We start from the raw sequence: 57,671 nt of genomic DNA, 5'->3' as shown, positions 1-57,671 counted from the left end.
ACGTTCGTGGAATAGCACATAGATACTTAGTTGTGCCGAAAGATGTGTCGATTGGAAATGTCAATTTAGAATCATCGAACGTATGTCTGCGTATTAGTCTATCATCAAAATGCTCTTTCAACAAGCATTTTACTTAAACTTAACAAAGTAAGCCTCGCATAGTTACTATGCGAGGCTTACTATTATGGTTGATTTTAGAGATCCGGGTGATTGAAATTATCAAGCGGACTGATGCGTACACCTGCTACAGGAATGGTAGCTGACCTATATAGGTCAGGTTTATCAAGATCGATATCCCTTGCTAAAATCGCAGAGGTCATCCAACTATCTTTTTTAAGCCTAAGCACCTGCACACCTTGAGTGCTTCTGGATGCTTTTTCATTCACGAGCGCAGTCGAGAACAGCAATAGGTTCTTCATTCCGTCATTTTCAGTTCTTACGACAGCGATATCCGCATCTTCAACGATATGCATCATGCTGATGAGTGGTGATTTATCGGAATAAGCCTTAAGCAGCTTCTTACGGTTTTGCTTGGTCTCGTAGCTGCTTGCAGGTACTTTGGCAAGTTTTCCGTTATTGAAGTTGAAAAGGAACCATCCATCATACTCCGTTGTCGCATGCATGTAGATGACGCGTTCACCTGGCTCAAGATCTATGATATTCGGTAAGTAGTTACCTAGCTCTGAAGCCTTGTGGTCATCAAACTCATGCGCTTTCATTTTGTAGACGTTTTGCTTATCTGTAAAGAACATGATATCGGATAGGTTGGAAGCATCTATCTCCTGAACCATTTCGTCATCATCCTTCACCTTGTGTACATTGCTTGCACGAAGCGATGTGAGGGTGATCTTTTTAAAATAGCTGTGATCGGTCAGGAAGAGCTTGACATTATAATCCTCAATCAGGTCTTCTGAGCTGATATCGATCTGCTCATGCTCATGGATGACTTCTGTCAACCTTGGTTTACCGTATTCCTCAATCACTCGCTTCAGCTGTGTTACCATGAGCTGTTTGATGCGTACATCTGATTCGAGCAAGGATTCATTGTGCTTGATCTCGTTCTTAAGCTTTACGATCTCTTCTATCCTTTTGATCAGATAATCCTTATTCAGATTACGCAGTCTGATATTTGCGACAAACTCAGATTGGACTTCATCTATTGAGAAAGCCTTCATCAGATTGGGAATAACCGCCTTGTCATCCTTTGTTTCACGGATGATTTTTATCGCTTGATCGATATCCAAAAGGACTCGTTCAAGTCCAAGAAGTAAATGTAATTTTTCGTTAAGACCTATCAGATCAAATTCCAATTGTCGACGTATACATCCCAGTCTAAAGAGAATCCACTCATGAACAATCTCGACTATACCCATAACACGCGGACGTCCATTGACCAAAATATTGAAATTGCATGAGAAATTATCCTCAAGCGGTGTCAGTTTGAACAACTTTTGAATCAAAACTTCGTGATCCGTTCCACGCTTAAGATCTAGAGCGATTTTTAAACCCTTTAGATCCGTTTCGTCACGAACGTCATTTATTTCCTTGATCTTACCTGATTTTATTAAATCTACAATTTTATCTATGATGGCTTCTACGGTTGTCGAATATGGTATTTCAGATATTTCTAGACAATTGTTCTTTTTATCGTAACTATATTTCGATCTTAACTTTACTGATCCGCCACCTGTCTCGTAAATGCTGCGTAGGGCTTTTTCATCATAAAGGAGCGTAGCGCCTGTACTGAAATCCGGTCCAGACAAGTAATCGAACGGATCGATATCTGTTCCTTGCAGCTTGGCTATTGTCATATTGCAGACCTCGACCAAGTTAAAGCTTGAGATACTGCTCGCCATACCTACAGCTATCCCCTTGTTGGCACTGACCAGGATATTGGGGAAAGTGGTCGGAAGCAGTACCGGTTCTTTTATCGTCGCATCGTAGTTATCTACAAAGTCTACCGTGTTCTTATCGATATCCGCAAAAAGTTCTTTGCAGATCGCGTCAAGTTTTACCTCCGTATACCTACTCGCTGCAAATTTCATATCCCTAGAATTCGCCTTACCGAAGTTACCCTTAGAATCGATATAGGGATGCAGTAGCGCCTGGTGCCCCCTTGTGAGACGAACCAGCGTCTCATAGATCGCCATGTCTCCGTGAGGATTCAGCTTCATCGTTTGCCCGACCACGTTTGCCGATTTAGTACGATTGCCCTTTAGGAGTCCCATCTTATACATGGTATATAGAAGCTTACGGTGGGATGGCTTGAATCCATCTATTTCAGGAATCGCCCTTGATACGATGACACTCATCGCATAGGGCATGTAGTTTTCTTGTAAAGTATCTGTTATGTTTTGTCTTATGACTAGATGTTCATTCTTCAAAGCGTCACCTCCTAACTGATATCAAGCTGATCGATATAATATGCACCGTGTTTTTCAATAAAGGCTTTACGACTTTGCAGATCGTCACCCAGCAGTGTGTTGAACATGATTTCCGCCTTTTCGACGTCGTCCACTCGAACAGCGACTAGACGCCTTGAAGTCGGACACATTGTTGTTTCCCACATCATGTCAGGCTCATTCTCACCTAGTCCTTTTGAACGCTGAAGCTGATACTTTTCGGTTCCTATCTCTTCAAGTATGTTCGCTTTTTCTTTCTCGTTATAGGCGAAATACGTTTTCTTCTTTGTACTGATTTCAAACAGAGGCGACTCTGCGATAAAGACCTTTTGCTCTTCTATGAGCGTAGGCATCAATCGATAAAGCATCGTCAAGATCAGCGTTCTGATCTGAAAACCGTCGACATCCGCATCCGTACAGATAATTACCTTGTCCCATCTTAAGGCATCAAGATCAAAGGTCGCCATATCCTTGGCGTGTTTTGATTTTATTTCTATTCCACACCCTAAAACTTTGATCAGATCCACGATGATATCACTAGCAAAGATTTTATCGTAATCCGCTTTAAGACAGTTGAGTATTTTACCCCGCACAGGCATTAGCGCTTGGAACTCAGCATCTCTAGCAAGTTTACATGCTCCAAGTGCCGAATCTCCCTCTACAATATATATTTCTCTTTCGCTGATCACCTTGGTTCTGCAGTCGACGAATTTTTTTATTCTATTGGTAAGGTCAATCTTTTGGTTCAGCTTCTTACGTATGTTCAGTCTGGTTTTTTCAGCGTTCTCCCTGCTCCTTTTATTGATCAAGAGCTGATCGATGACCCGTTCCGCTTCCATTTTGTTTTCGATAAAGTAGATTTCCAGTTCATGACGAATAAACTCAGTGAGAAACTCCTGAATGAACTTGTTGTTGATCGCCTTTTTGGTCTGGTTTTCATAGCTTGTCAATGTGGAAAAGGAGTTGACCACCAGCACCAGACTATCTTGGATATCGATAAATGAAATTTTCTTTTCGTTTTTCTGATACTTCCCTAGCTTTTTGATGTACTTGTCAATTTCGCTTATGAATGCCGACTTCACTGCTTTATCCGGTGCGCCGCCGTGTTCAAGGAAGCTTGAGTTATGGTAGTATTCAATTCTATTCACTTCATTGTTAAAGGCGAATGCTACTTCGGCTTTCACCTTATATTCCGGCTTATCGCTTCTATCGCTGCCCTTTCCCTGATCGGTATAGTGCATGACTGCTGAAATCGCTTTGCCTTCATTTATTTCGTCAAGATAATCGAGTATGCCGTTTCGGTAAAGATAGACGAATGTCTCTTCGGATTCTTCGTCAAACAGCTCAAACTTAAGTCCCGCATTCACGACCGCTTGCTTTTTAAGTACGTCCTGGAAAAATTCAAGTGGAATATTGATATCCGTAAATACATCAAGATCAGGTTTCCAGTGTTGAATCGATCCTGTCCACTCCTGTTCGTATTCTGTCTTTTTAAGGCCCTTGATGTTGACACCTTTTTCAAAATGCAGATCGAACCTACAGCCATCCCTAAAGACTGTTACATCAAACCACTCTGATGCATATTGTGTCGCACATGCGCCAAGACCGTTGAGACCGAGACTGTATTCATAGTTGTCGCCATCATTGTTGTTGTATTTTCCACCTGCGTATAGCTCGCAATAAACCAGTTCCCAGTTGTATCGTTTTTCTTTGCGGTTGTAGCCCAGCGGTATTCCGCGGCCGAAATCATGTATGGCGATCGATTTATCCACGTGCCTGATAATCTTAATAACTTCGCCATATCCTTCACGAGCTTCATCTATCGAGTTGGATAGAATTTCGAAAAAAGAATGCTGGCAACCTTCCAGTCCATCAGAACCGAAAATTACTCCAGGTCTTTTCCTAACCCTATCTTCGCCTTTGAGCGATGAAATACTTGAATTATCGTAGGCGCTTTTCTTTTTACCAGCGTCCATAAACTCACCCCTAATCTATTCTTTTCTGCTAAGTGGACAAACCACCCTTACCATGTTGTCATGCTTTTATCAAAAAATCAACTCTAATGTTTCAACTTTGTAATGCAATTTATTCTATTTACAATATAACACAAACATACGTTCGCAATCCACTTTTGTTTTTTCAGGACTACTTGTCACTTGCCCCTCATTGATTTTTTTCTTAAATTCTGTCATACTTAAGCTATTATAAGACAGAGGAGGCATACATGTCACACCGTTACTTAGTTGTTTCAACAGAAGTCCTTCCAGAAGTATTTGTCAAAGTCATTGAAGCAAAATCGATGATCGTGCAAAAAAAGGTAAGGGGCGTGTCCGAGGCCGTCAAAGCTGTCGGCATAAGCAGAAGTTCTTATTATAAGTACATAGAACACATATTCACACTTGAAGAAAAGATGACAGCTAAGATACTGACGCTTTCTTTGGTTCTCACCCATGAAAAGGGCGTACTTTCACGCATTTTAGAAATGATCGCCAGCATCAACGGCAACGTGCTGACAATCAGACAGTCACCGCCGGAAAACGGCATCGCTGATGTTCAAATCACCTTTGATACCAGCAATCTTTTGACATCGATCGATCAGTTCATCGAGGATGTGCACACCCTAACAGGTGTGGTTGAACTTCATATCAAGGCAAGCGAAGTGCAAGATCAGGATTGATATCCATCAGAATGCGACAGGAAGTCCAAAGGACTTCCTGTTTTTTTTATGCTAGCGGGAGGCGGACAAGAAAAGTAGATCCCTCGCCGCTTTTGCTTTGAACATGAATTTCACCTTTATATAGGTTGATGATATGTTTGACGATCGAGAGCCCCAGACCGGTACCGCCGGCTTTTCTCGATCTTGCCTTATCCACCCGGTAAAACCTTTCAAATAACCTTGCCTTGTCCACGTCGCTGATACCGATGCCTGTATCTTCAATTTCAATAACAGCATGCTTGCCGCTAGTTGTCAGACGAATATGGACATACCCTACTTCTGTGTATTTAACGGCGTTGTCCACCAAGTTGATCAGCATTTGCTTTATCCTGTCCCTATTGGCAAGGACGAACGCCTTTTCAAGATGTTCGATGCTTAATTCCACAGGCTTGCTGTCGATATTGATCGAAATCATATCCACCACTTCTTTGATGACATCCGAAATATCCACCCTGGTGGCATCCAGTTCGTTTTCAGCGCTTTCAATCTCTGAAAGTAGCAGTATGTCGCTAATCAAGCGGTGTAACCGTTCGGCTTCAGTCTCGATGATTCCTAGGAATCGCTTCGATTTCTCACCGTCCTTCATCGCCCCCGCTTTAAGAGTGTCTACAAACCCCATAATCGAGGTGAGCGGTGTCTTTAGCTCGTGGGATACATTTGACACGAATTCAGAACGTATATGTTCGAGCTTTCTGATTTGACTGACATCTTCAAGAATGATCATACTACCAAGGATCTCACGTGTCTCTGTAAGTATGGGGTGAATATAGACTCTCAATGTCTTTTCTAGATGATTATGGACGAGTTCTTTGGATTTTGCGACGCCTAGGTGCATCGCCTCATCTATCATTTGAATGATTTCCTCATTTTTGATGATTTTATACATCGAGTCCTGCTTTCCTACAAATTGTTCAGGAAGGTTCAGGATCTCAAAGGATTGCTGGTTGATCATAATGATATTTCTATTTCTGTCAACCGCAATGATACCGTTGACCATGCTGTTAAGTATTGATTTGAGCTCTGCGTTTCTTGTCGTCAGGTCTGTCATGGTGCTCGACAAGTTCTCTCTCATCGAATCGAAAGAATCGGCCAGTTTACCGATTTCATCGTTCCTATAAGGATAGATCTTTCTTCCATAATCGCCTCTTGTAATTAAGCCGACAGAGGTTATCAAATCATGGATAGGAGTAATCATCCACTTGCTTAGAAAATAGCCCATCATAGAAGCCGCTACAGCTGCGAAGATGGATAAGTTCACAGCAAATCTTTGAATATTCTTATTCAACGCTTCAAGTTCGGCCATCGGCTTTGATATTCTGACAATGTAATCCACACCATCTATGGAAATAAGTGTCGCCGTATACATGAAGTTCTCTTTCATGGTCGAGGAATACCTTATCGCCAGACCATATTCATTTTGACTTAGCAGTTCCTCAACTTCCTCACGGTTGATGTGGTTGTCCATCAGCTCAGGATTTTCATAGGTGTCCGCGAGCACAATGCCTTGCCGGTCGATATAGGTGATCCTTGCATCAGTGATCGGTCCCATCTTATCGAAATACTCCTGCATCCTTGTAGAATCTGGCTGATCCTTCTCGATGATTGTCTTCAGGAGATTTAGCTCATTGATAAAATGGACCTCGTACTGCGACTGTACCGATTCGCTCAAACTACTATTCACAATCCATATGAACGCGCTTAACATCACTGAGATAAGCACAATATAGGTAATCAGCAATCTTTTTTGCATAGTATCCTCCACTTGAGATTTAATATTTAATTACATTATAAATCAAATACGTCTGTTATGCGATTGGAATAAAAAACAAGTATCCATATCGAATACTTGTTCACTAGGCTAATTGCTTGAAAAATGCTCACCCTCTACGGAATAGATCACCCATTCGGCAATATTTGTTGAATGATCGGCCATTCTCTCAAGGTACTTGGCTATCATCAGGAAATCGAGAAGTTGACCCGCTGCTTCAGGCTTTTCAGCTAGAAGAAGCTTCACATCATCTATGACCAGTTGATAGTATCTGTCTACGGCATCGTCGTTGGCGCATATGAGCCTTGCCTTGATCACATCCTGCTCAATATAGCAGTCCACCGTTTTCCGTACCATTTCCTTCACCAGATCGGCCATCTTGGGTATGTCTACCAGCGGCTTGACGTAATCCTGAGTGATCAGATTCAAGGTGATGCTTGAAATGTCTTCACAGTGGTCAGCGATTCTTTCAAAATCAGTCACGATCTTCATGATTGAAAAAATCGCCCTCAGGTCACTTGCGACAGGTTGCTGACGAGAAATCAAAGACACGCATTCATCCTCGATTTCCTTCTCCATTCTATCAAACACATCATCCCCCGCAATCACCTGCTTCGCAAGCGATTCGTCCTTGTTGACAAGGGCGAGCAAGGTCTGATCGATCGCCTTCTCAATTAGCGTGCTCATACTGATGATCTTATCCGTCAGTGTTTTTAATTCTAAATCAAAATGCGCTCTTAATGTACTCATTCTCTTCTCCTATCAACCGAATCTACCTGTGATGTAGTTCTCAGTCCGCTCATCTCTTGGATGGTTGAACAGATCAACTGTATCGCTGAACTCTATGACTTCGCCGTTTAAAAAGAACGCGGTCTGGTCTGAAATTCGGCCCGCCTGCTGCATGTTATGGGTAACGATCACAATCGTGTAATTTTCCTTAAGTTCATTTACCAGTTCTTCAATTCTAAGCGTGGATATAGGATCTAAGGCAGAGGTAGGCTCATCCATCAGCAGTACATCTGGTTCTACAGCTAGCGCTCTTGCGATGCATAGCCTTTGTTGCTGCCCGCCCGATAAGCCAAGCGCGCTTTTTTTCAACCTGTCTTTGACCTCATCCCAAATCGCCGCTTTTTTCAAACTCTGTTCAACGATCTGATCGAGTTCACTTTTATTCTTAATGCCATGAGCTCTCGGACCGTATGCGACGTTATCATAGATGCTCATAGGAAAGGGGTTCGGCTTTTGAAACACCATGCCCACACGTTTTCGCAGCTCGATCACATCTATGTCCTGATAGACATTCTCACGATTCAGATGGATGTCCCCATTGACCCTTACACCTTCAACAAGATCGTTCATCCGGTTGATTGTCTTTAGAAACGTGGACTTACCGCATCCCGAAGGTCCGATAAGCGCAGTGACTTTGTTCTTTTTCACTTTCAGATTAATGGACTTGAGCGCCTGAAATTCGCCATAAAACAAATCCAATTTTTTCACATCGATAATTATGTTTTCCATAATACCCCTCTCCATCAGACTTTATCCTTATCCCTGCTTAGCAGTTTTGCTACGAGCTTGGTCGATAAGTTGATCAATAAGACGATAATTACAAGCACGGTCGCTGTGGCATATGCCTTTTCAAAGGATATGCCTTCCTTTGCAAGCAGATACATGTGCACAGCAAGGGTTCTACCCGATTCGCTTGCAGACTTTGCTATATAGGGTGACATACCCGCAGTCATGACCACCGCAGCTGTCTCGCCTACAATTCTTCCTGTATTCAATATGATTGCTGCCAATATTCCTGGAAGTGCGCTGGGGAGAACCGCTTTCATAACTGTTCTAAGCTTAGAGGCGCCCAGCCCCATGCTGGCTTCCCTATATCCGTTCGGTATCGCCTTTAACGCTTCTTCAGTTGTCCGAATCATTGTAGGAAGCACCATGATGCTTAGGGTGACGGCACCTGAAATCATTGAGAACTGCCATTTGAGCAGCGTAACAAAGAAAATCAGACCGAATAGTCCGTAGATGATGGATGGAATCCCAGCAAGCGACTCTGTGCAAAATCTGATGAACCTGACGGTTTTGCCCGGTTTCGCGTACTCCACAAGATAGATTGCGGAAAGGACGCCGATTGGAGTCGAAATCATCAGCGCAAGTACGATAATATAGATCGTATTCAGTATCATAGGAAGTATCCCACCTTCCTCACCTTTAGGCGAGGTGGTTAAAAACTCCCACGAAACTTCCTTTATACCATTGAATACAATATAACTCAGTATCCATAAAAGCATGCCTACTGTGATGAAAGCCGATAAAAAGATCAGGCCCTTTAGCAATCTTTCTGACAAATCCCTACGTTTTTTTTGTTTTGAACCTACTCTTAGCTGTTCCATGACCTATGACCTTTCCGTATTGCCAGTAAGTTTACTTAGCAGAATATTAAGCAGCATGATGAATACGAGAAGTACCACACCTGTAGCAAAGAGGGCTTCTTGGTGGAGACCGAACGCGTATCCCATTTCCATCGCGATATTCGCAGTCATTGTTCTGACCCTGTCCAGTACGCTTGTAGGCATGAGCGTCGAATTGCCCGCAACTAAGATCACCGCCATTGTTTCACCTACCGCACGACCGATACCAAGCACCACAGCTGCGAGAATTCCAGACTTCGCTGCTGGAACCATCACACCGAAAATCGTCTGCATGTGAGTGGCTCCTAAAGCGAGCGCGCCTTCTTTATATTCTTTAGGCACCGATCTGAGCGCTGTTTCAGTTACAGTGATGATTGTTGGAAGAATCATGATTCCAAGGATCATGATCGCCGCAAGCAGACTGTTTCCGCCGTTATCCCAAATACCGTCGATGATCGGCACAAATACCAAGAGTCCGAAGAAACCGTAAACAACAGATGGAATTCCCGCTAACAGTTCGATGGTCGGACGGATGATCCTTTGAAGCCACTCCGGCGCGATTTCAACCATAAATACCGCTGTCAGAATCCCGACTGGCACCCCGAATGCGATGGCGCCTGCCGTAGCATAGATCGAGGTCAGGATCATCGGGAAGATACCGTAAAGCTCAGCACTTGGTTTCCATTTCTGCCCTAAGACAAAATTGAATAGTCCTATCTCCTGAATCGCAGGAAGTCCTTTCATTAAAATGAAAAACAGAATCCCGACAACACTGACAACAGCGATAAGAGCTGCGATTAAAAACACATTTTCCACTGATTTTTCAAGTAAAGCTCTTTTTTTATTCATACGCTTTTTTGAAGCGTCATTCATCTTTTTCAAAGACAGGCCCGCATCATCGTTTTTTGGTTCAGAGGCCTTGATTGCAACTTGCACAGCCACACTTTCATTACTCATCCTTATTCCTCCCTTTTTCTCACTCATTATATCAGCTCAACTCTTTCGTCATGTTCAACATAGGTTAAGGATTTGTTAAGTCGATGTAAACTTAAAAGACATAAAAAAAACAGTCCCAATCGGGACTGTTCGTTTATGCTTGCTATAGCTAGGATTTTCGTAAAAACTACTTGACTGGAATTAAGTTTTCAGCGACAATGGCTTGTCCTTCAGCCGAAAATACGAAGTCCAAATACGCCTGAGCCAGAGGATCTACTTGACCTTTTGTAAGCATCAGGAAAGGCCTGGATACACTGTAACTTCCAGCGACGATGTTCTCGACTGTTGCTTCCACACCGTCAATCTTAACCGTTTGAACGGATTCATCCAAGTAGGATAATGACACATATCCGATTGCGTAGTCCTTAGAAGCGATATTCGCCTTTACAGCGCCGTTTCCTTCAGCGAACAATGCATCTTCCCTAACTGTAGAACCGTTGTCGGATTCTAAGTTCATCAACTCTTCAAATGCGCCTCTCGTACCAGAACCCTCTTCTCGTGACACAACTAGGATTTCGTGATCCGAACCGCCAAGCTCGTTCCAGTTCTTAATCGAGCCGTTGAAGATAGCTGTTACCTGATCCGTTGTCAGTTCTTTTACCCCATTCGATGGATGTACAACAACCGCAATACCGTCAAAAGCGATTACATATTCATCGATTCCCCAAGCTTTTTCAGCTTCTTTGAGGTTTCTTGAAGCCATTCCGATTGCTGCAGAACCGTCATCTGTCGCTTTAACGCCTGCAGAAGACCCTACTCCTTGAACGTTCACTTTGACGCCACTATTGATTTCCATAAATTTCTCTGCAAGCTGCTGCGCCACAGGTGTCACCGATGTAGAACCGACAACATTGATAGATCCCTTTAGTTCTGTCGCTGGCTGCCCTGCGTCATCTGACGCATTTACAGTTTCCTTTTGTTCTGGCGCTGGCTGCCCTCCGTTGTCTGACGCATTTGAAGAACATCCTGCAAAAATTCCAACTACCATTACTAGTGCGACTACGAGTATTACCAACTTATTTAATCCTAATTTCATTCTTGATTTCTCCTTTCAAGTTTTAATTGACAAGGTAATTATAACGTGTAGAACCCCTTCGTATGTTTTGTCTAAGTTAATGCTTTGTTAAGTGTAATTAAGGTCATGTTAAAGCCGTGTTAAGTCGGATGGTTCCAATAAAAAAAGCAGAGCATTTAAGCTCTGCCTACTTGATCTTGTATCCGACACCACGAATGGTCTCGATGTATTTTTCCGACTCGGTCTCTATTTTCTTTCTGAGATGTCTGACATGAACATCGACCGTTCTGGTTTCACCATAGTACTCATATCCCCATACCGCATCAAGCAACTCATCTCGCGTCAGTACCCTTCCACGGTTCTCCAGTAAGATTTTCAGTAGTTCGAACTCCTTATAAGTCAGCTGAAATACTTCATCGTTTCTCGATACCTCGTGTTTATCAATGTCGACCGTCAGGTTTCCTACTTTAAATTGCTTGCTGCTATTCTTGGTTGCCTGCACCGAACGTCTAAGAACCGCCTTCACCCTTGCTAGAAGTTCACGTATGCTAAAAGGTTTTGTCAAATAGTCATCCGCCCCGATTTCAAGGCCAAGCACCTTATCCATCTCACTGCCCTTTGCGGTCAGCATGATAATAGGGACTTCACGGGTCTGTTCATTCTGTTTGAGTCTTTTACATACTTCAAATCCATCTAGTTCGGGAATCATCAAGTCAAGAAGCAAAACATCAGGTAAGATGTTCGTCACCAGTTCTAGACCCTCGCTTCCGTTTGTCGAGTAATGGACCGAATAACCGTTTTCTTCGAGATTGTATTTCAGGAGTTCCACGATATGTTCGTCATCTTCAATTATCACTACTTCAAGCTTAGCCACAAGTTCCTCCTTAAGTCAATTACCTTCATTATAGATCATTGAACACACGCCCATATTAAGAACAGGTTAATTCTATTCCATATCTATCTTAATGAACTTTCCTTTTCTGCTTCGTTTGTTTCTGTACATTCTTTCATCTGCAACCCGTATTCCGTCCATCATCGAAAATGTATCTTCAGGTATGGTTGCGATACCGTAATCCGCGGTTACAAAGAAAGCATCGGAAATCACCGGGGTTTCGTTCAGTTCTTCAGTGATTCGTTCAAGTACCGTCTGAGCCTCATCGCTGCCCGTGTTCGGCATAAGAATCAAGAATTCGTCACCACCGTATCTGCCTACTGAATCGGTTTCTCTCATGTTGGCCTTCAACACACGGGCGACGATCTTTAGTGCCTGATCCCCGAAAATGTGACCATATGTGTCATTGATTTCCTTAAAGTTTCCTAAATCGATTAGCGCGATACTGGCGATCCCGTCGTACCTTTTTATCCTCGCATCCTCTTCTTCCAAACACCTGATCATATATCTTCGGTTCCAAATATCCATCAGGGGATCAATCAGCGCTTCTCTTTTTGACTGCACTATCATCTGATTGAGCCGCCAATAAACCGCAAGCTGATCTGCGAGAATTGCGATTATGTTGGTCTCCTGCGCAATAAAAGGAGTCACTTTTACTGAATATAAGACTCCCAGCACCTCTTCTTGATTCACAACAGGATGTGACAGGTGATACACGGTTCCACCTGCGGTTGTCTGAATTCTGCTTGTCGTCCTTGTCATGGCATGATCCACAAACGCCTTGGCATAATCCTCAACAAGCGGTATGTCCTCGTTAGATGCGTCGCTTACCAGCGAAAGGTCATCATCAAAACTGCGATAGACAGCCAGATGTTTCAGCAGTTGCTGACCGATGATATGGTCAGCAATCTCGTCATCTGTCCTCTCGTTTAAGATACAGCTGAAAGCATCGTGAAGCTTTCTAAGTTTTGAAGCCTCCGCCACCAGTTCATTTTTAGACTCCAACTCTTCAAAATAGAGTGAGATATGAGATGCGGCGAGTTTTATCATATCTATTTCAATCACGTCATAGGCGTTATATTCAGTACTGTCAAGACCTATCACTCCCCAGAGAAAATCGTTGAACACGATCGGGACCATCAGTATCGAATTGGACCTTTCATCATGGACGATATAGGTATCCTCTTTTTTCACATCACCGGAGAAGAATGCTTCCTTCTTGTTGATGACCTGTCCAAGAATGCCCTTTTGTTCGACAAAATAGAGGTTCTTATCCATTTGTGTGAACTCTCTGTTCAGATCGAAAAAATTGAACGTGTCACTTCGCTTGTTTTCCTTAAGGCAGATAAAGAGATTTCTAAACTCCAAGATAGAGGCGAACTCAGTTGAAATCAGCTCATAAACATCCTTATGGGTTTTTGTATTCCTTAGCTGCTCGAATATGCTAAACAGGGTCTCCTGAAGCGTGACCACCCTTTCCACCTGAGTGTTCTTGGTTTTCAACTGCTCGTTTGTCAGATTCAAATCGTGCTCAGTCTTCCTTTGAAGCGTGATATCAACTCCAGACAGCACAATCGATTCGGACTCATCCTCTTTCAATTTGACCTTGGACAATGTCCACGCAATGGTCTTTTGGCCATATCTCGTATTTACATTTGTCGTAACGCTTTGATATTTACTTTTTCTATCTAATTGCTTCACTTTAGTTTTCAGCAACTCATATGCGCCGGCATCTAAAATCCCAGGCCAAAACTCATCCGCGGATAAGACCACATCCTCAAAACCTAAAATGCTTTTAAAGGACTCATTATACCTTAAGAGATTTCCGCTTAAGTCCGTCGTACACAATAAGTTTCCATTTACCTCGAACAACTCTTCAAGGAAAGCCTTTTCCTGCTGCATGGATATCTCATGCATCTTCTTTTCAGTGATGTCAACAATCATTCCAGACCACGTCAACACCTTCAAGTCATTGATGACAGGGTTAAGATTGATGGAGACATAGACATCTTTTTCACCGTCAAGTCTTGCTTCATAGGTAATAGGTAGTTCAAAAATTGCTGACCGCTCCAACTGATGTTTGATATGCCACTTGCTATTGTCGTCGAACAATTCCAGTATCGACCTTTCATCATGCAGGCGACGCGCCCATTTTATGGATGGTGCGATGTAGGAGATACTGCTTTGATAGGATTCCTCTCTTTTTTCGACGCTAACAAATATAATAGGCAGATCTGAACAGCTGACGTGTTCCAACATTTTAAGATTTCTGGAGTTAGTCTGCTTCGCCTTGATTTTATGTAGCATCCTACTCGGATTCCTTCGTTGCTTTTTCACCATAATAATCTCCTCAGTCAATGATAATTTATTATAGCATAAATAAAACGACTCAATTATGGCTAAATCATAATTGAGTCGTTTGAGTTACTTTTTCATATGAATCGGATTCCCCAAAGCGCTATGTGCGGCTTCCATTACTAGTTCAGATAGTGTCGGATGCGGATGAACCGCTTTGGCAAGGTCGTGGATCGTACCTTCAAGTTCCATAGTAGCAACCGCCTCAGCTATCATATCCGTAGCATGTGAGGCAATAATATGGACTCCGATCACTTCTCCATATTTTTTGTCGGCAATCAGTTTTACAAAGCCTACACTTTCGCCTTCAGCAAGTGCTTTACCGTTGACAGAAACAGGAAATATGCTCGTTGTGACATCATACCCCTTTTCAATTGCCTGATCTTCAGTCAGACCGACGACACCGACTTCTGGAAAACTATAGATGCAAGATGGGATTTTGTTATAATCGACCGGATGCCCTTCGCCGTGAATCGCTTCTACTGCCGATATTCCTTCTGCCGAAGCCACATGGGCCAGCATATATTTGCCGTTGACATCGCCGATCGCGTAAACATTGTCAATATTCGTCCTCATCCGCTCGTCAACAAGAATACCTTTCTTATCATGTTCAAGGTTCAACGCCTCAAGGCCACGCAGATTTGGTTTTCTACCCAGGCTTGCCAAAATGAAATCGCCGGTTTCACGATGGTCCTCTCCGTTCTTAGTAAAGATGACCTGATTCCCTCGAATTTCCTTTATCTTGGTTTCTGTGATAATCTTAACCCCGGATTTGACCAGATGTTTGTGCATGGTGGATTTCACATCCTTATCTAAGAATGACAATATCTCAGATGAGCGCTGGATTAGGACCACTTCTGTCCCTAAATTGGAATATAGGGTCGCAAATTCCACTGCAATAACCCCACCACCGAGAATGACAAGTTTTTTCGGTAAGCTCTTCAGAGCAATCGCTCCAGTCGAATCGATCACATATCCTTTGTTCACAGCCTCTTCCAGACCCGGTATCGAAGGCATCACCGGTGATGAGCCTGTTGCTACGATCAACTGCTTGAATCCATAGCGGTCGCCGTCGACTTCAAGGGTGTGATTATCGGTCACGTTCGCAAATCCGCTGATTACGGTCACTCCGTTATGTTTTAGCAGTGATGAGACTCCTCCGGTCAATTGCTTGACCACCTTGTCTTTTCTTAGCATCATATGGTCCCAGTTGATCCTCGCGGACTCCACACCATCGATATCGATGCCGAAAATCTTGGCGTGTTTGATTTCTTTAAAAAGTTTTGCGGTTTTCAGTAGTGTCTTTGTAGGTATGCAGCCGTAGTTCAAGCAGATGCCGCCTATCTTATGCGCCTCGAACAGTACCGTATCGTACCCAAGTTGTGCCGCCTTTATGGCGGCCACGTAACCACCTGGGCCTCCTCCAATGATTGCAATATCATATGTTTTCATATCGTTTCCTCAACTTATCAGTAACAAATCCGGGTCTGACAACAGTCTTTTCAAGGACTGCATGAATCGACCCGCATCGGCGCCATCGACAATTCTATGATCGAACGAGATTGAAATCGGGAGCGTATCCTGAATGACGACCTCACCCGATGGTCCGACAGCTGGCGCTTTGAATATCGTACCTATTCCAAGTATCGCAGCTTCTGGATACTTGATGACAGGCACGCCATATTTCGCACCGACCGCTCCGTAATTGGTGATGGTAAAGGTACCGTCTTTCATATCCTCTAGTTTTAGAGTATGCGTCTTGGCTTGTTCTGCTAATGCTTTGGCTTGTTGAGAAATAGCCAACAGGCCTATCTTATCCACATCTTTTAGTACAGGCACCATCAGACCATCCGGAGTATCCGTCGCGATTCCGATATTGTAAAAATGCTTGATCACAATCTCGTCGCTGCTTTCATCCAATGACGAATTGACAATCGGATGTTCCTTTAACGCTAGCGCCACTGCCTTAAGGACAAATGGCATAAAGGTCAACTTGATTCCGCGCTCTTCATATTTTTCATTGAGCGCTTTTCTGTAGGCCACAAGCGCTGTGACGTCTATGTCATCCATCGCAGCAGTATGCGGAATCGTAAACTTGGACTGAACCATGTTTCTGGCAATCGTCTTACGGAGCATTGACATCTTGATTCGTTCGATGTTTCCACTCGTTTCGATACCCTTGTCAGTCTTGTCATCAACCTGTACGACTTTTGTGTCGTTCGTTTGATTTTTAAGTCTGGCGAATTCGCTGATATCGTTCTTCATAACCCTACCGCTTGTTCCGCTACCCGTGATTTCTGTAATATCCACGCCCAGATCTTTGGCCATTTTTCTTGCGACCGGCGTAGCAAGCACTTTTCTGCTTGACGGAGCCACAGGTTTTTCTTGCGATACTTCAAAACTTGAGGGGATGACCACAGAGGATACTTCGATTTCTCCTACCACACTTGTACTCCCCGCCTCTTCTACCGATTCCTTATGGTGAGGAACCTCGTCAGGTGGAGCGACTTCTATGTGATGACCAAGTCCATCGTCGATCACCACTGCTACATCACCTACATGAATGGTTTCACCCACCGCATAATTGATTTTTTCAATCGCACCGTCCACAGGACTTGGTATTTCAGCGGTCACTTTGTCAGTTTCCACTAAAAAGAGCGCCTGTCCATCTTTAACTGTCTCGCCTTCTTTGACCAACCATTCATGAATGACACCTTCATGAATGCCTTCACCAATATCGGCAAATTTGAATTCATACATATGGGCCTCCTAGAATGTCAGCACAGATTTCAGCTCTTGAGCGATATACTGTGCGTCAGGTAAATAGTGATGTTCGCCTTTTGGGAGCGGAACGATGGTGTCAAGACCAGTGATCCGTTTTGGAGGAGCTTCCAGGTATAAAAAAGCGCCTTCATTAACCGCTGTTATGATTTCTGCGGCTGGACCATACGATTTTGCAGCCTCATGAATCACCGCAATTCTTCCAGTCTTTTTGACCGATTCTATCACTGTATCCTTATCCCAAGGAGCAATCGTCCTTAAATCGATAAGTTCAATACTATGCCCTTCTTTTTCTAGTGGTTCGATCGCCTTTTGAACATCTCTGACCATCGCACCCCAGCAAACCACCGTCAGGTCTGCGCCTTCCTTGATGACTTTTGCTTTTCCAAGAGGGATCGTGTAGTCTTCATCTGGAATCTCTTGCTTGAACGCCCGATAGATACGTTTCGGTTCTAAGAATATCACCGGATCCGGATCTCTGATTGCGGCAAGCAACAAACCTTTTGCGTCATAAGGCGTCGATGGAATCACAACCTTAAGACCAGGTATGTGTGAAAATAGCACTTCTAGACTTTCAGAGTGGTGTTCAAGTGCTCTTACCCCACCTCCGTAAGGCATCCTGATCACCATAGGGACGGTGAACCTTCCCCTTGACCTGTTGCGCATACGCGCCGCATGTGTGACAATCTGATTGTATCCTGGGAACATGAAACCCGAGAATTGGATTTCAACCACCGGTATCAGACCGTTGATGGCCATACCTATCCCGCTTCCGATAATTGCGGATTCAGCTAAGACAGAGTCGAAGCATCTCTTCACACCAAATTTCTCTTGAAGTCCGACAGTGGCCCTAAAAACACCACCTTCAAATCCCACATCTTCTCCAAAAACAACCACACGGTCATCTCTGCTCATTTCTAAATCCAGCGCATGCGTAATCGCTTCTATTACATTTAAAATAGCCATAATAACCTCCTAGACTATGAACCTATCGACGAATTATATGCCTTGCGTTCCTGATATTGACGTTCAAGCTCAGGAGTTCTTTTTTCATAATGGTAATCGAAAACATCCTCTAAAGGCACCAGGCCTGAATTCTCCACTTTCTCAAAAGTGGACTTTACATATTGTCCGTAGTTCTCAATTTGCTCCAGGTCCTTCTCCTCGGTCCAAAGGTTTTTCATGATCAGATGTTTTTTTAGTCTGTCAATCGGATCCTTCTTTTTCCACTGCTCTACTTCTTCATTGTCCCTATATTTTGTCGGGTCATCAGCTGTGGTATGTGCTCCAAGCCTATAGGTATAACATTCGATCAAGCTCGGACCGCCACCGCTACGGGCTCTTTTCACCGCTTCTTCAGTCGCTGCATAGACAGCGAAGATATCATTCCCATCCACCTGTATGCCTGGCATTCCATAGGCGATGGCCTTTTGTGCGATTGTCGCGGCATTGGTCTGTTGAGAGCGTTTCGTAGAAATCGCATACTGGTTGTTTTGAACGATAAATACATTTGGAGTGTTCATCACAGCCGCGAAATTAAGTGCTTCATGAAAGTCACCTTGCGAGGTTCCGCCATCACCGACATATCCGATAGCGATGTCGTCCTCACCCTTAAGCACAGAAGCATAAGCAAGTCCGGCAGCGTGTTGAAGCTGCGATGCGATCGGTACACTTACAGGGAGTATCTTCACATCTTCGGGCATATGCATGCCCCATTCGTTTCCATACCAGTACAAGAGGATGTTGTATAAAGGAGCCCCCCTATAGAGCCAGGCACCTAGTTCTCTGAAAGCGCTCGCCATCCAGTCGGTAGATCTTGTAGCTGCGATCGTTCCCACTTGGGTAGCCTCTTGTCCTAAATTTGGCGCATAAGTCAACATGCGTCCTTGACGCTGGTATTGTAAGGTTTTTGTGTCGATTACTCTAGAAAACAACATGGTCTTATACATTTCGATCAGGTCCTCATCCGAAATATCCGGCATAAGGTCATCTCTTATGATCTCACCATGTTCATTCATAATTTGCAGCTGTTCGCCATCCAGCGGATTAAATGATTTAAAATACATTTTGTTCCTCCTTTAAATTGTCATACTCAAAATAGTCTGGTCGATATGGAGCTCCAATCCTGTTTTTTAGCCTGTCATCACCCGTTATTTCTGCAATTCTGCCTTTGATGACTTTTACCTCACATCCTTGATGTTTTTTTAAAAACTCCGGCGTCTTGCCAAAAATCCATTCCCAACTTCTAAATTCCTGAACATACTTATCGATTTCATTGTTTTCAGCTACTGTGATTTCCCTAAGACTGCATGCTTGATATTGGGCCAGTATGCTATCGATCAGTTTGCCGGTAGTTAGTTCTGGGGATAAATCACTTAAATTGACTACTTTTTCTCGAACGGATTCGACCGCCTTTGAAGTTGTTGCTTCATTACTGATTTTTAAAAACGTCCACAACTTATCAAGATCCGAATCAACAAGCAAGGTAAGGTGATGAAGGAGCTTTCCCTGATACAGGTAATACGCGCTTCCCGAAAACTTCCCTTGGCTTGCGCTAATCCCGCCCCTGGCATCAATTTTCGCTTCGATACCAAACCCATCGAGTGTTTCTTTAATCAACCTGTAGTGGTCATCCTTGGTGGATACATTGATAAAGCTGATATTCAAGTTGCCACCATCGTGATATACGGCACCTCCACCGCTGATTCTTCTTGCAAGACTCGCATCCATGGAATACAGTTCTTTTAGATGTGCCTCCTTCCAAGGAATCTGATTCCTTCCAATGACTACGGAAGGCTCATTTACCCAGAATAGAATATGTGATCCGTCATTTTCTTTAAACAACCATGACTCAATCGCCAAATTATGAAATACATCTCGTTCTTTTGAAATCCAGAATTGTATCATAGGTGCGTCCTCCGTTTCATTACGAATATACCCAGTAAAACATGCAATATGCGCAAATATGAAAATAAACGAAAATGATTATCAATGTAATCCATTTCAATAGTTTGAGAAAGAATCCTCCTTGTGTTAAACTTGTTCAGAGGTGATTCTATGAATAGCATAAAATTTTACGAAGCTACCCTTCTGGTAGCATTCCTGGTCCTTTCACTGGCAATCTGCCTACTGCTTTCGTTACCCATGTATGTAGGGCTCTTAGCCGCTTTAACGGTTACAGGTACAGTCTATATAATAAAAGGAGCCGCTTTAAAAAGCATGCTCCCGTCAATGGCATATGGTATCAGGCGTATACTGCCTGTAATCGTCATTTTAGGTTCTATAGGAGGTTTGATCGCCGTCTGGATGAGTAGTGGTGTACTTGCTACGCTCCTCAATTATTGCTTCGTTTTTTTGACATCGATAAATTTGGTACTGGCCGCATTCCTTCTTTCCTTGGTCATCTCCATGATTCTCGGAACAGCAATAGGAACCATCGGTACCATCGGCACGCTCATGCTCGCTCTTGGCGCCACCCTTCACGTCCCTGCAGAACTGATGGTAGGAGCCATCGTCTCAGGTGCATACTTTGGCGATAGGACTTCCCCGCTTTCAAGCAGTGCCAACTTAACTGCGACCGTTGTCGGCACTGAGATAGACAATCATATAAAAGGATTACTGAAGACCTCTTATCTTCCTCTTTTGATTTCAGCTGTCCTCTATTATATTTTGGGTTCGCCATATATCGCTGACGCATCCACTTATATGAGTATCGCTGAAAACAAAGAGCTCCTTTCCAGCCTGTTTGAGATGACCCCTTATAAACTATTACCTGTAATTGTACTGGTTCTATCTGTGGTGATTTTTAAGCAAGGAATCCTTAAGTCGGTATGCTATTCCCTAGTGAGTGCCCTACTTATCGGATTTGGAGAGGGTATCCCACTGACATACCTTCTAAAAACAGCTGTGGTAGGATTTCATCCTGAATCGAACGAACTCACAGAGTTGTTTTCGGGTGCAGGTGTGATTTCAATGGTCGGTATTTTCATCGTCATCTCATCGGCTGCCACCCTGAATGCGCTCTACGAGTATGGCAATCTGCTTGATCCGATTTTTCAGCGTTTGGACAAATGGACGACAAACTACACAAAACTTATGCTGTCCTCCGGACTGGTCTCCTTTATCATCATGGTAATGACCTGCAATCAATCGCTTCCCGCGATAATCACCGGAAGGCATTACACCCAACTCTTCAAGCAAAAAAACATAGATGTTTCCTATCTATCTCGTACCATATCCGACTTCGCGATTATCTTAGTGCCCATCATTCCTTGGAACATCAACGCTCTGCTTGTAAAGTCGGTCACAAACGTACCGGCAACCGCTTACTACAAGTATGCTTTCACAACAGTCGCAATACCTATCCTATCTATTCTCATCATTCTTCTCGAACATAAAAAAAACAACCGGAACTAAGTGTTCTGGTTGTTTTAAAATACGACTTCTTCAATATCAATTGTGTGATCTTTAATCAGATCGATAAACTTGTCGCCAACTTTGACCAGTGGACGATGCGGTTCTGATTTATGGATCATGATCACTTCACCGACTTCATGGTTGCTTAATTTAACCACATTGCCCACATAGTAATTGCTGATACCTGTGATAAAAGCTTGGATATACTCCGGATCAAGGCTTCCGTAGCTTGCCTCACGCATTTCCTTTGCTACTAAGAACGGGTTTTTCGCCTTCTTATAGACCCTATGCGTTGTCATCGCACTAAACACATCCGCAATAGCAACAATACGGGTTAGCGGTTCAATCTCATTTCTTACCAGACCGGACGGATATCCCGTGCCGTCATACCTTTCATGATGATGATGCACGGCAGCTATGACCTGATGTGGCATATTGCCGTTATTCATCAGCAAGACATACCCTAAAGTGGCATGTGTTTTCATTACCTTGTATTCTTCGGCTGTCAAGGAACTTGGTTTATTTAAAATCTGGTCTGGAATATTGATCTTTCCAATATCATGCATCAAACCCGCGACAGCCGCGTCTCTAACTGTCGCTTCATCGAACTTAAGCCACTTTGCCAATAAGGCGCTAACAAGCGATACGGTGACACTGTGGTCAAATGTATAAAGATCACAGGTCTTCAGCTGCCATAATTGCCTTGCGATACTCGTGTTCTCCATTACCTCATCGACAAGCGGAGAAGCGATATCCTCGACATCCGAATATGCTATTTTATTTCCGAATTTTAGCGTTTGAAAGACATCTTTGAACCGATGCACGGCGTCGTTGTACTTCTCATGGATTTGAGCTTCACGAGCGACCACAGGATTGACATTTACATCATCACTATGCACTACGATACTTACAAATAAAACACCACGCTCTTCTAAGCGATCGATTTGTGCGCTGGAAAGAACCGTTCCCAAACTAAGAATCAGCTCTCCAGATTCATCATAAACATCTTCACTCAGTATCATGCCATTTTCAAGTTGATCTATCCTATGTGTCATGAATACTCTCCTACATGTTAAGCCCTATTTACAAAAAAAGCCAGCTTGATTGAATGTCAAACTGGCTCTATGCTCGTTAGGAACTATTGATCTCTTGTCATTCTTAAGAATGTTGGGATATCAAGATCGTCTTCTTCCTGGTTCGTACCGTTTTGCACTGGTGCCTGAGCTTTTTCAGCTTGTTGCGGCTCAGACGTTTTCGCATGCTCTTGAATCGTCTTCTGTACCACCTTATCAACAAACAACTCATCGAATTGTCCGTCGTTAAAGCCAGTAGCAATTACAGTAATTCTAATTTCATCTTTCAAATCTTCGTCAATTACTGCTCCGAAGATGATATTCGCATCTTGATCCGCTGATTCAGAAACAATCTCAGCAGCCTCGTTGACTTCATGAAGGCCTAGACTGTTACCACCGGTGATGTTGAGTAGAACACCCTTCGAACCGTTGATTGTCGTCTCAAGGAGTGGTGAGTGGATCGCCTGACGGGCCGCTTCTGCAGCTCTGTTCTCACCGCTTGCCTTACCGATTCCCATGTGAGCAAGACCACGCTCATACATGATTGTCTTTACGTCCGCGAAGTCAAGATTTACAAGACCTGGTGTAGTGATAAGATCCGAGATACCTTGAACACCTTGACGTAATACATCATCCGCTATTTTAAATGCTTCCACGATAGAAGTACGTCTCTCAACAACCTGAAGTAAGCGGTCATTTGGAATAGTAACTAACGTATCGACTCTTTTTTTAAGTTCTTCAATTCCCTTTTCAGCGTGTGTGCGTCTACGCTTACCTTCAAATGTAAACGGCTTTGTCACAACACCTACTGTTAAAACGCCCATTTCCTTTGCAATCTCTGCAACGATAGGCGCAGCACCAGTACCGGTTCCGCCACCCATTCCAGCAGTGATGAATACCATATCGGCACCTTGTAATGCTTGGAAAATATCATCGCGGCTTTCTTCAGCAGCTTTAGATCCCATCTCTGGATTTGCTCCAGCACCTAGGCCTCTTGTCAACTTTTCCCCAATTTGAATTTTGTATTCTGCTTTAGATGTGTACAGTGCCTGTTTATCCGTATTGACAGCAATAAACTGAACACCTTTTAAATTGGCTTCAATCATTCGGTTTACAGCGTTATTACCGCCACCACCGACACCAACTACTTTAATCTGAGCAAATTGTTCCATATCGATATCGAATTCTAACACGTCAACTTCCCCCTCTATAAGAATCATTGCACGAGCAATGTTACCAATAATTTTAAAACTACCACGAAGTGTGCCACTACTACTTCCGTCAATATTTAATATACCACATTTAGTGTCTATTTGACATGGGTACACAGTATGTTTTTACAATTTTCTAGAATTTTTCATGCGAAAATTTACTGATGATATGCCTTCTGATCACAGCAAGATTGTCAAACAATCTAGAACCGAAGACAAACATCGCCGCATAGTAAAGAGGAAGCCCCAACTTATCGCCTATAAAGGCCAAAAAACCGGCCAAAATGGCATTTGTAATAAACCCTGTAAAGAAAATCACCGCATTGAACTTCTTGTCCATATTGGATCTGATCGCGCCGAATATGGAATCTATGGCAGCGAGTATTCCCACTGAGACGTAAACGGTATAACTGCCTCCGAATAAAATAGGGGCATTCAATCCTATGACCACGCCTAATAACAAACCGATTATCGCAATTAACATACTCTCACCTATCACTTTTCACTTATTCTTTGATTTTCGCATAATCAAACCAATTTTTCCCTTGATACTTTCCTATCACCATATATGATTTGGTATTGACTTCGACAACCAGTCCAAAGCGGTTAAGCGCCCTTAGGTTGGAGTCAGGTGCCATCAATACATTTTCCATCTTGTACTTATCGCCGATCGCCCTTATGATATATGGCTGAGCCTGTTGAACACCATTGATTCTGATTGTCGGACCATTGCAGATGATCTCGGTGAGTCCCTGAACGATCCTTATTCCATTGACCGATATCGCTTCCGCACCTGAGTTTTTTAGATCCTCAACGACTTTGCTTACATCCGCGTCATGAACAATCAAACCCATAGGGTCCTCATTTTCCAGTAGTTCCCGGTAACCGTCGTTGATGATTACGATGATTCCTTCCCCTTCTACGTCTGTCAATCCGGCATACATCATATACTTGTCAATTTCTTCTTGTAGGTGGTCGGTGATATCCTGTTCGGTTGGCGACCCGTATTGTATCGCTGTTATCTCCGATTTGACCACATCGATTTGTTGTCTGGTCTGCATGAGTGATAGTTCCATGTCGGATACCTGACGCTTGAGCAGCGCGATGTCCTCAAGTTCGACATATTGACCGCCAATAGACAGCAATCTAAGCTCATACGTCACCAGTATGCCCACAAGAATCATCAATAGGAACATAACTTTCTTATTGCCAGTCATCTTATCACCTACTGCTCTTTTGGTCTTGCGTATTGCCAATTTATGATGTCGTTGTATTTAGGTATGTTGATCGTATCGAATCGTGTGATCTCAACCTGAAAATCTCTGCTTCTTAAAATTGTGATCATTCCAAATCGAGGGTTCAAGGCATTTTCAAGAACATCCCTGTTGCCTATCGCCTTAATGACAAAAGGAGGGTAGCACTGTGTTCTGTTGATGCTGATCGCATCGCCGGCAGAACGTATTTCTGATGTTGAAATCAGGCGCTGCTCGTTGATCGATATCGCTTCAGCACCAGCTGCATTCAGTTCATTGGCAAGCATTAGGATATAATGGAACTCACTCACGATATCGCTGTCGAGCGAGCTGGCAGAACCTGGAACAGGATTATCAACCGTCACAATCACACCTTGTCCTTGTATATCTGTGAACCCGGCGATCATCTTGTATCTTTCAAGCTGATCCTGCATTCCTTTTACTAAAGCGTTATCGCTAGCTACAGATTCAGTGATATCATTAAGCTGCGTTTCCAAATTGGAAAGTTCTTCTGATAACATGGTCTTATCCGCTCTTAACTTGGTCAGTTCATTCACCAGCTGTGTGGAACGCTGCGAAGGGATTAATCCTTCGAGGTAATTGTCCTGCACCGTCTTAAACTGGATTGCGGCGAATACGCCTAAAATCACACAAATGATTCCTATAATTATTTGATCTCTTATTTTCATCTTCTACCTACTTTTTATTGGGTTCTAGGATAATCTGATTAATATTTTTAACATTGATAATTCCCTTGTCGCTACCCTTGGCAAGCATACTCTTATAAAGTTCAATTGCTTTCGAAAATTGCTCCACAATCTCGTCCGCAGTACCGAAGTTCATCGTTATATCATCGGTCATTCCGATGACCAGTTCGCCATCTACAAGCGATATGGTCGGATTATTGCCGACATATTCATCAAAAAGATAGGCAAGCTGTGCCGCACGTTCTATAAGTTCCATATTTTCTGCAACTATCTGGTGTCCTATCTTCGAAGAAACAACATGAAAACCTTCCACTACGAATGGAGCTTCAGGCAATTCGGATACTTCGATTACAATTCCGTAGGTGTCGATAATAACATAATACATGCCCGAATGCACAGCAAGAAAAGCCTCACGCGGTGTCACAGATACTTCTACCTTCAGTAGACCTGTTTTTTTTACAACGATATCGCCGACATCACTTTTCTTTTTCAACTCATCTGCAAGTTGATCCTCTGACTTCCAAAGCCAATTTTGATCTAACAATAAGTCTACCATAAATGGAGTTAAATTGCTCGAACTGGTGTTTTTTGTAATGGTTTTAATGTTAAATAGAGGCATTAAGGACAGCACAAACAAAATTATCGCTATCACAAGCATTATACCATAGCGCTTCATTAAATCACCTCAAATTATATTCATAGATAATCGACATTATCGTATTCAGCGCATTTTCTCTTGAAAGACTTTCGAATTTACCGCGCATCACCTTCAATTTATCAGGCTGGCTGATCAATGCATTGATTACCGATAAGAAATGCTCTGCTGTCAAATCCTTTTCTGTGATCATGACACAGGCACCTATCTTTTCGAATGCTCTCGCATTCAACTCCTGATGGTTATTTGCGACATTGGGTGAAGGAATCAAGATTGCTGGCAGCGATACCGCAGCCATCTCTGCAAGAGACATGGCACCTGATCGGCTAAAGGCAAGATCTGAAGCAGCCATTAAGGTCACGATGTCATCAGAATAATCCATCACCTTCACTCTACCCGATACTTTATCAAGCTCAAGCGACTCTAAGAAAGAATCATAGAATCTTTTTCCTGTGATATGAAAATACCTTACATTAGGCATTTTTTCGACTTCATAGGCAAGGATCTTCGCAAGTCTGTTGATGGTTGTGGCACCGCCGCTTCCACCTACGGACAAGATGACCAGTTCATCATCTTTGATACCTAATTTTTTTCTAGATAAGTCCCTATCGGCTCTCGAAAAGGCTTCTCTAACCGGGTTGCCGGTATAGTGAAGCTTATTCTGCTTTTTAAAATAGGACATGGAGTCCTTATAGCTGACAAGAACCTTGTTAGCCACTCTAGACAGAAGAGAAGTCGTAAGACCCGGGACTGCGTTTTGTTCATGGATCATTGTGTCCACCCCAAGCAGTGCAGCGATAAACACAACCGGTCCACTGACATATCCTCCGGTTCCAATCACCAGGTCAGGTTTAAAGCTTCTAATGACCTTATATGATTGATACAAGGACTTTATCAGCAGGAATCCTGCTCCTATCGCCTTGAAAATGTTTTTACGATCGAATCCTCTGACCGAAATAGACTGATACGCCAGATTTTCTTTCTTGACAATTTTCTCTTCTAAACCGTATTCGCTTCCTATATAAAGCATATCACAATCCGGAATCGCGATTTTCACTCTTTTGGCTATTGCGACTGCAGGATAGATATGTCCACCTGTTCCGCCACCTGTTACAATCATTCTCATGATGACACCTCATGTAATTTATTTTGTAATGAAATATTCAAAACGACGCCCATCAGCATCATCAATATGATAAGAGAAGTACCACCCTTTGATACAAAAGGTAGCGGTATTCCTGTCGTCGGTAGCAGATTAAGCACTACTCCCACATTGATCACAACCTGAAGCGAAATCAAGACTCCAGTTCCGGCTGCAATCATGAATCCAAAAATATCCTTGCAATGAAAAGCGATTGAAAAAACTCTAAAAATAACAAAGGTAAACAAGAGTAAGACCAAGACGCTTCCAATAAACCCTAGCTCCTCGCCGATGATCGCAAAGATAAAATCGTTGTAGGGCTCAGGAAGCCTAAGGTTTTTCAACTCGCTCATTCCTAGACCCGCACCATTCATACCGCCCGAACTGAGCGCATAAACAGAATAGGTGATCTGTCTTCTGGCATCTTCAAACACATAGGTCGTATCTTTTAAATTGTGCCACCAGATCAATACCCTTTTGATCCTATATTCCGCAATAGAAACATAACCCACTCCGGCCAGCATCAGAATACCGGTCGTTGATAGTAGGTGCATCATATTTACCCTTGCGATAAAGAGCATGATCAGACCTAAGGTGAACATCAGCGCGGCTGTCGAAAAGTCAGGCTGAACGGCTGTCAATAGACATAAGGCGCTTAGTAGACCAAGCATTAATGAATACTGTCTTAACCCCTTTATTCGGTCACCGGCAAGACTCACAAGGCCTGCAAACGTAAAAATGATGGCGATCTTGGCAATTTCAGAGGGCATGATCGTTCCGTTCATGACCCCCAGATCGATCCAGCGCTTTGCACCGTAAATCCTTTTACCGAAAATCAGTACTGCACCAGAAAGCGTGATCGCTGTAATATACAAAAATGGTACAAGTTTAAATAGCTTCTTATAGTTGAAAAGCGACATGACAAACATGCCTATCGTACCAGCTCCCGCAAATTTTAGCCCCTCATACAGCATTTTTTGCGGTGAATTGTGTTTGACGATCATATTGTAAAAACTAGATGAGTAAACCATCACCACTCCAAGAGCAACCAGCGCCAGCACCGCAGTTAATAAGAAATAATCAAATTTTACGTTCTTTTTTACCGCTTTCATTGGCAGCTACCTTTCTTTTTGCAGCGCATAGACAAATTGCTTGAATTCATCCCCTCTTACTTCAAAGTTTTTATACATGTCCCAGCTCGCACATGCAGGCGATAGGAGCACAGCGTCACCTGAAGTGGCGATTCCACTTGCAGCTTGAACTGCCGCTTCAAGGGTATCAACTACGGATACCTCTGTAAAACCTGATCTGATGAGAGCTTCCTTGATATCGTTCTTGGTCTCTCCAAATAAGACAACGTGTCGTACGTTTTGAAAATAGCTGATCCATCCGCTATAATCGCTTCCCTTATCCATCCCTCCAGCAATCAGGATGGTCGGTCTATCCATGGATTTTATGGCCGGGATGCTTGCTTCGGGGTTTGTAGCCTTTGAATCATTGAAATACCGTATTCCATTTACCTCGGCAACAAACTCGTTTCTATGCTCCACACCCTTGAATTCTTTTAAAACAGCTGCCATCACAGCTGCATCTATACCTGCCAAATCACAAATTGCAATAACAGCAAGCGCATTCTCAACGTTATGGCTTCCTTTAATAAATATCTCATCTGTTCTGATAACCTCTTCGCATCCGCTTTCAGAACACGTAACAATTGCATCGTCCACCACATAGGTGTCCACATCTTTTCTTTCTCTTGAAAACAGTCTAGCCTCAGGAAACTGATGCATAAGCTTTTGTATGACAGGATCATCTGCATTCATGATGAAGTGGTCCGCATCTTCCATGTGCCTTACAAGGCTTAGTTTCGCAGTGACGTACTCTTCCATCGTACCATGCCTTGCAAGGTGGTCAGGTGTTATATTGAGTAGCGCGGCGATCCAGGGCTTGAACTCATGTACCGATTCAAGCTGATAACTGCTTAGTTCTGTCACATAGATCCTGTCGACATCATCTTCAAGACGTACCGCTTCTGAAATAGGTCGTCCTATGTTGCCTACAACACTAGTCTTAAAGCCCGCCGCCTTGAATATCTCTCCAACGATTGTCGTCGTGGTCGTCTTTCCGTTTGTTCCTGTGATTCCGATAAACTTCCCCTTTGCAAACCGAAAGGCGAGCTCCACTTCGGCCCAGACAGGAATACCTAGTTCCTTCGCCTTTACAATAAAATCAAGCTTTGTAGGCACCCCGGGGCTTAAGACCAAAAGATCATATGCCTTCACATCAATCGCTTGCGATCCCAATAGTTCATTTGAAATCAGATGGCTTATCTCGTCGTAGCCTTCTATCTCACTCGCTTGCTTCGTATCAGTTATTGTGATTATTGCACCTTTTTCATGAAGTAGCTTCACAGCTTCTCTACCAGAACTAGCCATGCCTACGACCAGTACGTTCAATTTATCGACAGATCTCATCTTATCACCCCAATAGCATAACTACATAATAAGTTAACACGCAAAGAGCAGATGTGATCGCTCCTGCGACAAAGACAATCTTTTTTTCCCGCCATCCGATCAGTTCGAAATGGTGGTGAAGAGGAGCCATCTTAAAGAAACGCTTTTTTGTTTTTTTAAAATAGGCGACCTGAATGATTACCGACAAGGTTTCTAAAACATAAATCAGACCGAATACAGGGATGAACCATTCAATCTTAAGCAGTACCGCATTTGCCAGAACGTATCCGCCTAAGGCCAAGGAACCGGTATCTCCCATAAATACTTTTGCCGGATGCCAGTTGTAGACAAGGTATCCCATAAGCGCACCCGCCATCAACAAGTCAAAGCCCAGTAACAGGGTTTGACCTGACTGATACGCAAGGACGCTGAATAAAATAGTGACAATCAGTGTCACAGAAGCGCATAAGCCGTCAATTCCATCGGTCAGATTGACCGCATTTGTCGTAGCCACTGCTATAAAGGCAAAGAAGATGAACACGGCAACCGGACTGTAAAATCCAAAAATACCTCCCGGAAACACCACTGTATGTTCTGTTAAAAAGAGTGCGAATAGACCGACAGTGACAATAGAAAGACCTAGCATCTTCTGCCATGCCCTTAAGCCCAAGTTATCCTTTTTGATCACTTTGATGTAATCGTCAGCAAACCCGATCAGTCCATACCCTACGGTGGCTACGATTACCATTAACACGGATTTGTTGACAATCCCAAGAATCAGGCTGCCGACCAGCGCTGAAAAGACAAACATGATCCCGCCGAATGTCGGGGTTCCTGCCTTTTTCAGATGGCCTTGAGGTCCATCTTCCCTAATATATTGACCGAACTTCAGTTTTTTGAAAAACGGTATCCAAACAGGACCTAGCGCGACTGTAATCGTCAGTCCCAGCAATAACGAAAATAATTGTGTCATCTCATACTCCCTCATACTCTTCTATCAATGTCTCAAGTTTCATACCTCGTGAAGCTTTTAGTAAAACATGGTCTCCCGCACAAAGCGATCTATTGAGCCATTCTAGGCATTCACTCTTGCTTTGAAAATACTTCTTTTCACCACTGTAGGCATCAAAGGCATGCTTCATAGCAAGTCCTACAAAACAGATGAGATCCACGCCAAAGCCATTTAAGGACCTACCGATTTCGCAGTGGATGGTCTGAGACCAGTCACCGCACTCAAACACATCGCCCAAGATCACAAGGCGATTACCGATCGGCATTTTTTCAAAGGTGGATACGCTGGCGATGATCGAATCAAGGCTTGCGTTATATGCGTCGTTGATAAAGATGATTCCCGACTTTTCTACGGATTCAAACCTCATTTTAGGAACATCCACGTTTCTCAGACTCTTCACGATCTCATCAAGATCTAACCCAAGTCTTAGACCTATGTTGACAGCAAGCAAAGCATTGCCGACATGATGTTCCCCGATCAGGGGTAGCGTCACCGTTTTTACGACATGATTGGCGACCAAATCGAACTGCGTCGTATCTGATCCTATCCTAATGTTTTTTGCATAAATGGAATCCCTTGTCGGGTCACCGACTCTTTCTATTTTAAACGTATCACTTTCAATCGTATTCAAAAGAGGATCGCAGCCGTTTAATAGCAGTATCTGATCTTCCTTTAAGGTAGATGCGATTTCCAATTTCGCCTTTAAGATGTTTTCCTTTGAGCCGAAAAATTCGATATGTGCCGTACCGATATTCGTGATCACTGCGATATCGTGATTGGTCAGTTCAGAAAGTAGTGCCAGTTCTCCGTAATGGTTCATACCAAGTTCAAGAACCGCCCATTCATGCTCCTTCTCGATGGACAAGAGCATCAAAGGTAAGCCGATTTCGTTATTGAAGTTTCCATCGGTCTTGAACACGTTGAACTTGGAAGCAAGCACTTTACCTATGACATCTTTCGTCGTAGTTTTACCGACAGAACCTGTTATCGCGACTATTCGCGTAGGCAGTGTCTTACGGTAGGCACCTGCAATGCGCTGAAGCGCGTGTTGCGTATTTTCAACTCGTATCACATTCTTTTGGCTACCGCTATAGTTATGTGAAACAAGTGCTGCGACAGCTCCGTTTTCAAAAGCTTGCGCGACATAACTTTCACCGCTGACATGCTCACCCTCGAATGCGACAAACATATCGCCTTTTCTTATTATTCTGGTATCGATCGAAAAGCCGGTTACTGCGACTTCATCACCCTGATAGTCCGCATCGATCCAGACTGAAATCTCTTTTATTGAAACGATCATAAGATCCTCCTACTTAAATAAAATGGATTGCAGGCATAAGCCACAATCCATCCTATTATATCACAGAAATCATTTACAATCTTCATTCTTCATGCACTACTTCGAGGAATCTATGCTGATGTAAATTTTGATTTCCTTGCCTATAAGTGTTCCGCCCAGCGGATATTGTTTGGTGATTATCGCATCTGGATCAAACTCGGTTTCATTCTCATCAAGAATTTCAACCAGTTCCACATTCGTTGATTCCGCAAGCTCCTTGGCACTTTTGACATCCATTCCTATAAAATCAGGTGCGGCGAATGTTTCAGTGCCGATTTTATTCTTAGGTTCCATTTCATAATATCTTAGAATGTCTTCGATGATATCCCTTGCTATAGGTGCGGCGACTGTCGAACCGTGTATATCTTTTGTCTTTGGCTCATCGACAACGACAAGCAGGTTGAACAGTGGATCATCAGACGGTACGATCGCTGCAAACGATGACAGTACGATAGTTGAATCCTCATAGCTGCCGTTGATATTCTTGATCGAGGTGCCTGTTTTACCTGCGATATTGTATCCTGGAACACTTGCTCGTTTACCAGAACCGTTTACGACCACGCTTGTAAGCATATCGAGAACTTGTTGCGCTGTTTTGCTCGACAAGACCTGTCCTTCAATCTTCGGTTCAAACTCCTTTATGACGTTTCCTTCATCATCAAGCACACGTTTGATGATGGATGGCTGAATCAGCTTGCCGTCACTCGAAACAACAGTAATGATCTTCATCATCTGAATGGGTGTGAGCGCTAAGGCGTGTCCGTAAGACATGCTGGCAAGATCCACAGGTACTGCCTTTTCTTCACCGACTATTTGCGGTCTTGCCTCGCCGTTGAGTTCAATATCTGACTTCTGATCTAATTTAAACGCCTTCATATACTCATAGAACTTTTCTTTGCCGACTTGTTCGATGATTTGCATAAATGCGACATTACATGAGTTTTCAAACGCTTCTGTCAAGGTCTGAACGCCGTGGCCTCGTGTATACCAGCAGGCTTTTGGTTGTTTTGTCACGTAATAAACACCGTTGCAGGTATAGGTATCATTTAGGTGTATCGTTCCTTCTTCAAGCCCTACAGCCCCTGTGAAAATCTTAAAGGTCGATCCAGGTTCATAGACGAACTCATTTGCAGGATTTTTCCAGAACGATTGATAGATAACAGCCTCAGATACGTCTTCAGCACGATTTTCCATCGCTTCAATCTGACTTTCATAGATCGGTTCTCTTGGAGAATTGGGATTAAAATCAGGAACACTTGCGATAGCAAGCAGCTCACCCGTTTGTGCATGTTGAACCACCGCGGTCACTCTTAGAGCCTGCGTGTCAACATAGGCCTTTTCAATCGCCTCTTCTACAAAATGCTGAATTGTCAGGTCTAGTGTCGTTTCGATCGTATAACCGTTGATTACCGGTCCTTCTACCGCATCTGCATACGGGAGCCTTCTGCCCAGCTCATCCGTTCTTGTTTCAATAAATCCATCCGTTCCCGACAGATCTAGGTTATACATATACTCAAGCCCAGATAATCCTACGCCGTCCACTGAGGTGATTCCAAGCGTGTGGGATGCCAGGGTCTGATTTGGATAAATTCTTAGGTTGACTGATTTGACAGACAGATACGCGTCTTCTAGCGACTGCACCGGCCGCACATATTCAAGCGGTAATCCTTCGATGACTACCACTTCATCTGAATCGCTTGCATAAAGTTTTTCAAGAATCTCGTCCGCGCTGACAGCGGGATACTGCTGCGCAATCCGGTTGGCCAGCTCCACCTCGTCTACCGCCTCTTTATTTGCAATCAATGTCTTTTTGTCAATAATGACATTATGGGACTTTAAAGTATACGCCAAAACTGCGCCGTTTCTATCGGTTATCGGTCCACGCTCTGCGCTGATATTGATTTTTCTAGAAATCTGGTCGTCAGCCGCTACCTTGATCTTGTCCCTATCCAAAATCTGAAACTGAAATAATCGTGCTACTAGAAGAATAAATAGGATTGATACAAAAAAATAAATCACAAACAATCGTTTTTGATGAGTCAGGTTCACCTTCATTTGTCACACCTCCAAAGTAAAAGACTCAGCATATTCTCCAATTGGGTCATTAGCTGAGTCAGTCAAAGTCAAACGCTTCTTTTAGTTTTAGACCTATATAATAGAGTTTCCCCTTATCATCGTCAGCCTTTGAAAACTTAGGCAGACTCTTCATGGAAATTTCCGGTGAGAGCGTATAGGTCTCACTGGTAGTGATAATGACTTGATGACTGCTGTCTACTTCTATCATGTCAAGATTAGCCATCGCATAATCCCTTACATCTTCCATTACCATAGATAGTTCTTTAATTCCTATAAGTTCATCTCTTTGAATCTTCAGTCTGGATATCTCCTGCTTTGTTTGAAAGATATCATACTGCATCTTCGAAACTTCGACATACCGGGTGATAAACAGCACACACACACTGGATAGAAAAGCAATCACACAAATGATTGCAATAGTGGCTAGGATTCTTTGCCTGATAGGTTGCGCCTGATAAGCGACTTTTTTTCGGTAATTGACCTCTTGATCTACTAACGGAAGTTCATATGCTTCATAATTCAGTTTTCTAACCGCAGACACAACCCATCCCTCCCTTCGTGCAACTCATTCGTCTTTTATTCTTGATCTATCTTCGTCTTTACTTAAATTCGTTCAGCAACTCTAAGTTTCGCGCTCCTTGATCTCGGATTCACTTCTAACTCTTCAGTCGATGGAGCGATCGGCTTTCTTGTGACCACCTTCAAGAGCGGTACCGTATTACATGTGCAAATCGGCGCCTTGGGCGGGCAAACACAGTCATTGGCAAGATCCCTATACATGTTTTTCACAATTCTATCTTCTAGTGAATGGAATGTGATTATCGCAATCCTTCCACCTTTATTCATCCTCGATGCGGCATCCTTGATGGTTGTAGAAATGATATCAAGTTCGCGGTTTACCTCTATTCTGATCGCCTGAAATGTCCGTTTTGCCGGATGTGGTCCATCCATTCTTGCTTTTTTCGGTACAGCGGCCTTGATGACCTCAACCAACTCAAAAGTGGTCCTTATCGGCTCAATCTGTCTTTTTTCTACGATAAACATTGCGATCCTTCTCGCCCAGTTCTCTTCGCCGTAGTCCTTGATCACACCCTCAAGCTCTTTAGCCGTATAGGTGTTGACAACATCAAAGGCGCTGAACTTAGCAGACGGATCCATTCTCATATCGAGTGGGGCGTCGTGATTATACGAAAATCCTCTTTCAGGAGTGTCCAACTGATGAGACGAAACACCTAAATCCATCAACATTCCATCGATCTTAGCTATGCCAAGATCGTCCAAAACATGATTTAGGTCACTAAAATTACTTCTATATGGAATGAATTTTTCTCCATGTTCTGCAAGTTTATCAGAGGCTGCTTTTAAGGCTGCCGGATCCTGATCGATCCCAATCAGCCTACCGGTTGTCAATTTCTCTAGAATGCCGCCGGAATGACCGCCACCACCTAGTGTGCCATCAACATAGATTCCATCCTCTTTTATCGCCAAGCCGTCGATACATTCTTGATATAAAACCGATACATGTTCAAATTTCATGACGACTCTCCTTTATATTCCTAGTTCCGACATTTGTTCCGCCAATTCCTCATAACTTAAGGCTTCATCGCTGTTATAAGACTGCCATACGTCATTGGCCCATAGTTCTATCCTTGAAGAGACTCCTATTACCGTAATCTCTTTATCAAACTTCGCATAAGTCCTTAACTTCTGACTTACCATCACACGTCCTTGCTTATCCAGTGTGGCTTCCATAGCGCCTGAGAAGAAGGTCCTGACAAAATTCCGCGCGTTTTTATTGGTCAGAGGAAGCGCCTTGAGCTTTTCCTCGATTTTTTTCCATTCATCTTCTGGAAAGACAAATAGGCAGGTATCCAGCCCCTGGGTGATATAGAAGGTATCCGTAAGCTTCTCACGAAACTTTGCAGGCATGCTTACTCGGCCTTTGATATCCATTGTATGATCATATTCACCGAAAAACACTACCTCACCCCCACTTTTGTGATTTTCAACCCACTTCTCCCCACTTTGTACCACTTTATATTCATTTTAGCCTACTTTTTGGTTTGTTACAAGAAAATAATGGTTGAGTACGGATCTTTTTGAGCGCGAAACCTCAGTATTTACAAGGCTTTCGCCATATAGTATGAAAAACAAAAGCACCCCACTATATTTAGTGGGGTGCTACTTGATTTTTTTGTGTGCAATTTATGAATTAGGCTTCATACAAATTTTGCTGATAGAACATTTCAAGCCTATTCTTGATTTCTGATTCAGTCACCATATTAAGAACTTCTGCTCTTAACAACTCACATTCCTCAACATTCAATTTAGAAATGATATAGCGGCTTTCGAGAATTCGATTGGAGCTCATGGAGAATTCATTCAACCCCATCCCAACTAGCAGAGGTATAAATCTAGGGTTTGAAGCAAGTTCGCCACACATCGCGACATGAATCTTTTTATCGTTGCCATTTCTGATGACGGTATCGACAAGGCGGATAAAGGCCGGCATATAGGGTGAATACAAGTAGGAAACCGCCTTATTCATCCTGTCTGCAGCCATCGTATACTGAATAAGGTCATTTGTTCCGATCGAGAAGAAATCGACATATTGTGCAAGAACATCCGATAAGAATGCAGCAGATGGAACTTCGATCATGATGCCAAGCTTGTAGGCACCGACTTCAATTCCTTCTTCTTTAAGTGAAACTTCCACCTCTTCAACGATTTTCTTAACCGCCAACACTTCTTCCAGATTAGAGATCATCGGAACCATGATATGCAGTTCGCCATAAACCGATGCCCTTAAAAGCGCTCTAAGTTGCTTTTTGAATAAAGGAATGTTCGTGAGGCAGTATCTGACAGCCCTGAAACCTAAAAATGGATTGTCTTCCTTAGGAATTCCAAGATAGTGAAGTTCTTTGTCTCCACCTACATCAAGTGTCCTAATTACAACCGGTTTGCCGTTCATGCCCTGAATCATCTTCTTATAGATTTCAAACTGCTCCGCTTCGGACGGCTCGTTATTTCTATCCATATAGATAAACTCAGTCCTGAACAGGCCAATCCCCTCTGCTCCGTTCTCATTGGCTGCCTTTAGATCTTTTGTGTTGGCGACATTCGCGTATACGCCAAAACGCTTGCCATCCTTTGATACTGTCTCTTTGTCCTTATAGATGCTGATTTTAGATTCAAAGATCTTCATTTTTTCTTGAATCTTCAGATAGTGGCCTATCGTTTCCTCATCCGGATTAATGACTATTTCGCCGTTGTCTCCATCGACGATGAGCGTATCCCCTTCTTTGACGGTTTTTAACAACTCCTCAACCGCTAAGACCGTTGGGATCCCGCCAATTTTCGCCAATATGGCAAAGTGTGTCGTCTCGGCACCAACCTCTGCCACCAAACCGATGACATGTTCATCCTCAGTCAAATGGATATCTGAGGGAAAGAAATCCTCGGCGATCACAATGGTATTAGGTGCATATTCCCTATGCATCTCGATACCCAATAGTGATTTGATTAGTTCATCGCGAATATCTTTGATGTCATTCGCACGCTGTTTGATGTACTCATTGTCCATCGCTTCAAAAATAGCGACAAATTGATCGCAAATCGCCTTTACGGCATGTTCAGCGTTTATTGAATCACTTGTGATCATGTCTTTCATCTGACTGGTTAGTTCTGGGTCTTCCAGAATCATCAAGTGAGCTTCAAAGATCTCTCTTTTTTCTTTTTGACCTTTTTCCTCAGCTGATTTCAATCGATTTGACATGTTTTTCTTTAATGATAGTAACGAATCATCCAGTCTTGCTACTTCTGCGAGTGCATCTTGCACTGTCATAGAACGGACTTCTGGTAATTGATTGTCATAAATCGCCACTTTACCAACTGCTATACCTTTACAAATTCCGATGCCCTTCATGTGACCTCCTTAATGATTGATGCCCGCAAAAAGTTCATATATATAATTAACAGCTTCTTCACTGTTCGCCCCATGAGCACGTATACCGATCACATCACCATGTACGATGGCCATGCTTAGTATGTTCATTATACTTTTAGCACTGTATTCCTTACCTGCCTTCACCAAAAACACTTCACAATCAAACTTTTTAGCTGCAGTGACAATCTGGCTTGCAGGTCTAGCGTGAATACCTACTTGATTTTCAATTTTAATTGTTCTCATTTTGAATACTCCTATTTTAACACCACGACCATGATATCATCATCACCTGCTTCAGTGTCGATGGATTTCACTATTTCCATATTGGTAATGATAATCGGAGTTTCAAGCTTTTTACCCTGTTCTAAAATCACGTCTCTGTCAATTTCAACAATAGGATCTCCCGTTTTTAACTTGTCACCGACAGATGCGATTCTCTTAAAGCCATTCCCTTTTAGTTCAACTGTATCGATGCCGATATGAATTAACAGTTCAATACCTTTTTCAGTTAAAAGGCCGATCGCATGGTTTGTCGGGAAAATCTGAATCACTTCGCAGTTACAAGGAGCGCTCACTATTGAGCCTTGCGGGAGTATTGCAGTTCCATCACCTAACATTTTTTTTGAGAACACTTCGTCAGGTACGCTGGAAAGTGGAATCCTTGTACCTTCAATCGGATACTTGATCACTTCAACTGACTTTTTGAAAAATCCTAACATGATAACACCTCATTTTAGTTTAAATTGTACCTTGGGTACATGCTTTAACCTTGATTCATTAAACAAGTATAGGATAGCACACTAGTACTATACCCATTTTAATAGCTGTCTTGAGAATGTCAAGGTTTTCTGTCTTCAACATTTGCGTCTACTAGCTTGATTTGGTTATTTTCGATCCAAATTCCTAGTAGTACCTATAAAGGTCGTCACACCAAGTCATCGTATGGCACCTACTTGGTGTCAAGAGCTTCATAGCTGTCAGCAATTTTTTAAGCCTAAAAAATCGGGAAAGGCGATCGTTGTCGCCATTCCCAATTTCCACTTAATTACATTTGGTTCCTTATCGCCTCGGCAATCATTTCGGCTTTTGGTCCGATAATTACCTGACAAGTGTCTTTAGAAGGTCTGACCACACCAGACGCCCCCAATTTTTTAAGCTCGTTGTCGTTAACAAGCGACGTATCGGCAATCACAAGTCTAAGTCGTGTGATACAAGCGTCGATCTCCTTGATGTTTTCTTTACCGCCAAGGGCTTTTAAATAAGCTTTTGCAACACCGTCTTCACCAAGATTTTCGATTATTTCTTTTGCATTGTCAGCAAATTCATCTGTTCTTCCCGGAGTTTTCAAGTCAAATTTTGTGATGGCAAATACGAACACCGAATAGTAGATGGCTCCTACGATCAGACCGATAGGTAGTAATAGGATCGGTTTAGTTGCCAGGTTATAGTTGACAACATAGTCTATGAATCCTGCGGAGAATCCGAAGCCGTGCAGTATGCCAAGCGCGTTCGTCACAAGCAGAGATAGACCTGTCATAAATGCGTGGAACACGTATAGGCCTGGTGCAAGGAATACAAATGAAAACTCTAATGGTTCTGTAATTCCTGTTAAAAACGCAGTTAAGGCAATTGAACTTACAAGGCCTACAACTTCTGCTTTGTTTTCTTTCTTCGCGGTTTTGATAAACGCCAAGCCCGCTGCAGGTAAACCGAACATCATGACTGGGAAGAAACCTGTCATGAAGACGCCGGCTGTCTTGTCTCCAGCTAAGAATCTAAACAAGTCGCCATTGATGACTTCACCCGCAGTATTGACAAACTCACCGTGGGTAAACCAGAAAATGGAGTTTAGAACATGGTGCAGCCCTACAGGAATAAGTAGTCTGTTTAAAAAACCGTACAAGAACTGGCCTAGCCCTCCTGAGCCTACAACCGCATTACCAAATGCATCTAATCCGCCTTGAATGACCGGCCAGATGAATCCGAAGAGTAGACCGATAAAAATTGCGACAACCGACGTGATAATCGGCACAAATCGTTTTCCACCAAAGAATCCTAAGAAATCAGGTAGTTTAATATTATGATACTTGTTGTAAAGCATACCGGCGACAATACCCATCACAATCCCGCCAAGGACACCTGTGTTGATTGTAGGATCGATGACTTCGTATACATTTTTCATAACGTGGTAACCTACAGCACCTGCAAGAGCTGCGGCACCATGGTTATTTTTTGCAAGACCAAATGCGATACCGATTGCGAAGATCAGTGCCATGTTCGCAAATACACCGTCACCCGCTTTTAAAATAACTTCTGCAAACTTACCTGTTATCCCGGGTACACCCGCACCGAATCTTAGTAGTAGTGCTGCGATCGGCATCACAGCAATCGGCGTCATTAACGCGCGACCCACTTTTTGCAAACTGTTTAACACTTTGCTCATAATAATAATTCCTCCTTCAAATAGTATGATAATGACCTTATCGAATCAAAGATCCAAGTCCCCCCTGTCGCTTTGTACGATACGTTTATATGCTCCCACCCTATGAATCGCCTTCAGTAAAGGGGGATTAAAAAAGGCATGAGTAAAAGGGGTTTATTCCTTAAACTCATGCCTGATTTAACAGTTACACGTTTTATTCTTTTATAGATCTGATCCGTTCGATATGAATTGTGAGATACCCCAATTCATGCTCTCCGAAATCCCAACTGAACTCCTGCCTTAAGAACTGACCTACCTGCTTTGCTAGCTTATAGGATATGGGCATTTCCGACTTGATGCTCTTCAGCAGCGGATTGACTGTTTCAATCCCCTTTTGATACCTGTCGATAGCGCCCCGCATATGGTTCAACAGTCTGATATATGCATATTCGTCGGCTTTTAGATCCTTCTTCATTATTTTTTCGATATACTGCATGACCTCGGTCATGATTCTTGTTTGCTTCACAGCGTCTTTCACCGCTGAGTTTTTTCTTGCCGCATATAGATGAAGTGCGATAAAGCCTGCCTCATCGGGTGGAAGATAGATCATGAACTCGCTGTTGATTCGTTCAACCGCCTTTAAGCCCAGTTCATATTCCTTTGGATATAGCGTCCGTATTTCAAATAGAAAGGGATTGTCGATCACCATATCCTCACGCACTCGATTAATGGCAAAAGCGATATGGTCGATCAATACGACATGGACTTGCTCACTCAATTTGCCCAAAACCGACTCCGCTTCGGCGATAAATTCTTCGCCGACCCCGATAACCGCCCTATCTACATGCTTAAGCAGTTCGATATAAGAAGTTTTTCCAGATTCATCCGTCGCATAATACTTTTTTTCGATCTTATCCTCTTCGGTGGTGATCACTTCGCCTGTTCTACGACCAAAGCCTAAACCTTTTCCAATGAGCATGCATTCTTCACTGCTTTTTTCGACTCTGACAAGTATGACATTGTTATTCATTACTTTTATGATTTCATATGTCATTTGTTCCTCCAATAAAAAAAAGCATAAACATACCGAGAATCTGCTCAATAGGTTTATGCCTGCTTTACCAGTAACACACCGTTTAGGTTACTATAATAGTAGCAAAGCTTTTTTTTAATGTCAAGAAAACATTTTCCCAAAATATAAAATAAGATTAAAGCTTGGCACCCGCTCTTTTTCTACCGATGTAGATAATACCCGAACAGACAACGATCAGTAATAGTGATATCATCTGAGCAGTTCTAAGCGGTCCAATCATCAGGCTGTCAGTTCTTAAGCCTTCGATAAAGAATCTACCGATCGAATAGAAGATGACATACAGGCACATAAGCTCACCATGAAACTTCTTATGCTTTTCAAAGAGTAACAAACCTGCAAAGACAAGTAGGTTCCAGATGGATTCATACAAGAATGTAGGATGTACCTTCACCCCGTCCACCATGATACCCCAAGGTAGGTTGGTCGGTCCGCCGTGTGCTTCCTGATTGACGAAATTTCCCCATCTGCCTATAGCCTGCCCAAGTATTATAGAAGGCGCCGCGATATCGGCAAGTTTCCAAGTGTTCACCTTTTTAACTTTTGTAAAAATCACACCTGCCAGCACACCACCGATCACTCCACCGTGGATTGCCAAGCCGCCTTCTCTGACGTTGATGATTTTCATGAGATCACCTGCGTAATGCTCCCACTCGAATGCCACATAATAAAGTCTTGCGCAGATTACAGCGACTGGTAAGGCTATTAATGCAAGGTCGATGATTAGATTTTCGTCATACCCGTTTTTTCTGGCCCGGTAACCTGCAATGACAACACCTAACAACATCGCAGTCGCCATGATGATACCGTACCACCTTATCGCTATGCCGAATACTTCAAATGCTACTGGATTCATAGAATACACCTCTTTTCAATTAGTCAATCTTTTACTAGTGTATACGAGTATGGATAAAATCGCAAGAAAAAGGAATGGCAAGCCAACAGCTGCCATTCCATAACTTTTAGTCTTCATTTACTCTATTTTCGTTCCACAAGACGGGCAATATGCCGCACCCTCGACTAAATCAGCCCCACAGTTCTCACAACAAAGTGAAGCAATATCTTCTTCAACCGTTGGTTTCTTTTCTTCAGGAATAGCTGCCATTTCTTCAGACAACTGTTTAAGCGCATCCATTAAAAGATCGATTTCCTCTACATGTTGGTCGATGGCGTTCATCAACTCCTCATTTGAAAAATTCTCCTTTTTAGTGAAGTAGATTTTTTCGCCTAGATGCTTGTATTTAGATGAAATCTGATTCTTCAACTTCTGCTCATCCACTTTGAACTTGGCCTGTTGCGTCAGTTCTCCTGCTTTTTCTGATGCTTTGTTGATCGCTTTACTGAACTTATTCATCAAATCCATGCTTTAACCTCCTATTGTTTTTCAAAATACGCGTCGAATGCCTTAAGATTGGCCTCGACAGTTTTCCTTGGCACATTCTCACTGATCGCCTCAATCCAGATCGACTTATCGATCATCATCCTAGAAGCAAGCGCCCCCAGAAGAAAAGTGTTGGCGACTTTCACATTACCTAGTTTCATCGCTTCTTCAACAGCTTCAATCTTCACAAGCTCATATTCAGCATCCAGCTTCTCATAAATATCCTCTGGATAAGCAACCTGCTCGAACATCACAGGGATTGGTGGTATTTTATGTGTGTTTACTATTATTGTACCCTTTTTTCTTAAAAAGTAACAGTGCCTATAGGCCTCAAGTGGTTCGAAACCAATGACAAAATCCGCTTGACCCACTGCGATATTAGGAGAGAATACCTCTGAATCCATTTTCACACTACCCCAGACCTTTCCACCACGCTGTGAGAGTCCGATCACGTCATTTGTCTTAACGCTATAGCCTGCTTTGAGTGCGACCTCGGCAAGTATTTTGGTCGTCAAGACCAGACCCTGCCCACCTACGCCCGCTAAAATGATATTATAACTTTTCATCTATACCTCCCCGGCGCTTGATGATTTTATGGCGCCTACAGGACAGACCTGCGCACATACAGAACATCCTACACACATCTCTTTTGCGATTGACGATTTCAGTTTATCATGCCCCTCGTACGCCTTCATCAGTATCGGAGGACAATTTGTCTTCAGACACGACCTGCATCCGATACAGATGTCCGGATCCACCACATAATGCGGCTTTACAATCTTGTACTGTAGCGCACAAGCTCGGGTCGTCATGACGATGCTTAAGCCCTCGTACTTCAGTTCCTCATCAATCACCTTTTTTGCAGCCTTATACTCAAACTGGTCCACACGTTTAAACCGTTCAAATCCCATAGATCTGATCAGTGTCTCCATGTCCACTTTCATATCCGACTTATCCGTATAGTAGCCTGAGCTTGCAGTCTGTTGTCCACCCGTCATCGCGGTTGTGCCGTTGTTTAGTATTAGCAGGGTCAGATTATAATCTGGATCCAACTGATGCAGCAAATTGAGCATACCGGTCATTCCAGAATGGTAAAAGGTGCCGTCACCGATGACTGCGACAAGCGGTTCCTGTCTTTCTGCCATCTGATAAGCCTTGCTCATCCCCTTCATCATGCCAATGGATGCGCCCATGCTGATGATGGTGTTTACAAGCTCGAAGGGTTCAAGCACCGCCAAGGAATAGCAACCGATATCGCCGATCACACTTACTTTGTTTTTCTTAAGAATATCAAAGACAGGACGGTGGGGGCAACCGGCACAGAACATGCTGAACCTGTTGACCGTTTCAGTAGCTTCAATCACCTCCGCGTCATTCGCTTCGACGGCTCCTGCGCCTTCCAAACCCTTTAGGATGGCCTCACTCATCAGCTCGCCGGTGAAACTGAAGAACTCCTTACCTTCACAGGCTATCCCGTGGATCTTCAGCTCATCCTCTATAAACGGCATCATCTCTTCTATCACAATCACTCGCGCATACCGCTTTTTAAGGGCGCGTATCTGCTCTATAGGAAGCGGATAAACGACTCCTAGCTTGAGTACGTCAAGTTTCAGATTCAGTTCTTTCAAATTTTGATACATCAGTCCCGAAGTCACTATCAAGACGTCCGATCGGTAATCATCTTCCAACCTGTTGATAGGGGAAGACTCGATAAAGTCTTGTAGCTTAGCTATGCGGTTTTTCATCTCATACTGCTTTTTAAAGGTGTGCGGCGGTATCATGCCGTAATCCTCGATTTTTTTTGAAAATCCCGAAACAACTCTGTCCACACGATCTTCAAGCTCCACGATGGATCTTGAGTGACAAACGCGTGAGGTCATCCTCACCATCACAGGGAGTCCGAATGTTTCACTTATCGAAAGCGCCTCTTTTGTCATCACCTTCGCTTCCATTGCATCACCCGGATCGAACACGCACATGTGCGCAAACTTAGCAAGAATGCGGTTGTCCTGTTCATTTTGAGAACTGGACATTCCAGGATCATCTCCGCTTATCAGTACAAAGCCTCCGTTGATCGGGGTTTGGGTAAAGGTCATTAGCGGATCCATCGCAACATTGACACCGACGTGCTTCATGGCGACTAGAGTCCGGGCACCGGCAATCGATGCGCCGATTCCAACTTCAACCGCCACCTTTTCATTAATTGAAAACTCCGCGTAAATTTCATCGTATTCATCAATCAAGGTTTGAATGATTTCTACCGTCGGGGAGCCAGGATAACTTGCACTGACAAGACCACCCGCCTCGTAAAACCCCCGAGCCACTGCTTCGTTGCCGTTAAGTACTTTTTTCATAATCTCTCCTTCAAACTTCCTCTCAACTATGCGATCAAAACCAGTAATTCACCTCTTGTTGTCAACAAAGAAGCTCTTCATCTTTTCTTTCTTACCCATTATCTTTTTCTTAAACTGAATTTTCATCAACATTCAGTTGAAATATCAAAAGATCCGATATTAATCGATAGTTAAAGTAACTTACTTTGCATTTTAGTCAAAATGGTTTATAATACAGTGTTGACTAATTAGATAAATCACATAGACCAAACTTCGTGATTTAAAATAGAGAGGAAGATTAATATGAAACTCGGCATAGTAGGATTACCAAACGTAGGAAAGAGCACGCTCTTTAATGCGATCACACAAGCAGGAGCAGAAGCTGCCAACTACCCATTCTGTACCATCGAGCCAAATGTCGGAGTCGTATCTGTTCCAGATAGCCGATTGAAAGTGCTAAGAGATATGTACGATTCTAAAAAAATCGTACCTACGGCAATTGAGTTTTATGATATCGCCGGTCTAGTAAAAGGAGCATCAAAGGGCGAGGGCCTAGGAAACAAGTTCCTTGCCCACATCCGCGAAGTCGCAGCGATCGTACATGTCGTAAGATGTTTTGACGATCCAAACGTCGTTCACGTGGACGGCAGCATCGATCCTATCCGCGACATTGAAACAATCAATCTCGAACTGATCCTTTCAGACGCCGAGATGATTTCAAGAAGACTTGAAAAGACAAGAAAAGCCGCTAAGGCAGACAAGACGCTTCAAAAGGAAATGGAACTGCTTACAGAAATCAGCGAACTGCTTAACGAAGGCCGTTCTGCAAGAACGATGGAGCTTGACCAAGATTCAGAAAAATTTGTAAAGTCGCTTGATATGTTATCATACAAACCGATCATCTACGCAGCAAACATTTCAGAAGACGACCTTTTAGATGATGGTTCGCACAACGCGTACGTTGAAAAGGTACGAGAGTTCGCATCAACAGAAGACGCCGAAGTCATCACCTTTTGCGCTAAAATCGAAGAAGAACTTTCTGATTTGGACGACGAAGAAAGACAGGACTTCTTAAGCGAGCTAGGCATCACAGAAGCCGGACTCGACAAATTGGTTCGCGCATGCTACCACCTGCTTGACCTAATCAGTTTCTTAACAGCAGGACCACAAGAAATCAGAGCATGGACAATCAGAAGAGGCACAAAAGCACCTCAAGCCGCTGGCAAGATCCACTCAGATATCGAACGCGGCTTCATCCGTGCAGAAACCATCCACTTCGACCACCTGATCGAAGCAGGCTCCATGGCAGCTGCTAAAGAAAAAGGCAACGTACGTCTTGAAGGTAAGGAATACCTGGTTAAAGATGGCGATGTGATTCTTTTCAGATTCAACGTATAAAAATCACTAAAACACAAATCCGACAACACTGTTATTTCAAAAGTTTTGTCGGATTTTTTATTCTTAAATTCACTTGGGTGTAGTAGCATTTTAAATAAGTACCAACGGAACAGAGCCTTAATAGAGAAGTGGTTAATTTATCAGCCCGATTTGTTTCAATTCAAAGGATTAATTCAAATTCATACTTACACACTCCACATGTGTTGTCTGTTTATTGGTGATATGAAGTGGTTATTTCTAATTCAATTTCTTTTTCATAATAACCATACAGACTTCAATGTATGGAGATTGATCTATTTACTATACGGTTCTGCGTACCATTTCAATCGGTAAACACCTACTTGCAACTTATCTTGCATAACCATTCATAGCTTAATTCTATCACTTAATCAAGTCATTTGTAATGGGCTCAGCGCTTAAATCAGCATCAACATTCAGAATAAAGGGCATAAAGAAAGGAGGCTCTTCATCTGAAGATACCTCCGCATTATCATGTATATTCTTTTGTAGATGTTTATCAAATCTAAGTTCTATTTGGTCTATTTCCCTATTTGTTGTTACAGTGATTTTCTCTATTGCTAAATTTAGTAGTAGCTTCTGCTGTTCCCTTGTTGATATATCCATCAGTTTTCCAAAGTTCTGTAGGATCTCGACAACTCTTTCAACCGGTACTTCCTGAGTCATTAGATTATCGTCTATCTGCCTCTTAAGATGTGTTGTTATTCTCAAATTCTCATTTAGTTTCTGATCTAAATCATCCAATCTCTCTTTCAAGTTATCTCTACTGATCATATCATCCTCATAAAGCTCAAATATCTTATCACGCTTACCTTTAAGTTGCTGATGTTCGGTTTCAAGATGGGATAGTCTTTTCCTTAGAGGAATAACATTTGATGATATCTGATTGTTAATTCTTGATACAACTTCAGCAATTACTTCTTCATTGAATGCAAAGTCTTTAAGTCGTTTAATCACTGTAACTTCTGCATAATCAGCACCTACTGAATTAGCATGGCATTCTGCACTGCCATAACTTTTAAATCGATTGCATTGATAGAATGTGTATCTCTTCTTAGTGCCGTCTTTTCTAGTTCTACTTGAACGACCAGCAACCATAGGTGCACCACATTCAGGACACTTTAACAAGCCAGATAGTAGTAATATTCCCTTCTGAATCTTGGATCTGCGACCTGTATTCTTATCAATGATGCTTTTCACTTTATTCCAAACAACTTCATCAATTATTGCCTCATGGTTACCATCAACAACAATCAGCTCTTTATTAGTTCCTTTGCGCTTCTTTGATGCACAATCCACGAACTTGTTGAACCTGATTTTACCAGCATATGTTGGATTTCTGAGAATATCTCTAACAGCATGTAAACTGAAATTGTTGCCTTTAATGGTTTTAAAGCCATTCCTATTAAGATAGTTGGCAATAGCCTTGTAGCCGCCTTTACCATCAGCGTACATACTGTAAATCAACCTAATAACATATGCTTCATCCTCAATAATGGTTAATTGAGATTTTGAAGTATCTTCATCAACAACAGACCTATATCCAAGCATTTTGCCACCATTATGAAAACCTTGTAGTGCTTTCTGTCTCATGCCACTCTTAACATTCTCAACAATGGTTTCACGTTCAAACTCGCCTATACTTGCCAGCATATTAAACACAAGTTTGCCTGTTGGACTCCCAGTATCAAATGGTTCTGTTATGGATCTAAAGCTAACTCCGTATTCTTCTAGCTGGTTGTATATTTTAAGTAAGTCCATATGGCTTCGTGAAAGTCTGTTTAACTTCCAGACAACAATTTCAGCAAAGATCCCAGCTTCAGCATCCTTCATCATTCTCATAAACTCTGGTCTTGCTTCCATACTTTTGCCAGATATGCCTCGGTCAATATATACACCAACGACATCATTTCCTAAGCTTTTACAATTCATTCTTGCGTTACTGACTTGGGCATCAATTGAATAGCCCTCCTCGGCTTGCATTTCAGTTGATACACGTGCGTATATCGCTGTTCTTCTTTTCATTTAGATCATCTCCTTTTGTTATTAAATTAGTTGATAGAACATTTACCAACGTATTAATTAGTTCAAGTGTGTTAAAATCCATTTCATTACATGAACTTACAGTCTCAGCAGCTCTCCTAGATTGTTTCTTAGGCATGTCCCTTCCTCCCCTCATCAAGATTTCACTGAGTTCTCATTCAAGTCATTAAGCAGTGTAGGATGCTGCAACATGATTAATGATGCTGACTGAACAAGCAGAACTCCCTACACTCTTGAATTGCTACTGAGCTGTTGGAGTGATCTTGAATGTAATATTACACCTCATATTTCCCAATGTCAACACATTATTCTTGATATATCAGAATTATTCTGATAGAATGTGAATAACAACAATCTAGAAAAGGTGGTACAAATATGACAAAACATGATGAAATACTTAAGGGCTTAAACATAGGTCAACTGATTAAGAAACGTAGGAAGGAACTTGGAATGACTCAAGAAGAATTCGCTAATGCAATAGGTATGGGGAGATCTTCAATTACATTCATTGAGACTAGAGGTAACGAAACAACAATCGAGCTTCTGATTAAGATTGCCGATGCCTTAGATTGTGACTTATCCTACTTTCTTAAACCCAGTCAGTATGCTTGGAATGCGCCACAGATAATCGCGAAACCAATCGAAAGTGTTCAGATTATCGATCAGCTAAACTCGAAGGAGTATGTTGATGACTTGGACCCTTTATCAAAAGACTTCTATTACTCATTTATTCATAAGCTCGATTCAAACATAAAAGATCGTGCAAAGCGTGAAGCTATTACTGAGGTTATGTCTGACTTAAGCAAATACATTGACTATAAGATTCAAGGAGGAACAGGGACAACTATCTCTGATGGTTTCCTTGAGGAGTTTGAAAGATTCAGATATACAACGGAGGAAGGTAGAGATTACGTCTTATAACAATACGTTAACTTTACTTAGATTTTAATTATATAAGGGTTATATAGTCGTTGGTTTAACTAGCTTTAAGACTAACAAGGATGTGTAGTGAATGGCATGGGATAGAATTCAGATTGGTAGACAACTTAATAAGCCTATACCAGTTCATGGTTGGAAGTATTTCTCTATGGGAATAGTTGAAGAAGGTGTAAATGGTTATTCCCTATCTCATAACGGGATTGACCTTGTTTACTTCCCAAACATGTTTGGTCGCAGAATACTTAAGATCAGTTTCAATCTTGGTAAACTATATCATGGTGATAACATTGCATCCATATGGGCGTGTAATCTACAAGAGCTACACCAACGACTGAATTGTTTACTTGATGGTATCATCAACCTTAATGATATTGGTCTTATAAGGTATTGGAATGTGTATCAATATGAGTGCTTTGCTGACTTCGTAATCCATGAACTGGACATGAATGCTTGGATTAAAGTTATATCTAAAAGTTCGATAAAGTACAGACAGATTGACCCTACATATGTTGATCGAGGAACAATCTACTTTCACAGCAGTAAATTGTTAGCAGATAGCCATACCAACGTCAAGATATATGACAAACTCAAACACAAACGAGACATCGAGTCAAAGCATAATCTTCCAAGAGTTGATTACAATCAGTCCGAACTCATCAATCTACCACTCGGATATAGAATTTTACGTGTAGAGATATTTTATGACAAGGATAGAGTTAAACTCCTTAACAAGCGAGAAGCAATTGTCAGCACCAATATAATCAGCACCCCCAACATCATGAATGCTTATGATCCAACACCTGAACATTGTTTCTTTACAGTTGAAGAGCTTTTCAGTTATAGTAGGCAGGTAAGAGACCTAGGCGATGTTATATCAGAACTTCACTTAGACAGACCAGTAACAACAACAAAGAAACTCATAGCAGCTGTTAAAGAGCTTGGATATAGTAATACCATTACTAAGAATGTCATTGATACCCTTAAGTACATCAACAACCCTAAGCGTTACAAGAAATTCAATGATGACCGTATCAGGAGACACAAGTTGATTATTAAAGAAACTGGATACCACTTCATATCGTCTAATAGGGAGTTACATCCACTGTCGCTTGATAATGATGTTATTTCTAGGCTACCAGATGAGCAGAAGGAAATGATTAACCGTTACTATAATAGCAACATCTTCAGGGATTATTTCAGGTAAATGAAGCACAGAACGAGTCGCTCGGGTGTATAATATGCTGATCAGCTAACGCCAGTTTGTATCCTCAATTATCTGCATAAACACCACATAATACCGTCTCAAATACTAGGTATATGGTGGAAAAAGATTCAATGTCTAATTATCTAGGTATGTTCATTTATTACAACATAGCTTAAATTTAGACCTAAATTGCTCCTTGGTCTATTAAGTCCTGTGACATCTGAATGGAGTATTCTTAATGCCCCAGCACCATCCATGGCTGCACTAGCTACCGTTGCGATTGCTCTTGATAAGTACCCAAGCTTTAGCTGCTTAATGTTATCTTCTGACTTTACTTTTGCAACAACAGCAATGGCATTAGGATCATAAGGATTTGAAGTCTCACTCACAACATCTATGCGATAATCATCAGCATTCATACCTAGAAGTTTCCTGACAACATCCTGATGATAGGAAATGCCACGTACTTTTGTATGTTTCAAATAGACTTGACACCTCGTTATTGCCCAAGACAACTGCAAGGATTCAGAGAATGATTCAAGACTTGATTCTCTGTAAATCTTGTGTGCATAACGCATGATAAACCTTAGTTGAACATTGAATTGCTTTCTATTCATAGTAATCTTCCTTTCTTTGTAAAATGACAATAGCCCCTACCAATGGATATTCTCCGCTGATAAGGACTATATAAGTTCGTTCTCCTTGAAACTATAGTAAGTGCTTCCGATGATAATATGATCCAATACCTGTATACCAACTAGCTCTCCAACCTCAACTAGGCGATCCGTAATGGCTTTGTCTTCTCTTGAAGGTTCAGAATTCATTGAGGGATGATTATGGACTAAGACCATGGATGCGGCTGCTTTCTTTATTGCTAACCGAAATACAGATCTAGGATCTACAAGACTTGCATTCAAGCTTCCTCTTGAAATCATAATAGGTTCACCTATTACGTGATTTTTCGTGTTCAACAGCAGCGTATGGAACTCTTCCACTTTTAAATGACCTAACACTGGATACATAAGATTAAAGACATCAGCTGGACTTTTAATGGAACAACCAAGGTGTTTTAATCTCTTACTATGAAGTCGTCTTAGAAGCTCCTGTAAAGCAACTAGTCGTTCTGCTGTTTTATTACCAATGCCTTCAACTTGGATAAGTTCTTGTGGTGTTAGATCATAGATCATATCATCCAATCCATGTTCCGAAAGCAGCTTGAAGCTTCCAGCTCGTGTTTCTTTTACTAAAGATTTTAGTAGTTGTTCATCAGTAAAGTCTTTGTAATTGTAATTCATGTTGTTTCCTCCTTTAATTTTGGGCATAAGAAAAGAGAGCCTACAATTAGACTCTCTATAAAGGGTGTGGGGCTCCGAATGATGCCTTTTCCCCCATATCATATTGTTAGTACCCACAGGATTTATGTGTGTTTTTTTGACCCTATAGGCTTTTACCTTAGAAGTTGCAGTATTCCCTGAGGCAATTGATTACTCTGTGCCATCATAGCATTAGTAGCTTCTTCAAGAATCTTAAACTTAGTTAGCAACATCATTTCTTTAGCCATATCAACATCATCAATTCTGCTCTCAGCTGCTTGAAGTTGTTCGGATGCATTATCAACATTCTTTATCACATGCTCCAATGCATTTTGTTGTGCACCAAGTTTTGACCTTTGCGAACTAATTCTGTTAAGTACTTGATCGCTAAGTGTAAGTGAAACACCAGCCATTTCAATCGGATTTACTCTAGGCATATCATCCACAAAGCCCAAAGCATCTGGTCTCATATCATCAATAGATACTGAAAGTGTTTGCCCAGAATTTGCACCAACTTGAAGCAATATTCCATTATCTTCTTTTAAGCTATGTAGTATTTCTATTTCTTTAGAGATAGTCTTTTCGATTTGCTTTTCTACTATCTTTTCAACCTCTACCATAGTCACGGTTGTTTCATCATGTTCTAATGTAATATCAATCTTCTTAGCTGTAAGTGCACCACCTGATGTATCAAACTCAATTATACATTCACTTATGTTCTTGTCTTGTGCGCCAAATTCAGCTGGTACATCAGTGATAATCATCTCGTTAGGGAATAAACCAGCAGGTAAATACCCCGTAATTAATCCATCAGAACTCTTTGAACCAACTTGAACAACTGTACCATTTGATATTGCTAATACACCGTTGTAAACAGACGTACTGAAAACTGTATTACTCCAAGTTTGATTGCCGTCCTTGTCAAAGACAAAGTTCTTTGATTTATTGACATCATCTTTGTATGTTATGAAGATTTCATCATCTGATGTTATAGTGAAACCGTCAACAACATCATAATCATTGTAACCAACGGTATCAATCACTTTATCCCACTTAAGGTTTCCTGACGAATCATAGCAGTATAACTTTCTTGAATACATACTGTCTAGGGGATTCCCATCATTAAAATCACCCAAGGTAACAATCGATCCATCTGACATTACTCCTACTTCGTGTAGAGTGCCTTCTTCATATGTTTTTGTCCATAATTTACTGCCATCTTCTTTAAATGCTATTAGCATTTGTTCGTTACCAAAAGCTCCAACGCCTATAAACTCACCACTACCAATTGCAACAGTATCATTGATATGATTATATGTTGTTAAACTTCCAGTAGCCGGATAAATCCAATTCGAATCAATTAAAGTACCTGTATCCTTGTCAACCTTTAATACTGAAGATAAGTATGTTGGATGATCACCATATTTAAGATCACCATCACCGGATCTTGACGAACCAATCAAAAGTAAGTTGCCATCAGAGGCAATTTCTATACTAGTAAATGCATCATTTTTCAAACCACCAACAGTTCTGTCCCAAATAGCAGTATTTCCCTTATAATTTATTACTGCTGCAAATGACTCCGTATTATATGGCGATACTTCACTAGTCATTCCGACAACACCAATATATCCTCCCGGTAGTTCAACTAAATCATAACCATTATCTGAAACCGATGTCCCTAAAGAATATGACCACTCCTTGTTGAAATCAGCATCTAACTTAAGCACCCAAACATCTGAGCCACCATCGTTATTTATAATATCACCACTTACTGTTCCAGAGTTTCCAACAGCTGCAAATCCGCCATCAGCGGTTTGAATGACCTTATAAAGACTATCTCCGCCAGTGCCTCCGTAGGTGACTTCCCCTAAAGTAGTAGCTTCAGAGGATGCTTGTAGATTACTGCTGATAAGATTATTACCGTTTCCATCTATAGCTACATTCAACGTCGTATCATCAACTCTGCTAAACTTAATACTAACATTGTCATCTCCAGCTAATATTGATACACTTTCATTATTACCAACTAGCCCCATATCCAAATCGATATTTACTGAATAGTTATCGACTATTGTTTTAATAGTCGTTTGCTCCTCCATCTCCACTACGGTTTCATAGATCGTTTCTATTATTGTTTCTTCTACGATTTTGGTCTCAACATATTCTATATCTTTGACTTCTAAACTCCCATCCAATAGCGGTTTTGTATTAAACTCAGTGTTCGTTGCAATCTTATTCATCTCTGATTTTAACTCATCCAGCTCTAATTGAATCTTATCTCTATCCTCATCTGTAAGCGTTCCATTAGCTCCTTGAACACAGAGTTCTCTTATACGCTGAGTTAGACTATGAATCTCACCCAAAGCACCCTCAGCAGTCTGTATGAGCGATATTCCATCCTGCGCATTTCTACTAGCTTGATTAAGCCCACGGATCTGAGCGCGCATTTTCTGACTTATAGAAAGACCAGCAGCATCATCAGCAGCTTTGTTTATACGCAAACCAGACGATAGTTTTTCCATCGCCTTTGAAGTGTTTTTACCATTTATCTTTTGTCTATTTAACACATTCAATGATTGAATGTTATTAGCTATTCTCAATATGTCACCACCTAAACATTCTTATCATATATAAATATCGGCAGAACTACTTACTTATTTAGCAATTACTTGAAATTAAATTGCATAACATAGCAATAATTACCCAAAGTTATACCCCCACCAGGTATAATCCCGAAGGGGGCATCTATTCATACTCTATAACGTTGAACAAAGTGTTTACCGTTACTTGTGATACGGTTCACCGTACCACACTAAACTGCGGTTTTTCACCATACACTATGTTCGAAATATTGATTACAATTCTATGGGTTCGAAAAAGATAAATAGTGTTAGCGTTTACTCTATTTCTCTATTATTAAATCCATTATTTCTATTATCTCAGCTGTCAAGTCTTCAGGTGTTGTTTCCATTCCGCTTAGTATCCATTCCTTTGTTATCGTTGAAATACCGCCTGCAACAAAGGAAACAATCTTGCTATTTTTAGACTTATAGGATAAATAATCAGATATGACCAATCGACTGTTTTCAGATATTCTATATAGCAGTTCCCTAGAACCGACATTTTTAAAAGCGATTTTTAAGTAATCATTATTATATAAGAGTTGATTTCTCTTTAATAATAACATGTAAATACCAGACTTATTTTCTTCATAAACTTCTTCATTGATTCTATTAGATAGCATATTGATGTAAAAGTTAAAGATTTCTTCTTTTGAATCAAAATATCTATACAATGTCATTCGTGATACCATCGAAGCTTTAGCTATTTCTGACATAGAAATTTCATAATAATCTTTTTCATTTAATAAAGTAAAGAAACCATCAATAATAAGGTTGATTGATTCTTTTTTCTGTGCATCTCTCATCTGTTACACCTTTCCTCAGTTTGTACAACTTATTTTTTTTAACCCTTTAATATTGCCATTTCTATTCTATTAGTATATTCTATTACCACAAATGTTACAACTGTAACACACAAAAAGAAGAGAGGATAAGATATGTTTACTAAAGAAAGAGCATTAAAAATAGCAGTCATTGTTTTGGCATTAATAGGAGGGTATGATTTAATAAGAGCCTATATGCATACATTTAATATATGGCATGCATCTGCTGAAATTGCTCAGATGTCTCAAACGCCAGACACTATGTGGTTAATGAACTATCAAGGGGCAATGCAGTTAATGAGTGGATTAATTTACTTATTAATTGTTTGGAAAGCCAAAAAAATTGCACCTTATGTTTTGATGATTAATGCAATCGCCAATTTATACCATCTGTTTTCAGCATCACTTAATGGTGTACTTGAAATGCAAACATCAGCATTTAATGGACAGTACTTTATGTATGTTTATATAGCCATCATCTTTCTAACAGGACTAAACTACTTAATAGCAAAGAAAAGAAATGCTTTAGGATAAGTACTAAAGTATAAGAAGAGAAAGGACGCAAAATATGTCAGTTTATGGAATGATATTTTTTCTTGTTTCAGCATTAAGTTTTCTGTTTTGGTATGGTGGAAAAACGAAACCCTTATCAAAGGATGAACTTGAAGAGTATATTCATTCATTAAAAGAATCACGTAATGATGATGTATCAGAAATTATTAGTGACCTTAAAGAGTTATGTAAAGATGATGATGGTAAATCATTTTATATGGTCAACTTAATGGAATTCAAGACTGAATACAATGAAGAATTAGGTATGACGCCATTAGAGGCACATAAAATGTATTCTAAAGGTATAACAAAGGAATTGTTCAAAAGAGCAGGTCACCCAATATTTTTAAGCAAAGTAACAGGAACTTTCTTAAAAGATAGCGACTCATCTTGGGATGAAGTCGGTATTATTAGATACAGAAGTAAAAGAGATATGCTTAAAATGATATTGAACTTCTCTGATCCTAAACTTGATAAATACAAATGGGCATCACTTGAAAAAACAGATGTATTTCCAACAGAAATCAAGGTTAACTTGGCGTTTATCAAAGTAATCGTTGTTGCACTATTATTATTGATTTCAACACTGTTTTAAGTTCAGTTTTCAGGAAAAATCTACTCAAAATTTAATCCCTAAGTTTGACTTAGGGATTTTTAGCAGTTATTTGTGGTACTGTTCACCATATCGCACTAAACTGCGGTTTTGATGCCATCACAATAACATGGATTGAAAATGGTATTAAGGAATCCTGTAAAGAAATGGCTCATAAAACAATACGTATCACTAGCGTTGCATAAAATTCATTACACAAATAGAAAACATTAAATTAACATTTTTGCATAAATAAGTATTTAAAAGCGTATAAAAAATCCTTATAATAGATGTATGGAGCTCAAATGAATGGTCTC

50 protein-coding genes and 2 pseudogenes are annotated in these 57,671 nt (G+C 41.8%); 7 read left to right on the top strand and 45 right to left on the bottom strand.

The genetic code is table 11. From position 1 onward, the window contains the following. Positions 1 to 194: 194 nt before the first annotated feature. Positions 195 to 2,324 carry a DNA topoisomerase (ATP-hydrolyzing) subunit A gene (locus DWB64_RS16835; RefSeq protein ID WP_129489437.1) on the bottom strand — a complete coding sequence of 710 codons (2,130 nt, stop codon included), beginning with the start codon at positions 2,322 to 2,324 and terminating at the stop codon, positions 195 to 197. A 71-nt stretch (positions 2,325 to 2,395) separates the two neighbouring features. Next, positions 2,396 to 4,378: a type IIA DNA topoisomerase subunit B gene (locus tag DWB64_RS16830; protein WP_129489412.1), complete on the bottom strand. Its 1,983-nt coding sequence runs from the start codon at positions 4,376 to 4,378 to the stop codon at positions 2,396 to 2,398. Between the two features lie 248 nt (positions 4,379 to 4,626). Between DWB64_RS16830 and DWB64_RS16825 the strand changes: the two genes are divergently transcribed. Beyond that, positions 4,627 to 5,079 carry an ACT domain-containing protein gene (locus DWB64_RS16825; protein ID WP_129489411.1) on the top strand — a complete coding sequence of 151 codons (453 nt, stop codon included), beginning with the start codon at positions 4,627 to 4,629 and terminating at the stop codon, positions 5,077 to 5,079. A 46-nt stretch (positions 5,080 to 5,125) separates the two neighbouring features. Here the strand turns inward: DWB64_RS16825 and DWB64_RS16820 are convergent, their stop codons facing one another. The 13 genes from DWB64_RS16820 to DWB64_RS16760 all read right to left on the bottom strand — a co-directional run bounded on the left by DWB64_RS16820 (position 5,126) and on the right by DWB64_RS16760 (position 20,246). Beyond that, positions 5,126 to 6,868, bottom strand: coding sequence for an ATP-binding protein (locus DWB64_RS16820; protein WP_129489410.1), 1,743 nt, complete (start codon positions 6,866 to 6,868; stop codon positions 5,126 to 5,128). A gap of 108 nt (positions 6,869 to 6,976) precedes the next feature. Next, on the bottom strand, positions 6,977 to 7,636 hold the full coding sequence (gene phoU, locus DWB64_RS16815) for a phosphate signaling complex protein PhoU (RefSeq protein ID WP_129489409.1): 660 nt from the start codon (positions 7,634 to 7,636) through the stop codon (positions 6,977 to 6,979). Positions 7,637 to 7,648: 12 nt separating this feature from the next. Continuing rightward, positions 7,649 to 8,404 (bottom strand): phosphate ABC transporter ATP-binding protein PstB, encoded by a 756-nt coding sequence (pstB, locus tag DWB64_RS16810; protein WP_129489408.1) that lies wholly within the window; start codon positions 8,402 to 8,404, stop codon positions 7,649 to 7,651. 14 nt (positions 8,405 to 8,418) lie between these two features. Next, on the bottom strand, positions 8,419 to 9,282 hold the full coding sequence (gene pstA, locus DWB64_RS16805) for a phosphate ABC transporter permease PstA (RefSeq protein ID WP_129489407.1): 864 nt from the start codon (positions 9,280 to 9,282) through the stop codon (positions 8,419 to 8,421). Positions 9,283 to 9,285: 3 nt separating this feature from the next. Further along, the gene (gene pstC / locus DWB64_RS16800) at positions 9,286 to 10,173 is read right to left on the bottom strand and encodes a phosphate ABC transporter permease subunit PstC (protein WP_256369623.1); all 888 of its coding nucleotides are present in this window, start codon (positions 10,171 to 10,173) and stop codon (positions 9,286 to 9,288) included. A gap of 250 nt (positions 10,174 to 10,423) precedes the next feature. Continuing rightward, the gene (locus DWB64_RS16795) at positions 10,424 to 11,332 is read right to left on the bottom strand and encodes a phosphate ABC transporter substrate-binding protein (protein ID WP_129489406.1); all 909 of its coding nucleotides are present in this window, start codon (positions 11,330 to 11,332) and stop codon (positions 10,424 to 10,426) included. Positions 11,333 to 11,498: 166 nt separating this feature from the next. Next, positions 11,499 to 12,185, bottom strand: a complete 687-nt coding sequence (locus tag DWB64_RS16790; protein WP_129489405.1) for a response regulator transcription factor — start codon at positions 12,183 to 12,185, stop codon at positions 11,499 to 11,501. A 72-nt stretch (positions 12,186 to 12,257) separates the two neighbouring features. Next, a complete protein-coding gene (locus DWB64_RS16785) occupies positions 12,258 to 14,543 on the bottom strand; it encodes a sensor domain-containing diguanylate cyclase (protein ID WP_129489404.1) in 2,286 nt (761 codons plus the stop codon). Between the two features lie 84 nt (positions 14,544 to 14,627). After that, positions 14,628 to 16,010, bottom strand: a complete 1,383-nt coding sequence (gene lpdA / locus DWB64_RS16780; RefSeq protein ID WP_129489403.1) for a dihydrolipoyl dehydrogenase — start codon at positions 16,008 to 16,010, stop codon at positions 14,628 to 14,630. Between the two features lie 9 nt (positions 16,011 to 16,019). Then, positions 16,020 to 17,318: a dihydrolipoamide acetyltransferase family protein gene (locus DWB64_RS16775; protein WP_129489402.1), complete on the bottom strand. Its 1,299-nt coding sequence runs from the start codon at positions 17,316 to 17,318 to the stop codon at positions 16,020 to 16,022. A gap of 9 nt (positions 17,319 to 17,327) precedes the next feature. Then, positions 17,328 to 18,305 (bottom strand): alpha-ketoacid dehydrogenase subunit beta, encoded by a 978-nt coding sequence (locus tag DWB64_RS16770; RefSeq protein ID WP_129489401.1) that lies wholly within the window; start codon positions 18,303 to 18,305, stop codon positions 17,328 to 17,330. A 14-nt stretch (positions 18,306 to 18,319) separates the two neighbouring features. After that, positions 18,320 to 19,405, bottom strand: coding sequence for a pyruvate dehydrogenase (acetyl-transferring) E1 component subunit alpha (pdhA, locus tag DWB64_RS16765; protein ID WP_129489400.1), 1,086 nt, complete (start codon positions 19,403 to 19,405; stop codon positions 18,320 to 18,322). Continuing rightward, the gene (locus DWB64_RS16760) at positions 19,395 to 20,246 is read right to left on the bottom strand and encodes a lipoate--protein ligase (protein WP_129489399.1); all 852 of its coding nucleotides are present in this window, start codon (positions 20,244 to 20,246) and stop codon (positions 19,395 to 19,397) included. Before DWB64_RS16760 ends, pdhA begins: the two co-directional genes overlap by 11 nt. 150 nt (positions 20,247 to 20,396) lie before the next feature. Between DWB64_RS16760 and DWB64_RS16755 the strand changes: the two genes are divergently transcribed. After that, a complete protein-coding gene (locus tag DWB64_RS16755) occupies positions 20,397 to 21,755 on the top strand; it encodes a Na+/H+ antiporter NhaC family protein (protein ID WP_129489398.1) in 1,359 nt (452 codons plus the stop codon). 14 nt (positions 21,756 to 21,769) lie between these two features. Here the strand turns inward: DWB64_RS16755 and DWB64_RS16750 are convergent, their stop codons facing one another. From DWB64_RS16750 to DWB64_RS16635, 24 genes are all read right to left on the bottom strand, one after another. After that, positions 21,770 to 22,810 carry an HD-GYP domain-containing protein gene (locus DWB64_RS16750; RefSeq protein WP_129489397.1) on the bottom strand — a complete coding sequence of 347 codons (1,041 nt, stop codon included), beginning with the start codon at positions 22,808 to 22,810 and terminating at the stop codon, positions 21,770 to 21,772. Between the two features lie 83 nt (positions 22,811 to 22,893). Beyond that, positions 22,894 to 24,021, bottom strand: coding sequence for a cell division protein FtsZ (gene ftsZ / locus DWB64_RS16745; RefSeq protein WP_129489396.1), 1,128 nt, complete (start codon positions 24,019 to 24,021; stop codon positions 22,894 to 22,896). A 154-nt stretch (positions 24,022 to 24,175) separates the two neighbouring features. Continuing rightward, positions 24,176 to 24,523, bottom strand: a complete 348-nt coding sequence (locus tag DWB64_RS16740) for a small basic family protein (protein ID WP_129489395.1) — start codon at positions 24,521 to 24,523, stop codon at positions 24,176 to 24,178. A 22-nt stretch (positions 24,524 to 24,545) separates the two neighbouring features. Then, positions 24,546 to 25,256, bottom strand: coding sequence for a DUF881 domain-containing protein (locus DWB64_RS16735; protein WP_129489394.1), 711 nt, complete (start codon positions 25,254 to 25,256; stop codon positions 24,546 to 24,548). A gap of 8 nt (positions 25,257 to 25,264) precedes the next feature. Continuing rightward, the gene (locus tag DWB64_RS16730; RefSeq protein ID WP_129489393.1) at positions 25,265 to 25,981 is read right to left on the bottom strand and encodes a DUF881 domain-containing protein; all 717 of its coding nucleotides are present in this window, start codon (positions 25,979 to 25,981) and stop codon (positions 25,265 to 25,267) included. Between the two features lie 7 nt (positions 25,982 to 25,988). Further along, positions 25,989 to 26,675, bottom strand: coding sequence for a cell division protein FtsQ/DivIB (locus DWB64_RS16725; RefSeq protein WP_164980467.1), 687 nt, complete (start codon positions 26,673 to 26,675; stop codon positions 25,989 to 25,991). A gap of 4 nt (positions 26,676 to 26,679) precedes the next feature. Then, complete coding sequence (gene murG / locus DWB64_RS16720; protein ID WP_129489391.1) at positions 26,680 to 27,780, bottom strand: undecaprenyldiphospho-muramoylpentapeptide beta-N-acetylglucosaminyltransferase; 1,101 nt, start codon at positions 27,778 to 27,780, stop codon at positions 26,680 to 26,682. Further along, entirely contained in the window at positions 27,777 to 28,907 is a 1,131-nt protein-coding gene (locus DWB64_RS16715) for an FtsW/RodA/SpoVE family cell cycle protein (protein WP_129489390.1), read from the bottom strand. Before DWB64_RS16715 ends, murG begins: the two co-directional genes overlap by 4 nt. A 6-nt stretch (positions 28,908 to 28,913) precedes the next feature. After that, positions 28,914 to 30,269, bottom strand: coding sequence for a UDP-N-acetylmuramoyl-L-alanine--D-glutamate ligase (gene murD, locus DWB64_RS16710; RefSeq protein ID WP_129489389.1), 1,356 nt, complete (start codon positions 30,267 to 30,269; stop codon positions 28,914 to 28,916). A gap of 4 nt (positions 30,270 to 30,273) precedes the next feature. Then, a complete protein-coding gene (gene mraY, locus DWB64_RS16705) occupies positions 30,274 to 31,221 on the bottom strand; it encodes a phospho-N-acetylmuramoyl-pentapeptide-transferase (protein ID WP_243118994.1) in 948 nt (315 codons plus the stop codon). Between the two features lies 1 nt (position 31,222). Further along, the gene (gene murF, locus DWB64_RS16700) at positions 31,223 to 32,560 is read right to left on the bottom strand and encodes a UDP-N-acetylmuramoyl-tripeptide--D-alanyl-D-alanine ligase (protein WP_129489387.1); all 1,338 of its coding nucleotides are present in this window, start codon (positions 32,558 to 32,560) and stop codon (positions 31,223 to 31,225) included. A gap of 96 nt (positions 32,561 to 32,656) precedes the next feature. Beyond that, a complete protein-coding gene (locus DWB64_RS16695) occupies positions 32,657 to 34,654 on the bottom strand; it encodes a penicillin-binding transpeptidase domain-containing protein (RefSeq protein ID WP_129489386.1) in 1,998 nt (665 codons plus the stop codon). Positions 34,655 to 34,712: 58 nt separating this feature from the next. Continuing rightward, entirely contained in the window at positions 34,713 to 35,216 is a 504-nt protein-coding gene (locus DWB64_RS16690) for a hypothetical protein (protein WP_129489385.1), read from the bottom strand. Between the two features lie 62 nt (positions 35,217 to 35,278). Further along, positions 35,279 to 36,211, bottom strand: coding sequence for a 16S rRNA (cytosine(1402)-N(4))-methyltransferase RsmH (gene rsmH / locus DWB64_RS16685; RefSeq protein ID WP_129489384.1), 933 nt, complete (start codon positions 36,209 to 36,211; stop codon positions 35,279 to 35,281). A gap of 12 nt (positions 36,212 to 36,223) precedes the next feature. Beyond that, positions 36,224 to 36,655, bottom strand: coding sequence for a division/cell wall cluster transcriptional repressor MraZ (gene mraZ, locus DWB64_RS16680; protein ID WP_129489383.1), 432 nt, complete (start codon positions 36,653 to 36,655; stop codon positions 36,224 to 36,226). Positions 36,656 to 36,887: 232 nt separating this feature from the next. Then, positions 36,888 to 38,600, bottom strand: coding sequence for a phosphoenolpyruvate--protein phosphotransferase (gene ptsP, locus DWB64_RS16675; protein ID WP_129489382.1), 1,713 nt, complete (start codon positions 38,598 to 38,600; stop codon positions 36,888 to 36,890). Between the two features lie 9 nt (positions 38,601 to 38,609). Beyond that, positions 38,610 to 38,864, bottom strand: a complete 255-nt coding sequence (locus DWB64_RS16670; RefSeq protein ID WP_129489381.1) for an HPr family phosphocarrier protein — start codon at positions 38,862 to 38,864, stop codon at positions 38,610 to 38,612. An 11-nt stretch (positions 38,865 to 38,875) separates the two neighbouring features. Then, positions 38,876 to 39,340 carry a PTS glucose transporter subunit IIA gene (locus DWB64_RS16665; RefSeq protein WP_129489380.1) on the bottom strand — a complete coding sequence of 155 codons (465 nt, stop codon included), beginning with the start codon at positions 39,338 to 39,340 and terminating at the stop codon, positions 38,876 to 38,878. A gap of 326 nt (positions 39,341 to 39,666) precedes the next feature. Further along, on the bottom strand, positions 39,667 to 41,064 hold the full coding sequence (nagE, locus tag DWB64_RS16660) for an N-acetylglucosamine-specific PTS transporter subunit IIBC (protein ID WP_129489379.1): 1,398 nt from the start codon (positions 41,062 to 41,064) through the stop codon (positions 39,667 to 39,669). Between the two features lie 193 nt (positions 41,065 to 41,257). Then, positions 41,258 to 42,097, bottom strand: coding sequence for a PRD domain-containing protein (locus tag DWB64_RS16655; RefSeq protein ID WP_129489378.1), 840 nt, complete (start codon positions 42,095 to 42,097; stop codon positions 41,258 to 41,260). A gap of 154 nt (positions 42,098 to 42,251) precedes the next feature. After that, a complete protein-coding gene (gene lgt / locus DWB64_RS16650) occupies positions 42,252 to 42,989 on the bottom strand; it encodes a prolipoprotein diacylglyceryl transferase (RefSeq protein WP_129489377.1) in 738 nt (245 codons plus the stop codon). Positions 42,990 to 43,106: 117 nt separating this feature from the next. Further along, entirely contained in the window at positions 43,107 to 43,496 is a 390-nt protein-coding gene (locus DWB64_RS16645; protein WP_129489376.1) for a zinc ribbon domain-containing protein, read from the bottom strand. A gap of 11 nt (positions 43,497 to 43,507) precedes the next feature. Continuing rightward, the gene (locus DWB64_RS16640) at positions 43,508 to 44,080 is read right to left on the bottom strand and encodes an indolepyruvate oxidoreductase subunit beta (RefSeq protein WP_129489375.1); all 573 of its coding nucleotides are present in this window, start codon (positions 44,078 to 44,080) and stop codon (positions 43,508 to 43,510) included. Then, positions 44,081 to 45,868 carry a thiamine pyrophosphate-dependent enzyme gene (locus DWB64_RS16635; protein WP_129489374.1) on the bottom strand — a complete coding sequence of 596 codons (1,788 nt, stop codon included), beginning with the start codon at positions 45,866 to 45,868 and terminating at the stop codon, positions 44,081 to 44,083. Between the two features lie 282 nt (positions 45,869 to 46,150). Between DWB64_RS16635 and ychF the strand changes: the two genes are divergently transcribed. Beyond that, on the top strand, positions 46,151 to 47,245 hold the full coding sequence (ychF, locus tag DWB64_RS16630; protein WP_129489373.1) for a redox-regulated ATPase YchF: 1,095 nt from the start codon (positions 46,151 to 46,153) through the stop codon (positions 47,243 to 47,245). A 381-nt stretch (positions 47,246 to 47,626) separates the two neighbouring features. On the opposite strand, the gene DWB64_RS16625 is transcribed toward ychF, so the two are convergent. Then, complete coding sequence (locus DWB64_RS16625) at positions 47,627 to 49,288, bottom strand: recombinase family protein (protein ID WP_129489372.1); 1,662 nt, start codon at positions 49,286 to 49,288, stop codon at positions 47,627 to 47,629. Between the two features lie 393 nt (positions 49,289 to 49,681). Here DWB64_RS16625 and DWB64_RS16620 point away from each other — a divergent pair, with 393 nt between their 5' ends. Further along, on the top strand, positions 49,682 to 50,227 hold the full coding sequence (locus DWB64_RS16620; protein ID WP_129489371.1) for a helix-turn-helix domain-containing protein: 546 nt from the start codon (positions 49,682 to 49,684) through the stop codon (positions 50,225 to 50,227). 91 nt (positions 50,228 to 50,318) lie between these two features. Next, positions 50,319 to 51,449: a hypothetical protein gene (locus tag DWB64_RS16615; RefSeq protein WP_129489370.1), complete on the top strand. Its 1,131-nt coding sequence runs from the start codon at positions 50,319 to 50,321 to the stop codon at positions 51,447 to 51,449. A gap of 143 nt (positions 51,450 to 51,592) precedes the next feature. Here DWB64_RS16615 and DWB64_RS16610 read toward each other — a convergent pair whose 3' ends face one another. The 5 genes and pseudogenes from DWB64_RS16610 to DWB64_RS16590 all read right to left on the bottom strand — a co-directional run bounded on the left by DWB64_RS16610 (position 51,593) and on the right by DWB64_RS16590 (position 56,192). After that, positions 51,593 to 52,066, bottom strand: a complete 474-nt coding sequence (locus DWB64_RS16610) for an HIRAN domain-containing protein (protein ID WP_129489369.1) — start codon at positions 52,064 to 52,066, stop codon at positions 51,593 to 51,595. A gap of 66 nt (positions 52,067 to 52,132) precedes the next feature. Then, positions 52,133 to 52,744: a RadC family protein gene (locus DWB64_RS16605; RefSeq protein ID WP_164980466.1), complete on the bottom strand. Its 612-nt coding sequence runs from the start codon at positions 52,742 to 52,744 to the stop codon at positions 52,133 to 52,135. Positions 52,745 to 52,896: 152 nt separating this feature from the next. After that, positions 52,897 to 53,148 (bottom strand): annotated as a pseudogene (locus DWB64_RS19500) (flagellin); the annotation flags it as partial. Between the two features lie 1,860 nt (positions 53,149 to 55,008). Continuing rightward, positions 55,009 to 55,332 (bottom strand): annotated as a pseudogene (locus DWB64_RS16595) (hypothetical protein); the annotation flags it as partial. 335 nt (positions 55,333 to 55,667) lie between these two features. After that, the gene (locus DWB64_RS16590; protein WP_129489367.1) at positions 55,668 to 56,192 is read right to left on the bottom strand and encodes a TetR/AcrR family transcriptional regulator; all 525 of its coding nucleotides are present in this window, start codon (positions 56,190 to 56,192) and stop codon (positions 55,668 to 55,670) included. Between the two features lie 132 nt (positions 56,193 to 56,324). On the opposite strand from DWB64_RS16590, the gene DWB64_RS16585 reads away from it, so the two are divergent. Together DWB64_RS16585 and DWB64_RS16580 are read left to right on the top strand one after the other, a co-directional pair. Further along, entirely contained in the window at positions 56,325 to 56,744 is a 420-nt protein-coding gene (locus DWB64_RS16585; protein WP_129489366.1) for a hypothetical protein, read from the top strand. A gap of 34 nt (positions 56,745 to 56,778) precedes the next feature. Further along, a complete protein-coding gene (locus DWB64_RS16580) occupies positions 56,779 to 57,357 on the top strand; it encodes a hypothetical protein (protein WP_129489365.1) in 579 nt (192 codons plus the stop codon). Positions 57,358 to 57,671: the final 314 nt, after the last annotated feature.

It is taken from the genome of Fusibacter sp. A1 (assembly GCF_004125825.1).
Taxonomy (GTDB): Bacteria; Bacillota; Clostridia; order Peptostreptococcales; family Acidaminobacteraceae; genus QQWI01.
This window is presented reverse-complemented; position numbering and strand designations above follow the sequence as displayed.

Bases quoted from the DNA above. Each gene is read 5' to 3' on its own strand.
- DWB64_RS16835 (WP_129489437.1), bottom strand. From the start codon at position 2,324: ATGCCCTATGCGATGAGTGTCATCGTATCAAGGGCGATTCCTGAAATA.
- DWB64_RS16830 (WP_129489412.1), bottom strand. From the start codon at position 4,378: ATGGACGCTGGTAAAAAGAAAAGCGCCTACGATAATTCAAGTATTTCA.
- DWB64_RS16825 (WP_129489411.1), top strand. From the start codon at position 4,627: ATGTCACACCGTTACTTAGTTGTTTCAACAGAAGTCCTTCCAGAAGTA.
- DWB64_RS16820 (WP_129489410.1), bottom strand. From the start codon at position 6,868: ATGCAAAAAAGATTGCTGATTACCTATATTGTGCTTATCTCAGTGATG.
- phoU (WP_129489409.1), bottom strand. From the start codon at position 7,636: ATGAGTACATTAAGAGCGCATTTTGATTTAGAATTAAAAACACTGACG.
- pstB (WP_129489408.1), bottom strand. From the start codon at position 8,404: ATGGAAAACATAATTATCGATGTGAAAAAATTGGATTTGTTTTATGGC.
- pstA (WP_129489407.1), bottom strand. From the start codon at position 9,282: ATGGAACAGCTAAGAGTAGGTTCAAAACAAAAAAAACGTAGGGATTTG.
- pstC (WP_256369623.1), bottom strand. From the start codon at position 10,173: ATGAATGACGCTTCAAAAAAGCGTATGAATAAAAAAAGAGCTTTACTT.
- DWB64_RS16795 (WP_129489406.1), bottom strand. From the start codon at position 11,332: ATGAAATTAGGATTAAATAAGTTGGTAATACTCGTAGTCGCACTAGTA.
- DWB64_RS16785 (WP_129489404.1), bottom strand. From the start codon at position 14,543: ATGGTGAAAAAGCAACGAAGGAATCCGAGTAGGATGCTACATAAAATC.
- lpdA (WP_129489403.1), bottom strand. From the start codon at position 16,010: ATGAAAACATATGATATTGCAATCATTGGAGGAGGCCCAGGTGGTTAC.
- DWB64_RS16775 (WP_129489402.1), bottom strand. From the start codon at position 17,318: ATGTATGAATTCAAATTTGCCGATATTGGTGAAGGCATTCATGAAGGT.
- DWB64_RS16770 (WP_129489401.1), bottom strand. From the start codon at position 18,305: ATGGCTATTTTAAATGTAATAGAAGCGATTACGCATGCGCTGGATTTA.
- pdhA (WP_129489400.1), bottom strand. From the start codon at position 19,405: ATGTATTTTAAATCATTTAATCCGCTGGATGGCGAACAGCTGCAAATT.
- DWB64_RS16760 (WP_129489399.1), bottom strand. From the start codon at position 20,246: ATGATACAATTCTGGATTTCAAAAGAACGAGATGTATTTCATAATTTG.
- DWB64_RS16755 (WP_129489398.1), top strand. From the start codon at position 20,397: ATGAATAGCATAAAATTTTACGAAGCTACCCTTCTGGTAGCATTCCTG.
- DWB64_RS16750 (WP_129489397.1), bottom strand. From the start codon at position 22,810: ATGACACATAGGATAGATCAACTTGAAAATGGCATGATACTGAGTGAA.
- DWB64_RS16740 (WP_129489395.1), bottom strand. From the start codon at position 24,523: ATGTTAATTGCGATAATCGGTTTGTTATTAGGCGTGGTCATAGGATTG.
- DWB64_RS16735 (WP_129489394.1), bottom strand. From the start codon at position 25,256: ATGACTGGCAATAAGAAAGTTATGTTCCTATTGATGATTCTTGTGGGC.
- DWB64_RS16730 (WP_129489393.1), bottom strand. From the start codon at position 25,981: ATGAAAATAAGAGATCAAATAATTATAGGAATCATTTGTGTGATTTTA.
- DWB64_RS16725 (WP_164980467.1), bottom strand. From the start codon at position 26,675: ATGAAGCGCTATGGTATAATGCTTGTGATAGCGATAATTTTGTTTGTG.
- murG (WP_129489391.1), bottom strand. From the start codon at position 27,780: ATGAGAATGATTGTAACAGGTGGCGGAACAGGTGGACATATCTATCCT.
- DWB64_RS16715 (WP_129489390.1), bottom strand. From the start codon at position 28,907: ATGAAAGCGGTAAAAAAGAACGTAAAATTTGATTATTTCTTATTAACT.
- murD (WP_129489389.1), bottom strand. From the start codon at position 30,269: ATGAGATCTGTCGATAAATTGAACGTACTGGTCGTAGGCATGGCTAGT.
- mraY (WP_243118994.1), bottom strand. From the start codon at position 31,221: ATGACACAATTATTTTCGTTATTGCTGGGACTGACGATTACAGTCGCG.
- murF (WP_129489387.1), bottom strand. From the start codon at position 32,560: ATGATCGTTTCAATAAAAGAGATTTCAGTCTGGATCGATGCGGACTAT.
- DWB64_RS16695 (WP_129489386.1), bottom strand. From the start codon at position 34,654: ATGAAGGTGAACCTGACTCATCAAAAACGATTGTTTGTGATTTATTTT.
- rsmH (WP_129489384.1), bottom strand. From the start codon at position 36,211: ATGAAATTTGAACATGTATCGGTTTTATATCAAGAATGTATCGACGGC.
- ptsP (WP_129489382.1), bottom strand. From the start codon at position 38,600: ATGAAGGGCATCGGAATTTGTAAAGGTATAGCAGTTGGTAAAGTGGCG.
- DWB64_RS16670 (WP_129489381.1), bottom strand. From the start codon at position 38,864: ATGAGAACAATTAAAATTGAAAATCAAGTAGGTATTCACGCTAGACCT.
- DWB64_RS16665 (WP_129489380.1), bottom strand. From the start codon at position 39,340: ATGTTAGGATTTTTCAAAAAGTCAGTTGAAGTGATCAAGTATCCGATT.
- nagE (WP_129489379.1), bottom strand. From the start codon at position 41,064: ATGAGCAAAGTGTTAAACAGTTTGCAAAAAGTGGGTCGCGCGTTAATG.
- DWB64_RS16655 (WP_129489378.1), bottom strand. From the start codon at position 42,097: ATGACATATGAAATCATAAAAGTAATGAATAACAATGTCATACTTGTC.
- lgt (WP_129489377.1), bottom strand. From the start codon at position 42,989: ATGAATCCAGTAGCATTTGAAGTATTCGGCATAGCGATAAGGTGGTAC.
- DWB64_RS16645 (WP_129489376.1), bottom strand. From the start codon at position 43,496: ATGGATTTGATGAATAAGTTCAGTAAAGCGATCAACAAAGCATCAGAA.
- DWB64_RS16640 (WP_129489375.1), bottom strand. From the start codon at position 44,080: ATGAAAAGTTATAATATCATTTTAGCGGGCGTAGGTGGGCAGGGTCTG.
- DWB64_RS16635 (WP_129489374.1), bottom strand. From the start codon at position 45,868: ATGAAAAAAGTACTTAACGGCAACGAAGCAGTGGCTCGGGGGTTTTAC.
- ychF (WP_129489373.1), top strand. From the start codon at position 46,151: ATGAAACTCGGCATAGTAGGATTACCAAACGTAGGAAAGAGCACGCTC.
- DWB64_RS16625 (WP_129489372.1), bottom strand. From the start codon at position 49,288: ATGAAAAGAAGAACAGCGATATACGCACGTGTATCAACTGAAATGCAA.
- DWB64_RS16620 (WP_129489371.1), top strand. From the start codon at position 49,682: ATGACAAAACATGATGAAATACTTAAGGGCTTAAACATAGGTCAACTG.
- DWB64_RS16615 (WP_129489370.1), top strand. From the start codon at position 50,319: ATGGCATGGGATAGAATTCAGATTGGTAGACAACTTAATAAGCCTATA.
- DWB64_RS16610 (WP_129489369.1), bottom strand. From the start codon at position 52,066: ATGAATAGAAAGCAATTCAATGTTCAACTAAGGTTTATCATGCGTTAT.
- DWB64_RS16605 (WP_164980466.1), bottom strand. From the start codon at position 52,744: ATGAATTACAATTACAAAGACTTTACTGATGAACAACTACTAAAATCT.
- DWB64_RS16590 (WP_129489367.1), bottom strand. From the start codon at position 56,192: ATGAGAGATGCACAGAAAAAAGAATCAATCAACCTTATTATTGATGGT.
- DWB64_RS16585 (WP_129489366.1), top strand. From the start codon at position 56,325: ATGTTTACTAAAGAAAGAGCATTAAAAATAGCAGTCATTGTTTTGGCA.
- DWB64_RS16580 (WP_129489365.1), top strand. From the start codon at position 56,779: ATGTCAGTTTATGGAATGATATTTTTTCTTGTTTCAGCATTAAGTTTT.